General features: G+C 48.8%; 55 protein-coding genes and 1 pseudogene (2 of these 56 only partly in view). 52 read left to right on the top strand and 4 right to left on the bottom strand.

Going from position 1 to position 57671, the window contains the following annotated elements:
- The 8 genes from JD108_RS20585 to JD108_RS20550 all read left to right on the top strand — a co-directional run.
- Positions 1 to 240: the end of a flagellar hook-basal body protein gene (locus tag JD108_RS20585; RefSeq protein WP_198827776.1), read on the top strand. Its footprint begins 684 nt before the window's first position; only the last 240 of its 924 coding nucleotides appear in the window; the start codon falls outside the window, past its left edge; the stop codon is at positions 238 to 240.
- Positions 241 to 257: 17 nt separating this feature from the next.
- Complete coding sequence (locus JD108_RS20580; protein ID WP_198827775.1) at positions 258 to 1073, top strand: flagellar hook-basal body protein; 816 nt, start codon at positions 258 to 260, stop codon at positions 1071 to 1073.
- A 28-nt stretch (positions 1074 to 1101) separates the two neighbouring features.
- Positions 1102 to 1350: a DNA-directed RNA polymerase subunit beta gene (locus tag JD108_RS20575; protein ID WP_198827774.1), complete on the top strand. Its 249-nt coding sequence runs from the start codon at positions 1102 to 1104 to the stop codon at positions 1348 to 1350.
- Positions 1351 to 1483: 133 nt separating this feature from the next.
- A complete protein-coding gene (locus JD108_RS20570) occupies positions 1484 to 2002 on the top strand; it encodes a CDP-alcohol phosphatidyltransferase family protein (protein ID WP_198827773.1) in 519 nt (172 codons plus the stop codon).
- Positions 2003 to 2180: 178 nt separating this feature from the next.
- A complete protein-coding gene (gene fabZ, locus JD108_RS20565) occupies positions 2181 to 2633 on the top strand; it encodes a 3-hydroxyacyl-ACP dehydratase FabZ (protein ID WP_198827772.1) in 453 nt (150 codons plus the stop codon).
- A 101-nt stretch (positions 2634 to 2734) separates the two neighbouring features.
- Positions 2735 to 3472 (top strand): WecB/TagA/CpsF family glycosyltransferase, encoded by a 738-nt coding sequence (locus JD108_RS20560; RefSeq protein ID WP_198827771.1) that lies wholly within the window; start codon positions 2735 to 2737, stop codon positions 3470 to 3472.
- Between the two features lie 28 nt (positions 3473 to 3500).
- Positions 3501 to 4616 (top strand): glycosyltransferase family 4 protein, encoded by a 1116-nt coding sequence (locus tag JD108_RS20555; RefSeq protein WP_198827770.1) that lies wholly within the window; start codon positions 3501 to 3503, stop codon positions 4614 to 4616.
- A 184-nt stretch (positions 4617 to 4800) separates the two neighbouring features.
- Entirely contained in the window at positions 4801 to 8763 is a 3963-nt protein-coding gene (locus JD108_RS20550) for an S-layer homology domain-containing protein (RefSeq protein ID WP_228728233.1), read from the top strand.
- Between the two features lie 97 nt (positions 8764 to 8860).
- Here JD108_RS20550 and JD108_RS20545 read toward each other — a convergent pair whose 3' ends face one another.
- Positions 8861 to 9523 carry a YigZ family protein gene (locus tag JD108_RS20545; RefSeq protein ID WP_198827769.1) on the bottom strand — a complete coding sequence of 221 codons (663 nt, stop codon included), beginning with the start codon at positions 9521 to 9523 and terminating at the stop codon, positions 8861 to 8863.
- 279 nt (positions 9524 to 9802) lie between these two features.
- On the opposite strand from JD108_RS20545, the gene JD108_RS20540 reads away from it, so the two are divergent.
- From JD108_RS20540 to JD108_RS20515, 6 genes are all read left to right on the top strand, one after another.
- Positions 9803 to 11170, top strand: coding sequence for a TolC family protein (locus JD108_RS20540; RefSeq protein ID WP_198827768.1), 1368 nt, complete (start codon positions 9803 to 9805; stop codon positions 11168 to 11170).
- Positions 11171 to 11606: 436 nt separating this feature from the next.
- On the top strand, positions 11607 to 14777 hold the full coding sequence (locus JD108_RS20535) for an S-layer homology domain-containing protein (protein WP_198827767.1): 3171 nt from the start codon (positions 11607 to 11609) through the stop codon (positions 14775 to 14777).
- A gap of 216 nt (positions 14778 to 14993) precedes the next feature.
- Positions 14994 to 18038, top strand: a complete 3045-nt coding sequence (locus JD108_RS20530; RefSeq protein WP_198827766.1) for an immunoglobulin-like domain-containing protein — start codon at positions 14994 to 14996, stop codon at positions 18036 to 18038.
- 1232 nt (positions 18039 to 19270) lie between these two features.
- Positions 19271 to 20614, top strand: coding sequence for a group II intron reverse transcriptase/maturase (gene ltrA / locus JD108_RS20525; protein ID WP_198826945.1), 1344 nt, complete (start codon positions 19271 to 19273; stop codon positions 20612 to 20614).
- 458 nt (positions 20615 to 21072) lie between these two features.
- Positions 21073 to 21948, top strand: coding sequence for a tyrosine-type recombinase/integrase (locus JD108_RS20520; RefSeq protein ID WP_198827765.1), 876 nt, complete (start codon positions 21073 to 21075; stop codon positions 21946 to 21948).
- 15 nt (positions 21949 to 21963) lie between these two features.
- A complete protein-coding gene (locus tag JD108_RS20515; RefSeq protein WP_198827764.1) occupies positions 21964 to 22239 on the top strand; it encodes a hypothetical protein in 276 nt (91 codons plus the stop codon).
- A 10-nt stretch (positions 22240 to 22249) separates the two neighbouring features.
- Here JD108_RS20515 and JD108_RS20510 read toward each other — a convergent pair whose 3' ends face one another.
- Positions 22250 to 22603: a helix-turn-helix domain-containing protein gene (locus JD108_RS20510; RefSeq protein ID WP_023555252.1), complete on the bottom strand. Its 354-nt coding sequence runs from the start codon at positions 22601 to 22603 to the stop codon at positions 22250 to 22252.
- Positions 22604 to 22798: 195 nt separating this feature from the next.
- Here JD108_RS20510 and JD108_RS20505 point away from each other — a divergent pair, with 195 nt between their 5' ends.
- The 19 genes from JD108_RS20505 to JD108_RS20415 all read left to right on the top strand — a co-directional run bounded on the left by JD108_RS20505 (position 22799) and on the right by JD108_RS20415 (position 41557).
- Complete coding sequence (locus tag JD108_RS20505; RefSeq protein ID WP_198827763.1) at positions 22799 to 23926, top strand: hypothetical protein; 1128 nt, start codon at positions 22799 to 22801, stop codon at positions 23924 to 23926.
- A gap of 26 nt (positions 23927 to 23952) precedes the next feature.
- The gene (locus JD108_RS20500; protein ID WP_198827762.1) at positions 23953 to 25260 is read left to right on the top strand and encodes a hypothetical protein; all 1308 of its coding nucleotides are present in this window, start codon (positions 23953 to 23955) and stop codon (positions 25258 to 25260) included.
- 52 nt (positions 25261 to 25312) lie between these two features.
- On the top strand, positions 25313 to 25471 hold the full coding sequence (locus tag JD108_RS20495; protein ID WP_198827761.1) for a hypothetical protein: 159 nt from the start codon (positions 25313 to 25315) through the stop codon (positions 25469 to 25471).
- A 128-nt stretch (positions 25472 to 25599) separates the two neighbouring features.
- Positions 25600 to 26028 carry a hypothetical protein gene (locus JD108_RS20490; RefSeq protein ID WP_005834969.1) on the top strand — a complete coding sequence of 143 codons (429 nt, stop codon included), beginning with the start codon at positions 25600 to 25602 and terminating at the stop codon, positions 26026 to 26028.
- Positions 26029 to 26042: 14 nt separating this feature from the next.
- Positions 26043 to 26528 (top strand): JAB domain-containing protein, encoded by a 486-nt coding sequence (locus tag JD108_RS20485; RefSeq protein ID WP_198827760.1) that lies wholly within the window; start codon positions 26043 to 26045, stop codon positions 26526 to 26528.
- Entirely contained in the window at positions 26525 to 26851 is a 327-nt protein-coding gene (locus JD108_RS20480; RefSeq protein ID WP_198827759.1) for a DUF960 family protein, read from the top strand. Before JD108_RS20485 ends, JD108_RS20480 begins: the two co-directional genes overlap by 4 nt.
- A 92-nt stretch (positions 26852 to 26943) precedes the next feature.
- Positions 26944 to 27081 carry a hypothetical protein gene (locus tag JD108_RS20475; RefSeq protein WP_198827758.1) on the top strand — a complete coding sequence of 46 codons (138 nt, stop codon included), beginning with the start codon at positions 26944 to 26946 and terminating at the stop codon, positions 27079 to 27081.
- Between the two features lie 147 nt (positions 27082 to 27228).
- Positions 27229 to 27702, top strand: a complete 474-nt coding sequence (locus tag JD108_RS20470) for a ribbon-helix-helix domain-containing protein (RefSeq protein ID WP_198827757.1) — start codon at positions 27229 to 27231, stop codon at positions 27700 to 27702.
- Between the two features lie 268 nt (positions 27703 to 27970).
- On the top strand, positions 27971 to 29080 hold the full coding sequence (locus JD108_RS20465; RefSeq protein ID WP_198827756.1) for a hypothetical protein: 1110 nt from the start codon (positions 27971 to 27973) through the stop codon (positions 29078 to 29080).
- A gap of 168 nt (positions 29081 to 29248) precedes the next feature.
- Positions 29249 to 29761, top strand: coding sequence for a hypothetical protein (locus tag JD108_RS20460; protein ID WP_198827755.1), 513 nt, complete (start codon positions 29249 to 29251; stop codon positions 29759 to 29761).
- A 76-nt stretch (positions 29762 to 29837) separates the two neighbouring features.
- Positions 29838 to 32444: a hypothetical protein gene (locus JD108_RS20455; protein ID WP_198827754.1), complete on the top strand. Its 2607-nt coding sequence runs from the start codon at positions 29838 to 29840 to the stop codon at positions 32442 to 32444.
- Between the two features lie 195 nt (positions 32445 to 32639).
- On the top strand, positions 32640 to 33503 hold the full coding sequence (locus tag JD108_RS20450) for a tyrosine-type recombinase/integrase (protein WP_198827753.1): 864 nt from the start codon (positions 32640 to 32642) through the stop codon (positions 33501 to 33503).
- A gap of 102 nt (positions 33504 to 33605) precedes the next feature.
- Positions 33606 to 34526: a hypothetical protein gene (locus tag JD108_RS20445; protein ID WP_228728232.1), complete on the top strand. Its 921-nt coding sequence runs from the start codon at positions 33606 to 33608 to the stop codon at positions 34524 to 34526.
- A gap of 109 nt (positions 34527 to 34635) precedes the next feature.
- Positions 34636 to 35976 carry an Ig-like domain-containing protein gene (locus JD108_RS20440; RefSeq protein WP_198827752.1) on the top strand — a complete coding sequence of 447 codons (1341 nt, stop codon included), beginning with the start codon at positions 34636 to 34638 and terminating at the stop codon, positions 35974 to 35976.
- Between the two features lie 276 nt (positions 35977 to 36252).
- Positions 36253 to 36684, top strand: coding sequence for a HEPN domain-containing protein (locus JD108_RS20435; protein ID WP_198827751.1), 432 nt, complete (start codon positions 36253 to 36255; stop codon positions 36682 to 36684).
- Positions 36660 to 36980, top strand: a complete 321-nt coding sequence (locus JD108_RS20430) for a nucleotidyltransferase family protein (RefSeq protein ID WP_198827750.1) — start codon at positions 36660 to 36662, stop codon at positions 36978 to 36980. Before JD108_RS20435 ends, JD108_RS20430 begins: the two co-directional genes overlap by 25 nt.
- 36 nt (positions 36981 to 37016) lie before the next feature.
- Positions 37017 to 37277, top strand: a complete 261-nt coding sequence (locus tag JD108_RS20425; RefSeq protein WP_198827749.1) for a type II toxin-antitoxin system MqsA family antitoxin — start codon at positions 37017 to 37019, stop codon at positions 37275 to 37277.
- 423 nt (positions 37278 to 37700) lie between these two features.
- Positions 37701 to 39797 (top strand): Ig-like domain-containing protein, encoded by a 2097-nt coding sequence (locus JD108_RS20420; protein ID WP_198827748.1) that lies wholly within the window; start codon positions 37701 to 37703, stop codon positions 39795 to 39797.
- 263 nt (positions 39798 to 40060) lie between these two features.
- Complete coding sequence (locus tag JD108_RS20415; RefSeq protein WP_198826818.1) at positions 40061 to 41557, top strand: IS5 family transposase; 1497 nt, start codon at positions 40061 to 40063, stop codon at positions 41555 to 41557.
- A gap of 53 nt (positions 41558 to 41610) precedes the next feature.
- On the opposite strand, the gene JD108_RS20410 is transcribed toward JD108_RS20415, so the two are convergent.
- Both JD108_RS20410 and JD108_RS20405 read right to left on the bottom strand, forming a co-directional pair.
- Positions 41611 to 42930 carry an NAD(P)-binding domain-containing protein gene (locus JD108_RS20410; RefSeq protein WP_198827747.1) on the bottom strand — a complete coding sequence of 440 codons (1320 nt, stop codon included), beginning with the start codon at positions 42928 to 42930 and terminating at the stop codon, positions 41611 to 41613.
- A 67-nt stretch (positions 42931 to 42997) separates the two neighbouring features.
- Positions 42998 to 43456: a MarR family winged helix-turn-helix transcriptional regulator gene (locus JD108_RS20405; protein WP_198827746.1), complete on the bottom strand. Its 459-nt coding sequence runs from the start codon at positions 43454 to 43456 to the stop codon at positions 42998 to 43000.
- Between the two features lie 196 nt (positions 43457 to 43652).
- Here JD108_RS20405 and JD108_RS20400 point away from each other — a divergent pair, with 196 nt between their 5' ends.
- From JD108_RS20400 to JD108_RS20310, 19 genes and pseudogenes are all read left to right on the top strand, one after another.
- Positions 43653 to 45101, top strand: a complete 1449-nt coding sequence (locus JD108_RS20400; RefSeq protein ID WP_198827745.1) for a transposase — start codon at positions 43653 to 43655, stop codon at positions 45099 to 45101.
- 247 nt (positions 45102 to 45348) lie between these two features.
- Positions 45349 to 46020, top strand: coding sequence for an ArsR/SmtB family transcription factor (locus JD108_RS20395; protein WP_198827744.1), 672 nt, complete (start codon positions 45349 to 45351; stop codon positions 46018 to 46020).
- A 59-nt stretch (positions 46021 to 46079) separates the two neighbouring features.
- A pseudogene (locus JD108_RS20390) lies at positions 46080 to 47117 on the top strand (cysteine desulfurase family protein).
- Positions 47118 to 47133: 16 nt separating this feature from the next.
- The gene (locus JD108_RS20385; RefSeq protein WP_198827743.1) at positions 47134 to 47898 is read left to right on the top strand and encodes an MBL fold metallo-hydrolase; all 765 of its coding nucleotides are present in this window, start codon (positions 47134 to 47136) and stop codon (positions 47896 to 47898) included.
- An 8-nt stretch (positions 47899 to 47906) separates the two neighbouring features.
- Positions 47907 to 49145, top strand: a complete 1239-nt coding sequence (locus JD108_RS20380; protein ID WP_198827742.1) for an MFS transporter — start codon at positions 47907 to 47909, stop codon at positions 49143 to 49145.
- A gap of 48 nt (positions 49146 to 49193) precedes the next feature.
- The gene (locus tag JD108_RS20375; protein ID WP_198827741.1) at positions 49194 to 49880 is read left to right on the top strand and encodes a class I SAM-dependent methyltransferase; all 687 of its coding nucleotides are present in this window, start codon (positions 49194 to 49196) and stop codon (positions 49878 to 49880) included.
- Positions 49881 to 50018: 138 nt separating this feature from the next.
- Positions 50019 to 50366 carry a thioredoxin gene (gene trxA / locus JD108_RS20370; RefSeq protein WP_228728231.1) on the top strand — a complete coding sequence of 116 codons (348 nt, stop codon included), beginning with the start codon at positions 50019 to 50021 and terminating at the stop codon, positions 50364 to 50366.
- Between the two features lie 76 nt (positions 50367 to 50442).
- A complete protein-coding gene (locus tag JD108_RS20365; protein WP_198827740.1) occupies positions 50443 to 51228 on the top strand; it encodes a sulfite exporter TauE/SafE family protein in 786 nt (261 codons plus the stop codon).
- A gap of 11 nt (positions 51229 to 51239) precedes the next feature.
- A complete protein-coding gene (locus JD108_RS20360) occupies positions 51240 to 51587 on the top strand; it encodes a rhodanese-like domain-containing protein (RefSeq protein ID WP_198827739.1) in 348 nt (115 codons plus the stop codon).
- Between the two features lie 4 nt (positions 51588 to 51591).
- A complete protein-coding gene (locus JD108_RS20355) occupies positions 51592 to 52170 on the top strand; it encodes a sulfurtransferase TusA family protein (RefSeq protein WP_198827738.1) in 579 nt (192 codons plus the stop codon).
- A gap of 27 nt (positions 52171 to 52197) precedes the next feature.
- Positions 52198 to 52596, top strand: coding sequence for a DsrE/DsrF/DrsH-like family protein (locus JD108_RS20350; RefSeq protein ID WP_198827737.1), 399 nt, complete (start codon positions 52198 to 52200; stop codon positions 52594 to 52596).
- An 18-nt stretch (positions 52597 to 52614) separates the two neighbouring features.
- Positions 52615 to 53754, top strand: coding sequence for an MBL fold metallo-hydrolase (locus tag JD108_RS20345; RefSeq protein WP_198827736.1), 1140 nt, complete (start codon positions 52615 to 52617; stop codon positions 53752 to 53754).
- 34 nt (positions 53755 to 53788) lie between these two features.
- Complete coding sequence (locus tag JD108_RS20340) at positions 53789 to 54013, top strand: sulfurtransferase TusA family protein (protein WP_015256538.1); 225 nt, start codon at positions 53789 to 53791, stop codon at positions 54011 to 54013.
- A gap of 191 nt (positions 54014 to 54204) precedes the next feature.
- Positions 54205 to 54684 (top strand): DsrE/DsrF/DrsH-like family protein, encoded by a 480-nt coding sequence (locus tag JD108_RS20335; protein ID WP_198827735.1) that lies wholly within the window; start codon positions 54205 to 54207, stop codon positions 54682 to 54684.
- 64 nt (positions 54685 to 54748) lie between these two features.
- Complete coding sequence (locus JD108_RS20330) at positions 54749 to 55015, top strand: metal-sensitive transcriptional regulator (protein WP_015256540.1); 267 nt, start codon at positions 54749 to 54751, stop codon at positions 55013 to 55015.
- A gap of 9 nt (positions 55016 to 55024) precedes the next feature.
- On the top strand, positions 55025 to 55396 hold the full coding sequence (locus JD108_RS20325; RefSeq protein ID WP_407649374.1) for a rhodanese-like domain-containing protein: 372 nt from the start codon (positions 55025 to 55027) through the stop codon (positions 55394 to 55396).
- 70 nt (positions 55397 to 55466) lie between these two features.
- Entirely contained in the window at positions 55467 to 55856 is a 390-nt protein-coding gene (locus tag JD108_RS20320) for a DUF302 domain-containing protein (protein ID WP_198827734.1), read from the top strand.
- A 105-nt stretch (positions 55857 to 55961) separates the two neighbouring features.
- Entirely contained in the window at positions 55962 to 56648 is a 687-nt protein-coding gene (locus JD108_RS20315) for a response regulator transcription factor (RefSeq protein ID WP_198827733.1), read from the top strand.
- Positions 56638 to 57671, top strand: partial view of a sensor histidine kinase gene (locus JD108_RS20310; RefSeq protein ID WP_198827732.1) — the 5' portion only. Its footprint extends 61 nt past the window's final position; the window shows 1034 of its 1095 coding nt (coding positions 1-1034); the start codon lies at positions 56638 to 56640; its stop codon lies beyond the right edge, outside the window. The genes JD108_RS20315 and JD108_RS20310 overlap by 11 nt, the downstream gene beginning before the upstream one ends.

Genomic DNA, 57671 nt, shown 5'->3' with positions numbered 1-57671 from the left:
ACGAACATCTACCGCTATGAAGGGGAAGGTCAGCCTGTCAACGCGGCGGAAGATCCGGAAAATGAAGGCTTTTACGGTGTGAAGCAGGGATGGCTGGAGCGCTCCAACGTAGATCCGGCCCAAACCATGACCGACATGATGACCGTACTCCGGGCCTACGAGGCCAACCAGCGCATCATCACGACGCTGGACGGCACATTGGAAAAAGCAGCCAATGAAATCGGCCGGGTAAACGGGTAGAATAGGAGGAAGAACGCATGCAATCGCTTCATATCTCCACATCGGCGCTGCGCGGCGTTCAGCAGGCGCTGGACAACACGGCCAATAATCTGGCCAACGTCGATACAGTCGGATTCAAGCGGCGCTCCGCCTCTTTCTCCGAACTGCTGTCCGACTCGATGAACGAACAGGCGGCAGTCGATAATCAGCAGCGCAACTCGCCGGCTGGCCTGCGGATCGGCAGCGGCGCGCGGCTGGGCTTGACGAAGATGGATGTCACCCCGGGCAGCATGAAGGTGACGGATGTTCCCACCGATCTGATGATCGAAGGGGACGGTTATTTTCTGGTCTCACGTGTGTTTCGCAATGCGGACGGGGAGATGGAGGACGAGTACCGGCTGACGCGGAGCGGCGGTTTTCAGCTGACCCAGATGGGGGATCTGCCCGGTTTTGCCCTGGCGACGCCAACGGGGGAGTACCTGGTGGACGAAGTGGGCAACCGCATTACGTTTGAAAACCCGGGAGAGCTGACCATTACGCCCGAGGGTGTCGTCATGATGGACGGAGTAGAAGCAGCACAGCTGCGCCTGTTCAAAGTGGACAACCCTGATCAGCTGCAGCAAGTCGGCAGCAACCAGTTGCTCGCTCCTACGCTAGGCGACCAAAAAGCGCCTGATTTCATGGATTACGCGGAGGGCAGAATCCGGCAAGGGGCGCTGGAGTCATCCAACGTCAATCTGCAGGAGGAAATGTCTCAACTGATCAATATTCAAAGGGCCTATCAATTGAATTCCCGTGCGATCGGCATTACCGATCAGATGATGGGGATCGCCAATTCACTGAGGTCTCGTTAATACACTCAGCAAGTCGGAGGATACGCGCATGGATCAAGGAAAGGGAAAACGCTCCCCGCGTGAAAATCAGGGAGCCGAGCAGAGAGAACGAAAGCCCGTCGGCAGCGCTTGGCAGATCAGAGCGGCCAAGCTGTTGATCGTCCCGTTCCTGCTGTTTTTCTCGCTGATCATTGGCCTTGTCATCGGTTACAGCGTAGTCGGGGACAAGCCCGCGTCTGAAGTATTCGATCTGAATACCTACAAGCACATGTATGATTTGATGTTCTCCGGAACATGATAGGCAGACCCCAACCGCTGGTGGTATGGGGTTTTTCTAATGACATTCATGAGGACTTGTTGTGCCCGTTGTCCAGAGAGTATAATGGAACAGTGGCAAAAAGGGAGTGACGATTTGATCCGGAGGGATATCCGTGAATCTGCCAAATGCGTTGACCGTTTTTCGCATCGTTCTCATCCCTTTGTATTTGTACGTGTTTTTTCAGCCGTTTCCGTATCATGTGGAGATTGCCCTGGGCATTCTGATCCTGGCGGGATTGACTGATATTGCAGACGGATACATAGCGCGAAAGCACAAGCTTGTAACGACGTTTGGAACCATGATGGACCCCTTGGCAGACAAGCTGATGATGATGGCAGTCATTGCCTCATTGTTCTTGACAGAGCGCATAAGCGTGTGGGCCACCTTGATTTTTTTCGCTCGAGATGCAGGGATGATCGCAGTGTCGGCTGTGTACCACCTGCGCGGGAAAAAGACAGTCCCGGCCAACGCTTTTGGGAAGATCACCACAGTCTTGTTTTACATTGCGTTTCCAATGGTGATATACAGATATCAGTATGGTGAACTGATTTTGTGGAGCGTCATCCTGTTCTCTTTCGTGACCACGGCTATTTACTTGGTGAAGTTTCGTCTGATGAATCGCGTGTACTGATACAAAATGGGTTTGGACAAGTAAAGAGCACTTCCGCTCCACGTGCAGGAAGTGCCCCTCTATTTTAACCCCGATCGCACCCAGAAGGACGACAGGGGGTTGTCTATATTCTCAGTTTCGCGTATGGTCTTCATGCATGCATGAAGTGTGATAAAGTATGGAAATGGAGCGGTGTAGAGTGGAATTTCAACTGCCTTTAGACGTAAGTGCCATTCAGGGGATTATTCCTCATCGGTATCCGTTTTTGCTGGTGGACAAGATCACGGAGCTGGAGATCGGAAAACGGGCTGTCGGAATCAAGAATGTAACGGTAAACGAGCCCTTTTTCCAGGGGCATTTTCCCGGTTATCCGGTCATGCCCGGCGTGTTGATCGTGGAAGCGCTGGCACAAGTAGGCGCTGTAGCCGTACTCAGTATGGAGGATAACAAAGGGAAGCTGGCCTTTTTCGCAGGGATTGACGAGTTCCGCTTCAAGGACCAGGTAAAGCCGGGTGATACGCTGACTCTCGAGGTCGAGCTGACGCGCGTCCGCGGCTCCATCGGCAAGGGGCATGGCGCAGCCAAGGTAAACGGCAAGGTAGTCGCCGAGGGCGGCTTGTTGTTTGCGCTGTCGGCGGCACAAAAAGACTGAATGGTCAATCGTCTTGTATGTCCCCTGGCTTTAGGGTAGAATGCTAATGGTGCAACTTTTTCTAGACGCCGTACGTCTGCAAGGTAATGAAGGTGAAAGCGTTGACCAAACAGGTCGCTAACATATTGGGAGTGTCGTTTGCCACGAGAGGGTTTGCCGAGACGGTGACTTATCTGGCGGAGCGGATCCGGGATGGAAAACAGACCCATGTGGTGACAGCCAACCCGGAAATTGTCATGCTGGCGAGAGAGCATCAGGGGTTTCGCGCAGTGCTCGATCAAGCCTATGTCGTACCGGACGGGATCGGGATCGTCTACGCCGCCAAATGGACCGGCCAGCCGATAACCGAGCGCGTCACGGGCGTAGAGCTGTTGGAAGCCCTGATGGCTGCCGCAGACAAAGAAAATTGGAACGTCTATCTGTTGGGAGCGTCACCGGAGGTAAACAGACGGGCAGCGGAAAAGCTGTCCCAGCGCTATCCGGGGGCGCGCCTTGTTGGGTATCGAGACGGTTATTTTCAACAAGACGAAGAACAGGCGATCGTGCAGGAGATTGCCGAGGCCCGGCCTCATCTCTTGTTCGTCGCGCTGGGAGCGCCCAGGCAGGACGAATGGATCGCGGCGCATCGCGACCAGCTGCAGGCGACGCTCGCGATGGGAGTCGGAGGCAGCCTGGACGTCATCGCCGGGAAAGTAAAGCGGGCACCCATACTCTGGCAGCGTTTGCATCTGGAGTGGCTCTATCGGCTGTTGTCCCAGCCGTCGCGCTGGAGGAGACAACTGGCGATTCCGTTGTTCGTTTGGACAGTCTTGAAGGAAAAAAGGGGAAGCCGTCGCTGAATGTACCCCTGAGAGAGGAGAACAGTCGATGTCTACACTAATCCTCGGATTATTGACCTCGCTGATCGTATCATTTGTCGCTACACCTTATGTGAAAAAACTGGCTGTATCCATCGGGGCGACTGACGCGCCGGACCAAAGAAAGGTTCACACGCGCATCATGCCGCGGCTCGGTGGTTTGGCAATTTACTTGGGATATTTTGTCGCATTCTTTTTATTTGTGCCCTTCGCCGAGATGAAGGAAATGCTGGGCATCTTTATCGGCTGCACCATCGTGATGGTGGTGGGCATGCTGGACGACAAGTACCAGCTGTCCCCCAAATGGAAGCTGCTCGGCCAACTCTTGGCGGCGGCGATCGTAGTCATCCCGTTTGGACTCAAAATCGGCGTCGTCAACCTGCCTTACCAAGGCAGCATCGACTTTACCAGCGGCTGGCTGCTCTGGCTGGGCGTGCCGATTACGATCTTCTGGATCGTGGGCGTCACCAATGCGGTGAACCTCATCGATGGCCTGGACGGCCTCTCTGCCGGCGTATCCGCGATCGCGACCGCGACCATGGCGATCGTCGCGCTCGTCATGTCTGGCACGGGCGCCGCGCACTACGACACGATCGCGCTCTATTGCTTCGTGCTGCTCGGTGCGATTCTCGGCTTTCTCTACTTCAATTTTCACCCGGCCCGCATCTTCATGGGGGATACCGGCTCGCTGTTTCTCGGCTTCAACCTGGCGGCACTGTCGATCATGGGCTTCAAAGAGGCGCTGTTCGTCTCTTTCATCATCCCGATCGTCGTGCTCGGCGTACCGCTCTGGGATACGTTCTTTGCGATTGTGCGCCGAATCGTCAACAAAAAGCCGATCTCCAGCCCGGACAAAGGGCATTTGCATCACTGCCTGCTCAATATGGGACTGTCCCATCGCGCCACGGTCCTGACGATCTATGTGATCAGCATCTTCTTTGGAACGATGGCCATCGTCCTGACGAAGACGACCAAATGGACAACCATCATCGTCATGGTGCTCCTGCTGTTTGCGACACATATGGCGACAGAGGTGGTCGGACTGGTCGGACGCCGCCACCGCCCGCTGATCAACACCTACCGCAAGTTGAAGGTGCGGAACGCGGAGCAGCGCCGAAGCCACTAGGGAACAGGAAAAGAAAATACCGACACGACAAGCCTCTGCTGGCGATCAGCAGAGGCTTTTTTCACCACTTTTTTCAAGATAAGCCTTAAGGGGAGAGTCGGTTTTACCGATAATAAAAACAGAGAGCGACAGTCCAAGCCTATTACATTGGGGTGGACAATTTTTATTGGAGAGGTGAAACCTTTTGCAAAAAAAAGTTACGATAATTCGGCAGTGGTTTGCTGTGTGTTTGGCTTTGTTACTGGTTGTTACGGGAGTTGTACCCTCCGTAGCCATAGCAGCTGAGAAACCTATTATTTTGGAAGATGCATTCAACGGAAAAGGTACGAGTGTTGTAGACGCGTACACGTATGGTAGCTCTAAAATTACTATTAGTGGTACGCTCGGTGGTGGCATAACTGCCAATAGTCTACGTGTGAAAATTACCTTAGGAAACGGGACGGTTGTCCCAGGTATGGACAAACTGACTCCCAAGGTAGTTGGAAACACGTTTACCTTCCACGATATTTCTCTTCAGCCTGGGCTAAATATTATTAGTTTTTACCAAATTATTGGTAGCTCTGAAATTAACCATCTGCAGTTTTATGTGAATTACAATGACACACCAATTATTGAAGAAATCACAGTAGAGGACACGACATTAAATCCTAGCGGGATAACTTATTATTCTATGCCCTCCTCTACACGTATGGTCCTTAATATGAATGGAAAGGCATTAAATGCTGATAATGTGATCGTAGAAAATGTGTCTAAAGGTGAAGTTGTCCAGGGGTCAGTAAGTAAAACGACAGGTTTTTTTAGCTTGAAATTACCTGTGATGTTTGGTGAAAATACTCTTAGATTCACAGCGATGAATCAAAATAAGACTGTGGGGACCATCGAGAGAAAGCTTGTGGTAGTTACGACCTCAGTAGGAGAAGCCGACCTCCTTTACAATTTGAGTATCAACGGAGATCGCCTTATGCCAGATTCTGAGGATGAAGTCGTTAACAATACAGTTAGGGTAAAAGAAAGCGGTAATACAAATCTGAAAATAGAAGCAACTGCATTATTGCAGTATGACAAGGATAATGCAAACAGGCCATTTGATTCCATGTCATATGTGATAAAAGAAGAAGGTGCATCATCTGAAACTGTCTACCCAATAAATACTCCAGTATCAAAACCCGCCAATGATGGATTTACGGAATATACACTGGTTGAAGATATCCTGGCAGCATTTACACCTGGAAAGAAGTACAGTGTCTGGCTTGTGTACAAATACAAAGAAAGTGCAGAACCGGATGCAGACACAACGTCCATCGATGTAAGAAGATACCAATATACGTTTCAAGCGGTCGATGAAAGTGCCCCTCAATTTATTTCAGGCACATATTTAGCAGCTCCGCTTTCTACATCCAGGACAAATACATTGCTTGGTGTGCCGGCTGAGCTTCTCATTACAGGTGACTTCATCGATCAAGTTAGTTGGTACAAGATTTACTTAAATGAAAAACAACTTCATAACAGTATGTATTCAATTGACGTTAAAGAGGCGAAAGATGCCAATGACGTTACTATCCCTGACAGATATGTCGCAACAATTACTTTAAAAAGTCCCGACGCAGGTACAGGAAACCTAAAAATAAACTACGAAAATCCGGATCCAGACATAGGTATCATGGCAACGGTTCAATATCCAATTAAATGGCAAGTGGCACCATATGTACAACTTACCTATAAAAGTAGCAATGGTGCAGATAACAGTTTTTACGACGGATTCCAGATTAACAGTGAAAGCGATATACCGACTAAACTGAACGGTCGTGTATACAACTTTGATCTAAAAGCTGTTACACCGGCGCCGAATCCACCGGAACTAGAAAATCTAAGAGCCGAGCTAAATGGCCACAAACTCAAAGTCGATTTCACAGATACTGCCACAGGTGAATTTTCCATTTCAAAAGCCGAGCTTACCAAAGAGGTAGGTTCAACCTCAATTTTGAAAAAAGGTACCAATACCTTGAAAATCACGCTTAATCCGGTGGCCAAACCGGGAGCGACGCCAGTGGTATTTACTTACGAAATTCTTTACATTACAGCAAAGGCACCGTCTATTGAAGAAGTGAAACTTTGGGGAATATTTAATGGGAAAGAAACGGAGTTAACGCAAAGCTCGAGTGGAGGGTCATACGAAACGGGAGCAGCGTTTCTGAGTAAATTTTCCTTCAAAGTTAAAGACGCTTCCAAGTTATACGTAGAGAAAAACGGCAAGCGAATCGTTGACTTCGTAAATGATAACGGATCGTGGAAGTCAATCGATACAGGAAAAGAGTATCAGGAAGCTTTGCAGGAACTCCCTGGAAGTCTACAGGAGTTTTTTGGTTCCGACTCTAATATTAAGAGATCCGGTTCAAGTTTCGAGGGTGCCGTTAGTGCATCCAAGTATAATCGAATGCTTGATAAGGCTCAACAGGCTGCCAAGGGATCTGGGGAACAAAAGAATGAGGAACAAGAGAGATTATTATCCCTGCTCCCATTGACATTAAAAAAGAACAACACAACAATTTATACGATTGTTGCCGAAGATGAGAGTGGGACAATAGTTAGATACAACATCAAAATTAATCAAAAAACGAATACCTGGGAAATCCTTAGCCCTACAAAGGCAAGGCCAACGGATCCATACATCACAGTGAACAGCAACAGCGCCTATATTAAAATATTCGCTGAAAAAGCGGACAAAGTCTTGTTTGGCAAAATTGAAGCAAAAACGAGCAACAGAACAGATCCAGATTTTGAATTTGATCGTGACTTTGCAAAAGCGGTTCCGAAGACATATTATGTTTTTACGGCAACTGTTCCACTGAAAAGCGGTTTAAATTCAGTCAAATACACTATTCAGGTGGGTGATGTTACGTACAATGATCAAATACAAATCTTTAATGCCAATTCGACTGTTGATGGTGCTGAATATCGTGATGTATTAGGAAAAAAAGTATCATTTCAAGCATTCAACAAAGGATTGGAATTAAAATTCCCGACAGGAACAGTCCTTCTTTCTCCAAGTAATAATCGTGCTGGAGAAGAAGTGAAGAATCCAACAGAAGATATCTTTGTTGATACTCCCCTTTACTTTGGGATTGCTGATCGGACGACGGGTCAAGTAAACATATCAGGAAACTCGATGGAAAGCCGATTGGTACTAGACGAAAGGTTTAATTATGCAAGTCCGCTTTATTATATTGATGCAGGTGATGTGAAAAATCCGGGAGGACGAGATCCCTACTATGATGAAAATGACGGTAGGGAATTTAGAGATCGATATGATGAAAATTTAGTTCCCAGCCGTGAAGGAACGCTGTCGATCCAATACGACTCGTCCATTGTCAATGCAGCAAACAATATTATGACCGTTTTTTATCATAATGGATTTGAATGGAAGAACGTAGGTGGGGTTGTAAATACCGGAAAGAAAACCATTACGGTACCATTCAGAGGTTTTGGATATTACATGGTGATGAAGAACAGAGAATCCTTTGAAGATGTCGTATTCCATGACTTTGCTCGTGATGCTATGGAAACACTCTATTCTAAAGGGATCATGCCTGCCTATAGCTACAGTACCTTTGGTGCGAATCGTGACATGTCACGTGGAGAATTCGCAACAATGCTGGTGAAAGCTTTGGATTTACCGATAAATGCTGGTCCCTATTATGACAATAACGAAACCGATCCAGTTCAACCTACTTTCTTGGATGTTCGGCCAAGACCTGTCCATTGGGACTATGACTACAAATATATCGAGACGGCTGCAAGGGCAGGTATCATTCGTGGAAAGATTCCCGGATATTTTAGGCCGGATGATCCATTAACCCGTGAAGAAGCTGCCGTAATGATTTCTCGTGCACTAAATCTCAAGCTAGGCACTCCAGAATCCTCCGCACAAGCATTAAATAAAATGTTTACGGATGGAAAAGACGTGAGTTACTATGCAACAGCATCAGTTCTGGCTGTAGCCAAAGCTAAGTTAATGAATGGAGAGCCCGATGATCCATCGGCTAAAAAGCCTACTTTTAGCTTTAAGCCGGAAAATAACCTGACCCGCGCAGAAATGGCGGTCATCACCATCCGCGTCATGACGCAATTGAAAAAGCTGCCGAAGTAGTAGTTCCGACTTCGGGGGCATGCAAAAAAGCTGAAGAGGCGATTGCACCTCTTCAGCTTTCTTTTTACTTGCGTTCCTTTTATATAGAAAGAACGCGCTAATCCGTCAGTCCATCTTCTCCAATGGCCTCGACCGGAACCTCGACGTATTCCTTTTCCCCCAGGACGATCTGGCCTTGGCCATTGGTCAAATCCGTCATCTGTTCGACGAACGCATCCTGCTCGCCATCCGGAATCAGGACATGCACGGTCACCTTGTCTGTATAATCCGTCCCGACCACGCGCTGTCCGCCGATGCGCAGCTCATTTTCGACCTTGCCCCACCAGGTGTAGTCGACGCTGACCGAAATTTTCTGGTGAAGCGTGTGGACGACGATGCCAGCCGCTTTCAGTGCGATCACAGTACCTGCTGTATAGGCCCGCACCAGCCCGCCGGCACCCAGCTTGATGCCGCCGAAATAGCGGGTCACCACGACGGCCGTATCCTTCACGCCATTTTTCTTGATGCACTCCAGGATCGGCTTTCCGGCTGTGCCGCTGGGCTCGCCATCGTCGCTGGAACGCTGAATCTGGTCATTTTCGCCGATCACAAAAGCAGAGCAGTTATGGGTGGCGTCCCAATGCTTCTTTTTGATCATCGCGATAAATGCCGCCGCTTCCTCCTCGCTGGTGACACGCTGTGCATATCCGATAAAACGGGAGCGCTCGATGACGATCTCGTCCTCCCCGTAGCCAGCAATGGTTTTGTATTGTTGCAACATGTTCAATCACCTCAGAAATAGAATAGCACGTCCGCAAATCGTTTTCGAATGGTGAAATGTTTCGCGGTCTGATTCGTAGTAACACGGAGGAGAAGATGTGCGAAAGGGAAGGAGTGCTGCATATAGATGGCAAAGTATGTTAACGGGCGAAATAGTTGGAAACAAAAGATTCTTCGTATACGAAATATTTGTCGTGTGATATAGTGATAGGGTGGACAAACTGTAAGTTTTTTGCTAAAGAAAAACTTGAAAAACTGTAGGGAAAAGGAGTGTGCACCAATGAACTTTCCATATTCATCGAAAAAATGGCTGGCTCTCTCGATGGCAACCGTCATGGCAGCCTCAATCGGAGTAGGAGCTGTCGCTTCCGCAAACGGACAAAAGGCGCCCGAGGCGCAGCAACAAAGCCAGGAGAGCAAGAATGCCGATGCCAATACCAATACGGGCAATACCGCCGCAGACGCTGCCGCCAAAGACACTGCGGCCAAAGACGAAGCGGCAAATGCTGCATCTGACAAAGCCCCTGCCGCTGCGGGTGAGGCGGGTAAAGAGCAGATCGCCAATACCTCGACGAGCAGCACACCCGCCGCTCCGGCCGCCCCTGCTGCCAACTCTAGCAGCGCTGCTGACGCATCCGACGTGATGACGCTAGAAAAAGCAGTCGAGCAAGCAATGCAGACGAATCCCAAGATTCTGAGTGCGCGTCTGGATGCGAAAAACGCCGACCTCAACCAATCTCTTACGTATGAAACGACCATCGATATTAGAAAAGAGCTGCTGGATACCTCGATCGATGCGAGCAAGCAAAAATACGTCGGCAGAGCGCAGGCTGATCTCACCGAGACGCTGAACAAGCTGGCGGTGGGCGTGACAGAGAGCAAGATCAAGCTCGGCGTTCAGCAAGCCTACTACAATCTGCTGCACGCGGAAGCGGACCTCAACCTGAAAAAGCAAAGTCTGAACCGCGCCAAGGCGCAACTGAAAGTGGCCAACGCCGCATTTGAGGTAGGGACCAAGGCGAAGACAGACATCCTGCAGGCCGAGATGGGTGTGGCAGGGGCAGAGGCCGCTCTGGCAGCCGCCGAAAACACACTGGCGATCAGTCAGATGAAATTCAACGAAATCCTCGGCGTCGATGTGAACAAGAAGTGGAAGCTGTCGCAGGAGAACAAGCTGGTAGCCGCGCCGTCCATCACGCTGGAGCAAGCGCAGGCCAAAGCCCTCGAACAGCGCCTGGAAGTAAAGCAAAAAGCAGGTGAGCTGAATCTGGCGGAAATCAACGTCAAGATCCTGGAAGAGTGGGCGATGCTCAGCACCTACCAAGGCCGGATCGCACGCAACAACGTCGAGAAGGCCAAGCTGGCCATCGACGAGCAAAACCGCCTGATCAAGATGGAGGTGGCGGAAGCCTACCTGAATCTGAATGCGGCCAAGACTGCGATCGACTTCCGGAAAAAGGCCCAGGAGGCAGCTGCGGAGAGTTACCGGCTGACCAACCTCCGGTTTGAAAACGGACTGGCGACCACGCTCGAAGTGATTCAAGCGGAGGAGGAATTCTCCGACCGGGAGAATCAGTATCTGGAGGCCATCCGCAACTACAATCTCGCGGTCGTCAACTTCGAAAATGTACTCGGAGTGAGCAAGTAGTCAAAAGATGTAAACAGTCTAGAAAATTGGTAATCGTTCTCTGGTGACAGGCCGCCGATCCTGCTCTATAATACGAATTGTGGCGGATGTCACCATATACATAATCGGCGAAGATACGACCACAAAAAATTTTTAAAAACTTTTTTCGAAGGCACCGCAACTTTTCGCGTGCTGGGGCGTTTAATAGGATGTCACACGAAACACGGGGAATTGTGTAAAAAAGATTCACGAATTCTAGCACCTGTGATACACTAGGGATTGTTGTATTTACACAATACTGAATATACTAGAGTTTTGCACACAGAAGAAGCGGAGCGATCCTGCGAAAGGAGGTGACACGCGCTTGCAGGATTCGGGCTCAAAAAAGAAAGATAGATTAACAAAGAATATTCCCCAAGAACAATTTGTTTGTACTAGAGGAGGAGAACCCAAGGTTATGAAAAAGGTTGTTAACAGCGTACTGGCTAGTGCACTTGCACTGACTGTTGCTCCTATGGTTGTGGGAGCAGAAGAAGCAGCAACAACAAACGCACCTCAAATGGATGAAGCCCTTGCGAAGGTCGTAAAACGCCTGAACGCTCTGGGTGTTGTACAAGGTTATGGCGACGGCGATTTCAAAGTAGACCAAACAATCAACCGTGCTGAGTTTGCTACTCTGATCGTTCGTATCCGCGGTCTGGAGCAAGGTGCTAAGTTTGCTCAATACCAAAACACTTTCACGGACGTTAACTCCGCTGACTGGTTTGCTGGTTTCGTAAACGTAGCATCCGGCCAAGAAATCATCAAAGGTTTCCCGGACAAATCCTTCAAACCGAAAAACGAAGTTACTTATGCGGAAGCTGTAACCATGATCGTTCGCGCTCTGGGTTATGAGCCAGCAACTCGCGGCGTATGGCCGAACAACATGATCGCAAAAGCTTCCGAGCTGAACATTGCGAAAAGCATTGCAAACCCAGGTGTTGCAGCAACTCGCGGCGATATCTTCAAAATGCTCGACAACGCTCTCCGCGTAAAACTGATGGAGCAACTCGAGTACGGTACTGACATTCGTTTCGAAGTAAGAAACGAAACTCTGCTGACCAAGTACATGAACGTTGAAGTTCGCGACATGGAATGGGCTCGCTCCGAGAAACTCGGCTCCGACGCTCTGCCAATCGTAACCAACGTACCAGTAATCGGTCTGGGCGTACTGAAACCAAACGAAATCACACTGAACGGCCGCAATGCTGGTCTGGGCTCTACCGCTACTTACAAAGTGGCTGACGGCATCAACCCGAACGAATTCGCTGGCCAACACGTACAAGTGTGGATCAAAGACGACAGCTCCAACACCATCGTATGGATGGAAGGTTCCGAAGACGAAGAAGTTATCCTCGACCGTCTGGACACTTTCTACCTGGATGATGTTGAACTGAAAGATCCTTCCAAAATCAAAGACAGCAACCTGGATGAACTGGAAGTTTCCTTGGATGGCAACGGCAAAACTTACCGTTTTACCAAAGACACCAAAGTAACTTTCAACTTCAAACCGGCTAGCAACGTTTCCAGCGTACTGAGCGAAATCGCAGATGCGAACTCCCTGTTCTCCGCGAAAATCGTTCTGGACGAGAATGGCGACATCAGCTACATCCACGTAATTGACGACACTTCCGTTAACAAAAACGTGGAAGGTACCAAATACGGTTCCAAAGTGATCGAGAAAATCGACGCTGAGAAAAAGAAAATCTCCAACCTGGGTGGCGGTTCCTTCTCCAAACTGGAAGACCTGGACGAAGGAAAAGACTTCCTGGTATTCCGCAACAACCAGCCTGCCAAACTGGCTGACCTGAAACCAATGGACGTTTACAGCGTTTACTATGCTGACGGCAAAAAAGGCAAACTGCTGGTATTTGCAACTAGCAACGTGGTAGAAGGCAAAGTTGACAAAGTAACCATGCGTGCAGAGGACAACAACCGCCTGGTTATCGGCGATAAAACGTACCTCTTCCGTTCCGGTGCTACTTTCTCCGACAACGCTAACGAAGACGTAACTGTTCTCGAAGGCAACGAGTGGGACAAAATCCGCAACCTGGATGGCGAAGAAGTAAAACTGTACCTCGATGCAGCTGGCCGCATCCGCCACATCGAAACTGGCGAAAACGTTGGCGCTCGCCGCGTAAAAGCGATCGTTACTCGCAATGCTGAATTCATCCGCGGCAAGTGGGAATTCGCTGTATACGGCCAAAACGGCAAACAATACGAAGTTGCGCTGAAAGCCGACAAGATCTACGGCAAAGATGGCAAAGCGTATGAAAAAACTAACGAAGACAAGATCGAAAAAGACTTCGTACCAACAAAAGACAAAAACGAACTGCTTCTCCTGGAAGTAACACTGGATACCAAAGGCGAAGTAGAAAAAGTAAAAGTTCTGGATTCCAAAGTAATCGATGCTGGATCCAACTGGAAGAACATCGCTGACGAAGACGACGAAGCAATCGTTGTTGGACGCGATTCTTACCAAGTAACCAAAAACACTGCGATCTTCGACATGACTGGTGAGCTGACTACCGGCAGAACCAAGCAACTGAAGAGCCCAGGTGTAGCGAAATTCAGCAACATCGCTGACAAAAACGACCTGAAAGTATTCTACACAGTTGACGAGGATGAAGATGTCGAAGCAATCTTCGTAGTAGATGGTAAAGGTCTGGGCAGCGATACCCAATACGGCCTGGTACTCGACCTGAACCGTGCTGGCGGCGATGACATCCGTCTTCTGACCAAAGACGACAACAACCAAGTAGTAGCGAAAACCGTCAAACTGGATGACGATTCCGATGAGCTCTTCGGCGAGGGTATCAAACGTGGTGACTTCATCGCGTACTCCCTGAACTCTGATGGCGAAATCATCGTTGACGATGTGGTTGAAGTAATCGACCAAGCAACTAGCTTCGAAAAATTCAAACTCACTGCTGACCTGGAAGATGCTGACCTGCATGAACTCAGAGTAGGTAAAGTAACCAAAGTAACTTCCACCAAAGTCACTTATGAGTACATCGCTACAGATGGCAAGAAGTACACAGATACTGTTACCATCAACAGCAAAACTGGATACATCGATACTTATGATATCCAAGCAGATGACGGTGTAGATGAAGGCGACTTCATCATCCTCGTCGAAACTGACGACGATGGTTCCGCTTACGATTACATCCTGACTGTAGCTAGCGAAAGCCAGTTCAAGCGTGACTTCAGCCGCGATGAGCGCGATGCTGTAGAAGCTGCTTTCCTGAAAAAAGCTAAACAAGCACCTGGCAAAGGTGGCGGCGATGACGTAGAACCACCAAAACAGCTGCTGAAAGAAGACTCTCTCCATGCCGTAGCAAAAACTTCTCTGGGAGCATTCGGTGCCTACACTGTAACTGGTGAAGGCGTAGAAGGTGCAAAAGTTGAAGTTGTTGTAACTGTAGAGGGCAAACCGTACAAAGGTTCCAAAACAATCGGCAGCAACGGTGAGTTCAAAGTAGAAGTACTGGGTCGTCCAGGCGCTACTGAGTACACCATCATCGTAACCAAAGAAGGTTATGAAACAGTTGAAAAAACCTTCCAATTTGACGAAGTAGTAGAATAAGATCCCTGCCGTTCTAGACGACGATAGGATTTGTTCCAACTACGGTAACAAATGATTCGGTTTGGATGACCTGGGGCAGGGGGAAGTCCCTCTGCCCCGTCATTCCTATCCGGAGAAGCAAGAACCAGAACGGGGAAACACACTCATCTTAGATACATACATCATGAGTGTTTCTCAAATACAAAAAATCTCTATCAATATCTGGAGGGGTAGTACGTGAATAAAAAGCTGGTACTTTCTGTTCTTTCGACAGCAGTCCTCACTAGCATGGCAGCTTCCGCAATGGCTGCGCCGAAAGCCGGTTTCTACATCGGCGGCGAAGTCGACAAATATTACTCTGTGGATGCGCTGGCCGATAACTTTGGTGTTGCATTTGAAGAAATCCTGGACTATGGCCTTGACTCCGTATATGTTGACGAAAACGGAAAAGCTGCAAACCTCATGCAAGCCATTTTCGCTGACGATCTGGATGAAGTTTTGGCAGATCCTACACTGGCACTCTTTAATGGCAATAAGTATGCGATTGTTGGAACCAACGATACTTATGATCCAGAAAAAGATACAGACATCGTTCCACCAGTTGACGGTGAGTTGAAAGTTGAAAGTGTAAGTGCTATTAACCCTGCTGAACTTCAAATCAAATTCAGCCAAAAAGTTAATAAAGATTCCGCAGTTAACCTGAGTAACTACGTAATCACTAAGAACGGAACTAAATATGGTAATGGATTCAATCCAATCAACACTCTGTTGGATGCTGCTCCAAACAATATCGCTTACGACGAAGATACTCAAACCGTAACATTCCGTTTGGCAGCTGCTAACTATCTGTTCAACGGAGACAAGTACAGCATCGATGTTACAGATGGTGTTCTTTCCGAAGATAAGAGCAAAAAAATTGAGCGCTATGCTGGTGCCCAACAAACTTACACCGACACAACCGGTCCGCAACTCGTTAAAGCAGAAGTTACTTCTTCTAACTTCTTGAAACTGACGTTCAACGAGCCTGTAGCAGCTGGCCTTACAGCAACTGTTGATGGTGTAAACGTACCGCTTGCTGCACCGTCCACTACTATCCGTGATTACACTGTGCAAAGCGTTGCAACACTTCCTGCTGATCTTCGTACAGCTGGTACTCACAATGTATCTGTATACAATGCTACTGACATTGCTGCTCCAAATGCGAACTCTAAGAGCATCCTGACTGGTAGCTTCCAAGTAACAACAGATACAGTTGCCCCAACAGTAACTGAAGTGAAACAATCTACAGGTAGCGATCGTGCATTTGACATTGTGTTCAGCGAACCAGTAACAGTTGATACTTCTAAACTGGTAATTAAAAAGGGCAACTTTACGTTCCCAGCTGTGGATGCTAATTCTCCTGGCTATACTACCGCATTCTTTGCAAAAGATGGCATTACGGCAGTAGCAAACGGATCTGTCCGCGTGCTCCGAGTAACATTCGGTGCTGATTCTTCTGCATACGCAAACAATCTCTATGCAACTGGTGAAAACAGTGTAAATCTTGAAGTATCTGTTGAGAACTTTAAGGATGCTGTTGACTTGGTAGGTACGAAAACTACTAAGACAGTAACCCTGTCCAAAGACCAAGCCGCACCGAAAGTAACAAGCAAGTTTGATAACTCAATTAAAGGTACCTTGAATCCTAATGCTACTGATGCGGACGGTTACCTCGCAGTCAAGTTCGACAAAGCAATCGGCGCGACAGTCTCAGCCTCCAAGATTACTGTTGTAGATAAAGATGGCATTACTCGTACGATTACTACAGCAGCTCGCGATGCAGCTGACGCTACAAACAAAACTGTACAATTGGTTATTTCTGGTCTGACAGACCGTGATAATCTGGAAGCAAAAGCTCCATTTACTGTGTCCTTTGCTGCTGATGCTGTAACTGGTACCAATGGTATTGGAAACGTGGCATTCTCTACCCAAATTGAGAAGTCTTCCAGCACAGTTGCTCCTGTAGCTGAGGCAGTAACAAATGCAGTTGTTGGTGCAGGAAATATAATTACTGTAACTTACAATACTGCGATGGATGCAAGCGCAGCAAACCTTGCTAACTATACACTCGATGGTGCTGCATTGCCACCGGGTACTACAATCTCCATCAACGGTACTAACACTGTTGTAACGATCACACTGCCAGCTGGTTACACTAACCGCACCATCTCTAAACTGTTTGCGATTAGCAAAAATGTAAAAACTGCGAGCGGTAGCGTAGTTGTTGGATCAGTAGCTACAAAAGCTGAATACTCCACAATGCTTAGCTTTACTGACAATACTAAACCGGTATTGACTGGCGCTAAGTTTTTGGTAGCCAGCAACACAGCTAGAACCTCCGACAAGATCAAATTGACCTTTAGTGAGGACCTTGCTGCAGTAGCTGATAACCCTGCAACACGTGCTGACTTCAGCGTAACTGTAAATGGTTCTGCTGCAACCATCTCTAACTTGCAAGATGGTACCGTAGGGGACGATGTTGTAACACTCGTTACTTCTGCTCCAATCAACCTGTCTCAAACAGTTGTAGTAAAAGTAAACGGTGTAGATGCTACTCTTAACCCGGTAGTAGACGTAACCGATGGTGTTGGTAATACTTTGACTACTGGAACAGAGGTTATTGTATCTGGAACTGAGTTGGATGCTGGTCAAATTGCTCAAGATGCTGCTGATGTAGCAACTGCAAAAGCTGCACTGGCTGTAGGGTATGCAGGTGGTGACTCTGCAGCATCTGTAACGCAAAACTTGACACTTACTACTACTGGCGCTAGTGCTACAACTGTTACATGGTCTTCTGACAACACTGCAGTTGTTACAAACGCTGGTGTTGTAACTCGACCATCATACAATGATGGCGATGCGGCAGTAAACTTGACTGCAACTATTACTAAAGGTACTGCTACAGATACTAAAACATTTGCACTGACTGTAAAGGCTGAAGCAATTGATGCAGATTCTACTGTAACAGATGGTGCAAAAGTTGGTATTAATGCAGATGCTACAGTAACAATTGCACTTGTGGATGAGGCTGGTAACCCAGTAACTGGACTGACAAACGCAGATTTTGTACTCGCAAAAGCTACAGGGACAGGTAAGCTGACATTTGGCGCAGTAACTGAAACTGCGACACCAGGTACTTACACATTCACAGTTCAAAATGATACTGCTGAAACAGCTACTATCTCCATCACTGTTGATGGCGTATTGCTGAGTGATACAGCAACGCTTGATTCGACTCTTTAATAGCTACGAAACGTTACTTTATAAGCTCAATTGAGTGAAAGAAGTGGAGCGAGACCCCAAAGATATGGTTCCATTCCTTGGGGTCTTTTCTCTAACTGCCTTGTCGAATTGCTTGGTGAAAATCCAATCCATGAAAACAGTCTAAAGTCATGTGCCTAATCCTCCTGCACTTTGAGCAGTCCTATACCATCTGCTCCAGTGAAGTCAGGTGAAGACGTACTTGCTGAAATGCAAGGCGGGGCTCCTTAAAAGTTGGCTATGGTCAGGAGACGAATCCATGTAGACCCAATGCGATTTAGCTGTTGCCAGGAAATAAGCGCTACGGGTTGGGCAACAGCCGCTTTACGCGAAATCGTAAAGACGAAACAGGAACAATTCAGGCTGTTAAACCTGTTTTTCTCATATTGTATAGTGGGGATCTAAGGTCAGCAAAAGAAGGGATAGACAAGGTGGAACGTTTGAAGTCTTGCCGGAAGAGGTGGGTTAGCACCAGGGAGGCTGGTAAGATGGCGGCGGGTTCGTAGGTAGTGAGGATGGCTTGCCGTTTGAACCCGTAGTGGTAACACAGGCGGGGAGGGGAAAACTAGCCGGAGCGAAGGAACCCAGTCAGCGGATAAGAAGATCCGAGAACTTACAATGGGCGTTGTAGTTTCTCTAAAGACCAATGAGGATTGCTTGTACTTAGGTACTGGCAATCCTTTTGGTTTTTTTCTTTTTGCGTGCCCAGCAAGCCGTTAATTGCTAGTTGGTGAAAGTCCAACCGAGGTAAGAGCCAAGTCGCCTCGTAGCTGACAGGCAACTGGTGGAGTGATCCTAAGGTTGAAGCCCTGTGACAAAGTAACCCGAAAGGGTGCAAGCAAATCAGCAGACCGTAACATAAAGTGAATCCTGCCGCCTCGTTAAGAAAGACCATTGTAAGATGGACAAGGAGGAGCCGAGCCTGGGGGAAGTGGGCGAAGGCCACGGAAGGTGTGTAGAACTTGGATCGCAGCACTCAAGAACCTCTCGGGGTAAGGGGAACGGTATGCTGAGAAAGTAAGGAACGGAACTGGGGAGACCCTACTTTGCACACTCCGTCGGAGTGTAAAGCGGAAACCTATAACCGTAAGGGAAGTGGTGGACGGCAGAGAGGGAGTCGGAGGGGCTCATAGTACCAGAGAAGTGGAGACAACAAAACTCCATGGAGGAAAGGAGCCCTGCTTTGTTCACGGGTTGAAAGGAGGTAAGAGTGAGTGAATGCAAGTAAACTTGCTAACTACACCGATGCAAAAGCTCGACAACTTTGGACAACCCTATATCTTTGTGCCAAGGAAAATCCAAAACGGCGATTTCATGCTCTGTATGACAAGGTGTATCGTCCTGACATCCTCGCCGAAGCATGGCGCAGAGTGCGTGCCAACAAAGGAAGCGGCGGAGTGGACGGACAGACAATCGAAAGAATTGTACATGAATACGGAGAGAGTAAATTCCTCAATGAAATCTACCTCGACCTAAAGAGAAAACGGTACCATCCGGCACCAGTTCGACGCACGTACATTCCAAAAGCGGATGGGAAGCAAAGACCGCTTGGCATCCCGACGATACGAGATCGAGTTGTCCAAATGGCAACCAAAATGGTCATTGAGCCAATTTTCGAGGCGGACTTTAAAGATTGCTCATATGGATTCCGACCGAAACGAAATGCCCACCAGGCGATTGCACAAATCAGAAAAGCGAGCAAACAGGCATATTGGGTAGTTGATGTAGACATCAAGGGGTACTTTGACAACATCAATCAGGAGAAGCTGATGAAACTGGTTGAGCAAAGGATTTCGGACCGCAGAGTACTAAAACTGATTCGAAAATGGCTGCAAGCAGGTGTCATGGAAGGTGTACAGTTCCATGAAACGGATTGGGGAACTCCGCAAGGAGGAGTAATTTCGCCGCTGCTTGCGAACATTTACCTCAACTACATGGATACAATCTGGGAGAAACAATTTTCTCATCTTGGCAAATTAGTTCGATACGCCGATGATTTCGTGGTCATGTGCAAGACGAAAAAGGATGCCTTGGAAAGCATTCAGGTTATAAAGGCCATTATGAGCAAACTTGACCTGACTCTTAGCAAGGAAAAGTCTCGATTGATCAATATCTGGGACAACACCGCAGGCTTTGACTTCCTCGGTTTTCATCATCGAAAATTTCCCGTTCTCATTAAAGGTGGAAAAAGGATATATGTCATGTCACATATTCCAAGCAAGAAAGCAATGAAAGAAATGAGACGGAAAATTAAGATGTACACCGAACCGCGCAGCAAGTTGTACTGGCCGCTGCATGAGGTGGTACAAGGGCTTAATCGAAAGCTTAAGGGATTCAAGAACTACTATTCAATTTCAACTATAGCAGCAAGATGGTTAAACAGAATTGATTGGTATGTAATAGAAAGGCTGACGCTATTCGTTAACAAGAAAAGGAATGTGCGAAACAAGCATTCCAGGGTCGGGGAGGTAATGAAAGCCACACGGGGATCATTGGTGAAACTTGCCGGAGAGGACTACCGAATGCCAAAGAAAGAAGAGCATCGGAAAGCCGTATGAGGGAAAACCTCACGTACGGTTTGATGAGGGGGAGCTGAAATGAGTAAGGCGACCATATGGTCGCCCAAAAGTTTCAGTTCTCTACTCTACTGTGACGGAAACGCAAGTTTCGGTTTTTTGCTGGACACAACATTGCTCGCTACAAAACTCTACAAAAGCTCACTGAAAAATCCTGTCGTTCAAAGATAGCTGGAACCGTTTGCATTTGAGCCAACAAGTGTGCGAACCTTTTTGCCTGAAACCCTCGCTGAAGAATATAAAAACTGTAGTCAGCCATTCCCTCACCACTCCCCCTTCGTCCCCCCTCTCATCAAAAATCGATTCAAACGCAAGTTCAGATATTTAATATTATTGTGACGGTATAAAGGAAGGAGGTTTGAACGAAGGCAATTCATAAAACATCCCTGTGTCCAATCGACGGATGCAGGGCCGTTTTTGTGTTTCAGGAGGTGTTTCCAATGAACGTGATCCAGCAGTTCGAAGAGTACCTTGTGGAGAACGGGATCGCGCCTAAAACCATCGAATCCTACGTGGGCGACGTCAGGGCGTTTTGTGCGTTCCTGAGAGAAATGGGAGTGGATCAGCCGACCGATCTCAAGCGCTTCTACGTCTCCAGCTACAAGAGCAGGCTCGCCGACAGCAAGTACGCGGTGGCAACCATCAACAAGAAGATCAACTCCTTGCAGGCGTTCAACCTCTTCCTGATCGAGCGCAAGCTGGCGACGGAGCAGGTCGTCTCGCTGCGCAAAGACAGGATCAAGGTGGCAGCCGGAAGCGAGGGAGAGGTGGAGGTGTTTTCGGAGCAGGAGGTCAACCAGCTTCTGTTTTTCGTTCAGGACAGGACGAAGGTCACCTTGCGGAACCATCTCATCGTTTGGCTGCTTTTGTACACGGGCGTTCGGGTGAGCGAACTGTGCGGCATCCGTCTCGGTGACATCGACTACCTAACCAACACGCTGAGAGTGACGGGCAAAGGAGGGAAGTACCGAGAAATTCCGCTTCGCCCCGATCTGGTGGATCTCATCAAGGAGTACGTCAGGACGGAACGGCAGCAGAGCAAGCATCGGGAGAGCCCGTTTCTTCTCGTAAGCCAGCGAGCGGAGAAAATGCACAAAGACGCGGTGAACACCATGCTGGAGGGCTTGGAGAAGCGTCTCGGCTTCCGCATGTACCCGCACAAGTTCAGGCACACCTTCTGCACGAGGCTGCTTCAGAAAAACGTGCCGCTGACGACTGTGAGCAAACTGGCCGGACACGCCCACATTCAGACAACAGCTCATTTCTACATCAACACGAGCAAAGAAGAAAAGGAGCGTGCGGTGAATCTGTTGTAGAAAGGAGATGCAAACGTGAATTCAGTTCGAGAAGTATACGAAGCGTTGATTTTGCGGGAAGACAGCATGGTTCGGAGCATCCAGACGTGCGAGAGAGCCCTGTCCCTGCTGGTGGACGAATTAGTCTACAGGGAGAGCGAAAACTCCTGCCTGGAGACAGCGGAGGCGATCTGCGAGGCGATCCGACAGAAAGAAGAAGAACTGCGGAAGCAATGGCACCGGATCAGATGGGAAAAGGCGCGTCTGGCCAGCCAGTTCCCGGACAAACAAGTGAAAGCGGAGGTGAGATGACATTCATCGCTCACTTCCGCTTTTCTTCTTCCCAGCTAAAGACGGTTTTCATGAGTGCCAGCACCAGCGAATGGTCGGCAACGGGACGTTCAGACAGCAGCATGACGATTCGACCAAGCTCCGTTTCAGGGCCGAGCGGATCGACGGAGTGGAACAGCTGCTCTAAAGGAATGCCGAGACTGCGGGCGATCTTGGAGAGACTTTCAATCGTCAGGTTCTTCTCTCCCCGCTCGATCTGGCCGACGTAGTTCGTGTGCAGGCCGGAAAGCTCGCCGAGCTGTTCCTGGCTCAGGCCCTTGTCCATACGAAGAGTGCGAATCCGTTCGCCCAATCTCTTCGCCAGTTGTTTGGTGTTCGCTTCCATTCAACCCCACCTCACCACAAGCGTACAGGAGGCAGTTTGGTAGTAACACACACTATAGATGTTAGTTGACTATCATATAACACTTATAACATAATGTAGGAAGATTCTACTATTTTTGTGCGGCATTTCTATCAGTCATTGGTCTCAGAACGATGATAGACAGGCCGATTGAGAGTCAGAGGAGGACATTCAAAAATGGAAGCATTGAAAAAATTCCTGAAGGGCATGAACAAATTCTACGGTTTCATGACCGGTTTGGGAATCATCGTCGTCGCAGCGTGGCTCATTCTGACCTGGGCGGGTGTCGACGTACAAAGAGCAGTTGAGGACGCGGTGAGCATGGAGAGCGAAACAACCCGGATTGTAAAGGAAGGGCATTTCGAGGATTTCCCCGAAAAATCGATTGGTGAAGCGTTCGGCACATTCTTCGGCTCGCCGAGCTGGCGATCCTTTCAGGCAGAATCAGGAGAAGACGTAGTAGAGTTCAAGGGAACGTGCATGTTTATGGATAAGAGAGTGAATGCGGTAATCCAGTTTACCGTAAATCAGGAGAATCGAACATTCCGGTTGTACGCCGTCGAGTTTAACGACATCCCCCAAAATAATCTGATTCAGATGGCCCTGATGGGAAAAGTGTTCGAAAAAGAGCTTCAGGAGGAGACATTTACGGGGAATTCTGCCAGTGCCTCCAAAGGAGAAAGTTCAGTGGCAGTACCTGCTACACATTCAGCTCCGCCCCAAGAGGAGCAAAGTCAACCTGCCCTTTCACAGCCAACGCCAGAGGTGTCTAGCATAATCTTGGCCGACGCAGCAACATCAGCTCCCCTTCCCAGTCTGATCGAATGGCAGCCGGGACTGGCCGACACAGTCCTGCCACTCAATTTGGGAGGAGATCAAGCAGAACTTCGGCTGGGACTTGGGCATCCCAACGGAATCAAATGCCAAGTGGTCTTGAAAGGGCCTTCCGTTGGCTGGGAGCTCGACATCTCACAAGCAGACACGTCGTTTGACGTTCCGTACGACGAGACAGGCGAGTTGCGCGAGGGCTTTGTGATGCAGGCAGCCGCCCACGATTTTGACCAGGACGGTACGCCGGAGATTGTCGTCACGGCTGGGGACGGCCTGCTGGAGAGCTACGCTTGGGTCTTCTCTTACAACAAGGGAGCCGATCCAAACAAGATCAACCCGTTTGTGCAGGATCTGAAAGTGACGGGACAGACGCGGATTCTGGTAGAGCAGAACAAGTTGCTGATCCCGTTCGGCTCTCAGGGGCTTTACGAAGAGTACGCATACGTGGATAAGCAATTCTACAAGAAACAATAGGTACAAGGAAAGGAAGGAGAATCGAATTGCGAAGAATCATAAACTCTCTTCTCATTTTTTGTCTGACACTCATCAGCTTCTTTCCTCAAACGGGGTACGCGGCATCAGTCGATGAAGGAGGCTACCATGACCTCTCCATAAAGGTGACGTGGTACATCTATTTTGAGAAGGAACTGGACAAGTCCACGATTACTAGCGAATCGGTGCGTGTGGTCGATCAAGACAATAAAAACGTCAGTATGAGACTGTCTTATTCCGCAAAGAACAAGTACATCTCGGTTAGATCCACCAATCTGTACCAGCCAAAGGCAAGCTATACCCTTCACGTAGGGCCCGGCATTCGGTACGTAGACGGTGACCCGGCAGGATCGATGGTGATTCCCTTCAGCACGGGTACGTCTAGCTCAACGAAAAGCGTGAAGGTGGACTATACACCTACTCAGGGCGGGCAAGGAGACTTGGCAGAAGTTCTCCGTCTGGTACAGCGGCTCCAATCGGAGCAAAAGCAGCTGAAAGAAGAAATCAAAGGACTGCAAGAAGAGGTCTCAACTCTCAAGGAGCGCATCCGAAAGCTGGAAACCGGGAAGGGCGACAAAGATCAGACAGAGCCGATCGCTTCTGAGTTTTACACGATCCGTTACCCGAAGGGCTATTACACCGATGCATCGAAAATGAAAGAACATCTGGACAAGTCCTTCAAGTACGTGTTTCAGGAATTCGGCAGCTATCCCAACATCAAGCAGTTGATCAAGGAGCCAAAGCCACTGGAGGTAGTCTTGTATGACCGTCCAAACGAAAACGCGGACATCGGACTGTGGAGCCTGGAGGGAATGAATGACGGATCGTACCGACTCCATTTGCTGGCACAGTCGGCTCATTACCGGAATTGCTGCACGAACACGGGTAAGAACTTCGATGACCAATACTTCCTTACCACCACGATCCATGAAGTCATGAGCATTCCGTTAAAGCGTGTGATCCGTCAGAAATCGAGTGGGTGGAACGACATCTACCGTGCCCCGGATTGGTTTGTTCAAGGAGTGCAGGAATACTACGGAACCCACTACGGAAAAGACGACTCGATTGCCGTCATGATTCGCAACGTAAAGAATGACCGCAGCCGCATCGTGATCTCTCCTTCCGGGGTACGGGTGAAAGGAATTTATGACGACGGGGCGGTGCTGGTCACGTTCCTGTTCGAAACCTACGGCAAGGAAAAGATGCACAAACTGTTCATGAGCAAGGAGTCCACTTTCGAACGAGCATTTGCCGCCGAAATCGGCTCGTACTCGGAACTGGCACGAGCATTCGACAACTGGATTGCAAGAAAATAAGTTTGGTAACCAAAATTTCCAGGGGTTTACAATAGGAAAGGAGTAACCATCCATGTTTCTACTCATCGTCGTGCTTGTCATTGCATTTATCATTTTCCGAATCATCCACCGCATTTTTGACATCACCTATCTTGGCGGACAGGCCCTTCTCACCATGATTCTCGGCTGTCTCGCTGCGGCGTACATGCTCGTGGATTTCCTGTTTTTGTGAGAAGCTAACCTGGCCGACTTTCAAATACTAATTGATAGCAGTTGTTCAAAACCAATCGTAAAAGCGAGAGGCATCTTCCCTGACGAAAACGGGAAGGTGCCTTTTCCTGTTTGAGGAGGAAAGGAACCATGCGGACGATCAAAACCATTCAGGACGTGCGGCTGCTGCGGGAAGCGAGAGTGTTTTCCGACGCCTTCGCCGCGTACTTGGAAGAAGAGTTTTTGGCCCTGAAAGAAGCTTTTGACTTCGACGGTTTGGAGGAAGAATTCACGCTCGACATGCACGGCTACATGGTCGTGTTGGAGAAAGGCGACAATCTGCGCGATCTGTCCGTGGTGGGACTGGATCGCGGTCAAAACGGTTTGCTGGGATGCCTGCCGGAGTTTGTGGAAAAGGTGGAACGAAACGGCGAGCACTGGTACAAAGTCGTGGTCATCTACACCAACGAGTACGGAATGTCGTTTCTCCTACCGCTTGAATCCGTAGCGGACGATGAGCAGGCCATAGCTTGGCTAGAGGATCAGGTCGAGCGTGATGCCATTTTACTAAACTACTAATGGGAGGAAATCACATGAACGATAAAACCGCAACAAAAGCAGGGCATCAACCTGCCAAACGTGTCAACATCGTCTCGGTAAAGATGGTGCGGGAGTCAAGCCTGCTGTACCCGCAGAGAAGAATTCGCATGGCGAAAGATGCCGTTGGGCTCTTCCAGAAGTTTTTGGAGGAAACGGATCGGGAACAGTTTTTCCTGCTGTGCCTGTCGACCAAAAACGAGCCGGTTGCCATTCACACGGTTTCGGTGGGCTCCCTGGACGCGAGCATCGTACATCCCAGAGAGGTCTTCAAGGCCGCTGTTTTGGCGAACGCCGCTTCCGTCATCGTGGCGCACAACCATCCTTCCGGCGACCCTACGCCAAGCAGGGAAGACATTGAAGTGACACGGAGGCTTCAAGAGGCGGGCGAGCTGCTGGGCATTCCCGTCCTGGATCACATCGTTGTAGGAATGGAAGGCTCATTTTGCAGCCTGAAAGAAAAGGGGTACATGGAAAGATGAAAAACAGCCGTTTGTTTTCGGGTGACAGATACGCCACCAGAGGGATCGCGGATCGGATCGAACCGGCCATACAGATGGCGCTCTGGCGGGCAATTGAGGTACGCAAGGCGAGAGGCGACGAGCTCGATTACCTGCAAGTGTTCGAGCTGTCGGTGGAGATGGTGGACGGGGAGCCGCTGCAGAAGGTGCTGAATCGGCAGGAGCAGCCGGAGCATCGGGAGTCGTTCTACGTGGATGGCGTCCAGGAGCCGATCGGCGGCGTGACGATTTGGGTGATCGATTCCGGGACGTACTGCACGATGCTTTTCCCAGATGAGTACTGAGGGGTGATAACGTGATCATCACGATCATTCTTGCCATCCTGCAGATTCGTTTGGGAGCGAAAAGATGACAAGGGAAAGGGGGGAGAACTTCAGTGAATCCGATCTTGTTAGAAGTGATCTGGATCATCGCGAAACTGGTTCTGGACGGAATGAGTCGAGAGCAGGCGATTGCCACAGTAGCAAAAGAGCGAGGGCTCAATCAAGAGGAGCTCCTAAGAAGGCTGCTGTAGGAGACCGATTAGGTCAACATCGTAGATTCAGGGGCATGGTGGTTTGCCCCATTTTTTTTGCTTTCACACACAGAGAAACATTCTGATAAAAGTCGACGCGCACGACGACGTCGAAGTCGACTGCACTAACGATACGGAGGGATCAGGATGTTTCCGCGACGCAAACGCAATTGGGATCTGTCAGGGGTAAAAGAGCGATTCAGGCAAGAACAGTCCACACACGGGATCAACTGGGGTACCGATCAAAGGCGAGTGGAACACAACTCTGTCGAGTGCTCCGACGGCTGGGAGCTGGAGACCGGGTGGGAAGAAGCGGAGGAGGCAAACTTTGAACCAGCGGACGAAAATGTTAGACAGCACTCGACAATAAGCCAGTCTAAACTGGCCTTTTCGGAACGGCAAAACGCTAAAATCGCCGATCTCTGCCAGCACGACCATCCATATCCCAGCCTAGAGAGGCGGCCGGATTTCTATGAGCAGCACAAGAAGTTGACCATCTACGTGGAGAAGGATTTGTTGAAGACCATTGAGAGGCTGAAAAAGGGACGATACATCCCGAGCTACAGCTGGCTGGTGTCTGAAGCGATTCGCTTCTATCTTCAGGATACGAGTCCGCGATGAAGATTGAAAAGAACAGGTTCCATTCCTTGTTGAAAGGGATGGAACCGAAGTGTTCATTTGCCCTCCGTACACCTCAGCTAGCGTCAGTAGCGGCGGTGTCGTCAGACTGTATTTCTGGAACTGACGATTCTGCCAGTACTGACGCTACCTGCAAGTAGGTAGCGAGGGATGCTTGTTGTCTGCCGGGATGTGCTAAGATTAATGATGGAAAAGCTGAAATGTGTTGTGCGTAATACTCGGAAGAATACTCAAGAAAGAGTGGGAAACAATGAAGCTGCAGCAAAAAGTAATCGAGGGTGGAATCTTCAATCGGGATTTGACGTGGGAGGAGATGTGCGAGGAGCTAGGGTGGCCCGAAGAAACATTTAAGTTCCGGTTTAAGAAATTCTGTGAACGATACTCCTTTCGTCCAGAGGATTTCCAGGAAAAGGGGGCATATCTGTTTCGCAAGGAATGGAATGAGATTCTCTATGTACTTCTTAACAGCATCCATGAGCATCCCTTGTACCGAGAAGGAAATACCGAAAAGACCGCACCATTCGACAAAATGGTACATTACTATCGGCAGCTGCTTGACGATATAGAAGACTGCCTGCCGCGAGACATTAGAATGGATCTCATGAGTCACCCGATCTATCTGAACACCAAGCTCGAATTTTCGATGATGGAGAAACTACAAGAAAAAATGGGTTCATGGATGAGCTTGGTCACTACGATGCCTCCTCGTGTTCGGGTCATGATGTGGCAGAAGATGAACCACAGTATGGATGAGTGGGCGAAGATTCTTTGTGCTGTTCATGTTCGAGCTCAAGAAATCCAACAGTTGTTGGAATCGGATGAGTATCTGTCCGAAGGAGAAAAGGAAGCTCAGTTGGAGCACTTGGATGTTCTGTTAGCTCACCGGCTGCGGAAGGAAATCAACAGGACCAAATTCCGAATGGATGAAAAAATAATAGCAGCGATGCAACACCTGGATCAGATTGCATTAGGGCTGCGAAGATTCATAGGGGAAGAGGAAGACAGTAAATATGTCAAACAGGAGTTTGAAAGACGTGTCCTACCCATCCTCGACGAACAAGATCGGAAGAGAGAGGGGATTCTGACCAACCTGCTCATTGAAACGCAAAGACTCGTGGATCAATGGAGAGAGATTGGACGAGTATTGGCGGATCTTCGAAAGGAACTCGATGAAATGACCGAATTGCCAGATAAAGAAAAGGAAAAATACAAGAGGGCGGCGGAAACGATTGGCGAGGTATATCGTCAATTGTCGTCGGAGAGAACGAAACAGTTCCTGGCTGACGTAGAAGGATTGTTTCAAAAATCCGTCGCCACATCGGTTGCTAAAAGTCAGGAGATGATCAGAAGCGAACGATAAGTTTGCTTCTTTTTTTTTTGCCGGATACCACAAATCCTGAAATTTGTCAAGGTAAGTGCCCTTACTCCTCTTCCCTCAATATTGAAGTGCGAAGAGAGTATGATCATCCTTGAAAGGAAGATGCTTCAACAGCTTCCATTTCAAAAAGATATCAAGGAGTGAATGTAAATGAAAAAAAACCGTACCATCAAACGACCCCTCACCAACCAAACGATTGTCCAAGAAGGAGTGTACAACGGCTGTGAAATCGAATCCGCCGACATCATGGAGAGGGGCAGCCAATTCCATGAAACCGGCAAGCGCGATGTTCTGAATCTGAAGGTCAGAATTCCGCTTCCGAATGGAGATTTTGCGATTCTGTTCTACGCCCCGAACCTGTCATGGGGAGCGAAAAGCCGGATGGTGAAACTGTTGCAAGACCTTGAGGCCCTCCCTGATCCGGGCGAGGACCTCGACCTCGACAGTCTGGTCGGCATGAAGGTGACCGTCTTCGTCGAGAACGTCGAGAAGGACGACAAAACTTATAGCAACATCGTGAAGATGAAAAAAGAGAAGGGTACTGCGGAGATGCCTTCCGTTTCCGAAAAAAAGGTAGCCCAACACGATCAGGAAGAAGTGGAGAACTTCTTCAAGGATGAAAACGAGTACGAAGAGGTTGGATCGATGGATCTGATCGACTAGCCAGATCAACACCCTCAGTAGCTGTCGTGGCTACAGAGGGGAACCTTCGCAAAACAAAATGGAGAGGAGAACCAACATGAATCACATAGAAAACGCAATTGAGGAAATGATCCAGGCGCTTACCCTCTTGGCACACGAAAACGAAGTGAGGGAGCTGCGCATACTGGACACCGCAAAAGGCACCGTTAGAGGCTATTTTAACGACTGGGAGGCGCTGGCTGAGGCAGCGGAGCGCTACAACGGACAAGCCAACATCTACGTAACCCTGAATCCGGTAAAGCCAGCTCTGCTAGCGAGAGCGGAAAACCGGGTGGTTGAGAGAGCCAAACAGACGACGAGCGACGTGGACATCGACCGTCGGTGCTGGTTTCCCATCGACTTCGATCCGGTACGTCCGGCAGGCATTTCTTCCACCGATGAGGAGCATGAAGCGGCGATCGCGCTCGCCAAAGAGGTACGCGACCAGCTGCGTGAGAAAGGGTGGCCCGAACCCATTTTGGCGGACAGCGGAAACGGGGCCCACCTGCTCTACTACATCAATTTGCCTAACGACGAGGCAAGCACGGAGCTCATTCAAAAAGCGCTGCAGGCGTTAGACCTGAAGTACAGCACGGATCAGGTACAGATCGACACGTCCACCTACAACGCGGCCCGCATCTGGAAGCTGTACGGAACCGTGGCCTGCAAGGGGGACGACACGAAAGAGCGTCCGCATCGGCAGGCACAGATTCTCGAATGCCCGGATGAGATCCACATCGTGCAAGTGGAACTGCTTCAGGAACTGGCAGACGAGATGCCCGAAATCGAAGTGCCCAAAAAAAAGAACAGGAGGGCCGAAAGGAAGGGTGGCACTTTCGACCTCGAAGCGTGGCTCTCCGAACAGGGTCTCGAAGTTGCCTTGAAAGCCCGCTGGCAAAACAAGGCGACCAAGTACGTGCTGGAAACGTGTCCGTGGAATGAGGATCACACCAACCGTAGCGCCTACCTCATCCAGTTCGACGACGGAGGTATCGCCGCTGGGTGCCATCACAACAGCTGCGCGAGCCAGAACTGGGAGACGCTTCGCGATCTGCTGGAGCCGGATTGGCGGCAATCTAAAGGAAGATCCCCCGGTGACAAAGGCGGAGACGAGAGTCAGACAGACATTCTCATCCGTTTGGGTAACGAGGCGAAGTTTTTCCGTAACGAAATCGAGGACGCGTTCGCGGCGGTTGAAGTCGACGGCCACATAGAGCTGATGAAGGTGAGAGGCAAACAGTTCAAGCTGTGGCTCACCAAGAAGTTCTTTGAAGAGACGGGTAAAGCCCCCGGAATGGACGCGATGAACCAGGCGCTCAGTGTGATGGAAATGAAGGCCATGTTCGGCGGGAACGAGCACAAACTGCAGCTACGCGTTGCGGAAAAGGACGACACATTCTACTACGATCTGGCCGATAAGGAGTGGCGGGCTGTTCGCATCTCTGCCCATGGCGTGAGCATCGAAAAAAATCCGCCGATCCTTTTCGTCCGCAACAAGAATATGAAAGCGCAGGTCGAGCCCGACTTTAGCGGAGACCTGCTGCTCATCCTGAAACACGTACGTTTGAAAAACCCCGACGATCAAGTGCTTTATCTCGTCTACATCGTTTCCTGCTTCGTTCCGGGGATCCCCCATCCCGTTCTCGTACTGAGCGGGGAGAAAGGGGCGTCGAAATCTACGACGTTGCGGATGACCAGATCGATCGTTGACCCAGCCGTTCGCGATCTGCTCACAATGCCCAACAGCAAGCAAGACCTAGCGCTCACGCTGGCCAACAACTACATGCCCTGCTTTGATAATCTCGACACACTCTCTGTGGAGAAAAGCGATCTGATTTGCATCTCTTCGACAGGCGGGGGATTCAGCAAGAGGACGTTGTACAGCGACGATGACGAGACCATTCTGGAAATTCAACGCTGTGTTGGGATGAACGGGATCAACGTCGTTGCCACTCGGGCCGATCTTCTGGATCGTTCGATTGTCATCGAGCTGGAGCGTATCGACGACAGCGAGCGGAAAGAAGAGCGCGAGTTGTGGGAGGCGTTTGATGCGGACAAGCCGCAGATCGTGGGCGGCGCGATGCGAGCCCTGTCCCAAGCGAAGGCAATTTACCCGAATCTGAAATTGAACAAACTGGGACGCATGGCCGATTTCACGCGCTGGGGATACGCGATCGCGGAAGTACTGGGGCTTGGCGGAAAACGGTTCCTAGACGCGTACTTCAACAATCAGAACCGCTCCAACGAAGAGGCGATTTCGGCTCATCCGGTCGCGGCGGCGATCGTGGCCTTGATGAAAGGCCGAAAAAGGTACAGTGCATCGGTGGCCAGCTTGTTACGAGAACTGGAACGCGTGGCGGAGACGGAGAAAATTAACACCCGTGTCGAGTCTTTTCCGAAAGCGGCCCACATGCTGAGCCGACGCCTGAAAGAAGTGAAGTCGAACCTAAATCAATTGGGCATCATTTTTGACATTCGTCATGCAGGCGACTTCAAACTGGTGACGATCGAAAAAGTGAACCCCTCTTCGACAGCTCTTGAAAACGAAACGGATGAAATCGAGGAGCCTGTCCCAGCGAGAAGGCTGCAGCGCCCGGCTTTAAGTGGGCCAACGACCAACGAGGGAATGGTCGGATGTGAGCTGGAGGAAGAGTTTGAAGAGTAGAACGGACATCACCATTTTTTCTCCCAGGTTTCCGTCAGCAGGAACAGTGTCGGCAGAAAGTCCAAGCGGCTGTCGGCACTGACCCTACTGACGCTACGCGTGGAGAAAAAGGGGACGTTATTTCTGCAACTACCAATATTTGGAATAGATATTATGTTTTTGAATCGAGATGAAAACATCAACGGAGGGATTTCCATGTTGCTGAAAGACGCCATCCATAAGTTTCTACACTACCTGACTTCGCTGGAGCGGAGCGAGCAGACGACCTCCGGGTACGAAAAAGACTTGAAATTGTTCTCCCGCTTCCTGGAGAAGAAGTACAACTGCTCACCCTACCTGGAAGAGGTCTCGGCTGCAGACATCGAAGACTACTTGCTGTGGCTGAAGGAGGAACGCAACTACGCGCCAGCCAGCCGGGCACGAAACCTCTACACGCTGCGCTCCTTCTTCGCCTACGCGTACAAGAAGGAGCTGGTGGCAAGAAACGTGGCCTTGTCGGTGGAGAACATCAAGACGCAGCAAAAAGAGCGGGTCTACCTGACCGAGGAGGAGGTTCAGCAGCTGGTAGGAGCCATCGACCATGATCTCATTCGGCTGGTGGTTCAGGTGCTCTACCTGACAGGCCTGCGGATCTCGGAGTGCCTTGACCTCACCCTGGACACGGTCGATTTGGAGCGGAAAGTGATCCGTGTCGTCGCCGGAAAGGGGAACAAAGACCGGAACATCCCCATCTCGGACAAGCTCCTGCCGCTTCTTCGACACTACGTGGAGCATGACCGACCCTACACGGATTCCGACCTGTTTTTCTGTACGAAGAAGACAGGGAAGCTGTCTCCCGTGTACGTGAACCGGGTACTGGCCGATGCGGTGGAAAAGCTGGGGTGGAAGAAGAAAGTGACCGCCCACATCCTGCGCCACAGCTTTGCCAGCCAGTTGGTGAAGAAAGAGGTCAACCTAGTGCAAATCCAAAAGCTGCTCGGGCACTCTTCACTCAAAGTGACCAGCATCTACACCCATAGCAACCTGGAGCAGCTCAGTGAAGCGGTGAACGTGCTGTAGGACAGCACAATACCCCAATTTCCCTAGCGTAGCGTCAGTGGTGGCAAAAGCGGCACTGATAGTATTGTCAGCACTGACGCTGCTTTCGGGGGATTCGGCCCAATGAAACGCAATCAGGAGAAAAAGCAATCTTTTGTAGCTCGAGAGGGCGCAAAGATTTTGCAAAGCATTAACAATAACGCAGAAAAAAGGAGTGTTGAACAATGGCCATGCCAATTGACAAAAAAACCGATCTACGACGAGCGAGTGAAAGAGATCCTGCAGGGATTTGCGGAGGGCAAGTCCAGAGAAGAGCTGGCGAAGGAGTTTGGTCACAAAACCTACAAGTCGCTCGACATGTACATGCGTCGCCGAAATTTCACGTGGGACGGCAGGAAGGGAACCTACGTACCTCTGTACAGCCGTGTTGACCGGGAACAAGTCGAGCTGTCCCTCGTTCCTTCGACCAAAGTGGCTCGCGTGCTCGCCCTGTTTGAGAAAGAAGGTGCGGACGCGAGAACCGTTGCCAAGCAGCTTGGCTTCCAGGATCACCGGGAGCTTGCCACCTACATGAAGGCGAGAGGGTACGAATGGTCGTCCGAAAAAGGAACGTACGTCAAAATGCTCGGTGAAGTGGTACAAGAGGAGGAGTTGGAAGTGGAGGCACTTGAAAGCACTTTTGATGGTGGCCAATTGGAGGCCGAGCAAGAGCAAGGCAGTCAGACGAAGGCAGCGCGTCGCGGAGGCATCGGAGGGCAGTTGGAGCGGTTTTTGCCCCTCCTGGAGCTGCTGGAACGAAACAAAGACAAGTTGATCGACGCATTCCTCCCCGGAGCGGGAGTGGCGAAGGTGCCCCGCTACATCGTGCCGGGGATCGCGACGGTCAAGTCCGTCCACATGATGAACACCCTGCGCGATCTGGTAGTGGAGTACAGTCTTGAGAAGAACATCAGCCAACGCGAAATCTTCGAGGTCGCTCTGATCGAGTTTTTCCGAAAGTACGGGTATGAGAGAGAAGTGGAAACCCTTCTAAAGAGTTCATAAACACGGTCTGGAGAAGAACGACAAAAGTTCTTCTCCAGATTTTTCTTTTTTGAAGGAAAATTATTGAAAAATGTAGAATTTTGTCAATTGAAGGAGGTTGCTATCAACAATGAAAAGAATTCGTACTCATTTTCTAGGCAAGGTTTACTCCCTAATTCTCGCGGGTTGTGTGGCGGTCAGTACCGCTCTGGTTGCTGTACCTGCTACCGTACAGGCTGAAAAGGCGGTCTACGTACAGGCCAGCCAGGAGTACACGAACCTTTCCACCAAAACCACTTGGCAGGTGACCTTTGATAAGGATCTGGACAAATCCACCGTCACGACCAACAACATCACCATCACTGACAAGGATGGGAATGCCCAAAGCATTACGGTGACCTACTCAACCAAAAAGTACATTACGGTTAAGCCGAAAAAGCCTCTGGCAAAGAAAGCGGAGTTCACCTTGAAAGTTGATCAAATCAAGGACAAGAACGGAAACTTTCTCGGTAAGATGGAAATCAAGTTCACGACAGGCACGTCCACATCCAGCAAGACCGTAAAGGTGAAGTTTGCTTCTGAGGAAACGGGAGGTGGCGATCAAACGGAGATCGACAGGTTGAGAAAGGAAAACGAACAATTAAAGAGCCAAATTCGTTCCCTGGAAGCGGAAATTGAGAGGCTCCGCGAACGAATCCGTGAGCTTGAAAACGGCGGTGGTAGCGGGGATCAGGATAACACCCCACTAACGCATGAATACTTCACTGTAACGTACCCCAAAGGGTACAAAGACGAAGCGAATAACATGTACAAGTACATGGAGGAGAGCGTTAAAGCGGCGAAAGAGGAATTCGGTAACCTCGTAGACGTTGAAAGATGGCTGAAGCAGCCTAAGCCAGTGACCATCGTCATTCATGACAAGCCTGATGACAAGGCCGATGTGGGTTTGTGGTCGCTTTATGGCCTGAACGACGGCTCCTTCGAGATTCACCTCTTGGGCAAAAAGGCACATTATGTGCGTTGCTGCACCAATGTCGGAAAAGAATACGACGACCTATACTTTAAGGTTACGACGATCCACGAGTACCTTTCCATCCCGCTGAGGAAAGCAGTCGGAGAGAAGAAAAAAGGGTGGTCTAACCTATATTCCGCTCCCGAGTGGTTCGTGCAGGGAATGGAAGAATACTATGGGTATCATTATGGAAACGATCCTGAAACGATCAGAATTTTGACTCAGCGCGTAAAGGACGACCGAAATCGTATCAAATTCTCGTCCAGTGGGATAACCGTACAAGGCACCTACGAAGATGGAGCGGTGCTGGCGTTTTTCCTTTACGAAACGTACGGGAAAACAAAAGTGCAGAACGTCCTGATGAGCAAAGAACCAAAGTGGGAAAAAGCATTCTTGAAAGAGTTTGGCAGCTACTCCGACATGGAAAAGGCCTTCAACAACTGGTTGTCTAAAAAATAGCTTGTTTACGGGCTGGTGGCAACAGATTTGCCATCAGCCTGTTGGTTGTGTTTGTCCTATTCTGAACCTGGAGAAAAAGAAACGAAGGAGAAAATAAACAAAGGGCAGCCCATTTTGGATGCTTAGAGCTCCAGAAAGGGCTTTTCCTATTTCATGGAGATTTGTTTTCATTCGTATATAATGAAGATAAGTATGAATTCAATCGGATCTTAACGCGATGGCCTGATGGTGTAGCTTGTCATTCTTTCGACCATAATAGAAGGAGAGGTGACGAAAGTGAATAACAATGAAAAATATGAATACTGGGAAGATATAGCGGAGTATGACTTAGCAACGGCTCGGGCCATGCTCCAATCAGGTCGATACCTGTACGTCGTGTTTATGTGCCAGCAGGCCATCGAGAAGTTAGTCAAGGGTTTGTATGTCCTTTATACAGGGGAGGAACCGCCACGTACCCACAACATATGGCTTGTTCTGAGTGCCTTGGCCGAGTATGAATCTTTTCAACAAAAAGCGAACGATGCCACGTTTGTGGAGAAAAAAGCGACATACAAACCGTTTTTTGCCGAGTTGGTGGCGTACTATATATCGGAGCGGTATCCATCGTATCGTGAAAAGTTGTCCATGTCCGTGAAGGAAGAAAAAGCACGTCAAGTCATGGGAAAGACGGAGGAGGTATTTCGATGGCTGCAATCCCTGCGGAAGTGAAACGGGTAGTGGAGGAGTATGTTCGCAACATTAGTCAGTTGATTCCCGTAAAAAAGGCTGTCCTGTTTGGTTCGTATGCCAAAGGTACGTTCGACGAGGGAAGTGACGTTGATCTGGCCATCTTCTCCGATTATTTCGAGCAGATGGATCGGGTCGAGGGCATCAAATTCTTGTTGATGCACGCGATGGACTACCACGTTGATTTGGAACCGATTGCTTTTACCGAGAAAGAATATGCCATGAAGGAAGGGATTGTCGGCGAAATCCTCAAGACAGGCGTTGAAATCGCTGTTTGAAGGGAAGTGATCTTGTTTCGACAGGAGGAACCGATTTTGAAACATTGCTTCATGTGCGAAGGAGATCTGGAACAAAAGCTTGTCACGGTCGAACGTGATTGGATGGGCAAAAAAATCATCATCGAGGACGTACCCACCGAGGTGTGCGATCAATGCGGGGAACGATATTTCGACGCGGAGACGACGCTTCGGATGGAGAGAATCAAGAAGGCGTCCATGTACCCGCAAGAGCAAGCGATCACGATCCCGGCGTTTGTCCGAAAGTTTGACCTCCTGCCGAATGTGCAGGAGGGCTAACCCAAGAAACGCATTCGCTGCCCGATCCTCATGCCTAACGTAGTGTCACAAGAAGCAAGGTTGAGAAAAAAGCGTTGTCGCTCCTGACACAATTGACGCTACGCTAGGGCTTTCACAGGGAATCACAACTGTTGATTTCCTGTTTTCTTTTTTTAGTGATCCACCTACTTATTGCAACTCGTTTCTTCCATTATATATAGATCAACTACAGGATGAGAAACATGTTGGGAAACTGTCATATAAATAATGAGTTTTCCGATTGGAAAAGTATGAAAAAATCCAGGTTAGGGTTGTGCTATTAACAGCACTACTGTAGATGTTAAGTTCGGGACTGCTGTAGATAAATCTACTGCTGAAGATTTTACAAATAACTACAGCATCACTAAGGTTGGCGGCAGCGCACTGACTATTGCAGGAGCAAAATTGCAAGCAGATGGAGTGACTGTACGTCTTACTTTGAACTCTGCTACAGCGCTCACTAAATTGGCAACAAATTACACTGTACATGTGCACGATGTACTGAATACTGACGGAGATGAAATCGAAGAATTCTCTCAAGTAATCTCCTTGTCTGACTCCGTACGTCCAGAAGTAAAAGCTACTAGCTTTGTAGACACTAATACTTTCAAAGTGGAATTCACTGAGCCAGTAGATCTTTCTAACCTGAATACCGCAGTTACGGTTTACGATGGACTTACACCAGTTACCGTTACTAAGACTGCAAACAACACTACTAAAACTTCTTTCACAGTAGATGTATCTGGTTTGGACAGCAAAAAAGAATACAAATTGGTTGTTAACAGCCAAATCGTAGACTTCGCTGGAAATGCAATTTCTCCAAACCCATATGAAACAATCATCAAGCCTGTAGCTGATACTGTTGATCCACTCGTTGATAGCATTACTGCAGTAAACCGTACCTTCTTCAAAGTTAAATTTAACGAGAAGATTAAGGATCAAGGTGCAGGTGTATACTTCAACGTTGCAATTGACGACACGAACGTAACTCCTACATCTGTTACTCCTGTAGCTGATTCCAACGACACTGAGTTTGTCGTTGAGCTTGGTAGCGCTCAGTCTAAAGGACTGCACAAAGTAACGGTTAAGAACTTCCAAGACGTTGCTGGAAATCCTAATCCAAAAACAGATTCCAGCTTCACCAAATATGTTGATTTCCAAGATGCAGCTCCTACATTTACAACTACAACCGGAGTTGTGAAAAATATCGCGGGTACCAACTACATTGTGTTCAAGTTTGCTAACCCGATTGCATCTAAATCTATCTCCTCTGCTGTAGCGGCTAAGCGTGTAGCTGATGGTATTACTTTCGATACTACGATTGCTGCTTCTGCATTCAAAATTCAAGCAGGTGTTGGCGGTGTAAGCGGACTTGCTAATGATGAACTTGCTATCGATACAACAGGCTTGAGTGCTGGTTCTTACTCCGTAACTCTTCCAGCAGGGGCAGTAACCGATGCATACGCAGATAGCAACGTTGCTACTGCTCTTGACTTTGCTGTAGGTACAGCAAGCGCACAAACTCAAGTTCTGGCTGCTACTGAACCATCTGGTTCTAACCCAATCAACGGTGACACTTCTGGTGAAACTGTTGATCAAGTAATCGTGAAGTTCTCTGCGGAAGTTGGCGATAGCGCTAAAGACGTTACCAACTACTCTGTTGAAGGACAACGCGTCTTCAAATCTGCTGAATTCTACGGCGACAAACAAACTGTTCGTTTGACTCTGAACGATGATGCTATTAAGTACGATGGCAGCTACGTTCTCGCAATTAACAACATTAAAGACAAAAACGGTAAAGACGTTAAAGCGTACAGCAAGCTGATCAAGTTCGCTGAGAACGTGAAACCTTACATCGCTAAGGCTGAAGTAACTGGTCTTGAAGCTGTTAAGGTAACATTCTCTGAAGCAGTTTCCGCAACTTCCCCAGCTGTTCTGGATAAGAATGACCTGAACGTATATGTGAACGGAACTAAAGTTGCTCTTGATTCCGCTACGTTCTCCGGAAACACTGCTGTAATCGATTTGACTAATGCACTGACCAGCACAACTGCTACCGTTGACGTTGAAACAGCTGCAGGCTTCGATGGCCACGATGCAAACGGCAACTTCGGTAAGACTCTGCAAAAAGTAACTGCTGCTTGGAAGATCGCTGATGGATCCGGTACTGGTGTTGCAGGGACAGCTACCCAAGTAACTGCAGGTGTAGCTCCTACACCAGGTACAGCGGAAGTTAATAAGTTGGCTGTAAGTGCCGGAGCATCTAGTACAGGTGACATTGCCCTTGCCTTTGGTGATGGTACAATATCTGAAACTGCAACTGTAACCCTTGCAGGTACAGAGACTGCAGCTCAAGTAGCAACAGCAATTGCAAATGCATTCAATGCTCTGAATAGCGGTGCAGGTGTAGCTGGCTACACAATCGCAGCATCTGGTGCTGATGTAACATTTACCGCTGACGCAGCTGCAGCTGATAAAACAGTTACAATCACTTTGAACTAAGCAACTCAAATAAGGGATCGGTGCCTGTAATCAATCGAAGTTTGTAGAAAGGGTCTGCCTTGAAAGAGGCAGACCTTTCTTTTTGCCCGAACTCCCTGTATAACTCTCAGACTTCTCATCGCATTTCCTTTCCCTTTACTTAGGGGCTGCTGAACAGATAAAAAATACTGTAACCACAAGGGTTTTGCCTCGCTTTCATCGAAATCATGTGCAAGGAAATCGACGATTTTTCTTCAAATTCCTTGCACATGGAGCGGATCTGAATGTACGAATTTCTCTCTCATCGTGAAAATCAACTGCTTCTCCCTGATGATTTTTTCTTGCCATTTGGCGGCAAGTTGAGTAAAGAAAATCGCTGGGTCAAGTTGGCTCGGTTGGTACCGTGGGCACATGCAGAGAAAAAGTATGCCAAGTCCTTCCGCATATCGTTTCGTGGACAAAAGGCCGTTTCCATCCGTGTCGCTCTCGGGGCACTCATCATTCAGGAACGTTTGCAACTGTCGGACCGGGAAACGGTCCAGCAGATTGTCGAAAACCCGTATCTGCAATACTTCATCGGGCTGGAAGGCTATCAGGATCATCCACCGTTCCACCCGTCGCTCATGACGCATTTTCGCAAACGTTTAGGCGAACCGGTTCTCCGTGAAATCAACGAGATCATCGCGGTTGAGGCCGCTAAATCAATTCCAGATTCCGACCGTGACGATGAACCAAAATCAGGTACAAAATCCAAAGGTAAACGTACGACCAAGCGTCACTCAACATCCGAGGAAGATCCGAACCAGGGTGTCTTGTTGCTGGATGCCACATGTGCCCCGGCGGATGTGGCGTACCCAACCGATTTGAACTTGCTGAACGAGGCGCGTGAGAAACTGGAGGAGATCATCGATACGTTACATGCTCCACAGATTGGTCGTTCCCGCAAACCACGGACTTATCGGGATAAAGCTCGAAAGGAGTACCTGGCCGTGGCCAAACAGCGTCGTGCAAACGGCAAGGTGATTCGTCGAGCGATCGGCAAGCAACTCCGGTATGTAGCACGTAACCTTCAAATTATCCGCAACATGGCCTCACGGCAGCCGCTGACACTTTTGAGCCGGAAACAATATCGCGACTTGCTTGTGATTCAGGAACTGTATCGACAGCAACGCATGATGTTTGAACGCAAAACGCATCAGATCGAAGATCGAATCGTGAGCATCCACCAACCGCACGTCCGCCCGGTCGTACGCGGCAAAGCGAAAGCGCGAGTAGAGTTTGGCGCCAAAGTATCGGTCAGCATGGTGAACGGTTATGCTTTTCTGGAGCGTCTATCATGGGACAGCTTCAACGAAGGGGTGACGCTGATCGAATCTGTAGAAGCATACAAGAGACGCTTTGGTTGTTACCCGAAGGCGGTACTTGCCGATCAAATCTATCGCACCCGGCAAAACAGGGCATTTTGCAAAGCGCATGGCATTCGTTTGAGCGGTCCGGCGCTTGGCCGTCCCGTACAAGGCGAAGAAGCGACAGAACAACGGCGAGTCGCAAGACAAGATGCACGAAAACGCAACGCCATAGAAGGCAAATTTGGTGAGGGCAAGCGCAGGTATGGGCTTGGCCGTATTCGAGCATGCCTTGCGAAAACAAGTGAAACCGTCATCGCGCTTCAGCTCCTGGTGATGAACCTCGAGCGTAGGCTGCGGGATTTTTTTGTCTCCTGGTTAAACCGTCTTCTTTCCTATAGAATTCCTGCTTTTGGAAACATTTTTGAAGTTTGAAAACCGTTCAGCAGCCCCTATCTAATTTTCTTATGCCTCCAATATCCTCCCCTTTAACCGCAACAATTGCGGGGTACCTGAGGTAATGGTGCACAACAAGAAGATACTGCTTCAAATCCAACTGTTAAAGGATTCGAGCTGCACACCCCTGTTTCTGGCAGATGGAGCTCTACCCTCCTAGCTGCTTCCCAATCACCGACAAGCGCCGCAACTACAGATCTCACTTGTTCATAGCCTGTAGCCAGCAAGAAAGTAGGAGCACGTCCATAACTCTTCATACCCACGATATAAAAATCCTTCTCAGGCTGCCGAAGCTCGGCTTCACCATGGGGGCGGACTGTGCCGCAGCTATGGATATTGGGATCGATCAAGTCTGCCAATGCCGGAACACATTCAATAGATGGATCAACCTGATAACGAATCTCCCGCAAAAAATCAAGATCAGGGCGAGAGCCGGTATTTGCAATTATTTCATCAATGCCTCCGATATTGAACGGTTGACCGGCTAGTGTTCCTGCAACCAGAAGCGCGTTTCCTTCATTGGAGATTTCCTCAATCTGAAAAGGTGTATAGACAGTAAGGAGTCCGCCTTCTACCAGGTGTTGTATCGCAGTTCCTAATGCACCCCGAGCTGGTAATTGATCCTCGTTGCCTCCGCCATACGTCTCCTGGACGCTTATTTTCCGTAACACCCAGACAATATCTGTAGAAGGTACCTCTTCCTTGAGACGATGTAAATCAAGAATCGTATTGATAGCCGAATGGCCACTTCCTACGACGAGAACCCTTTTTCCTGCATATCGCTGGCGTTGATTCCCATAAACATCAGGAATGCCGTAAGTAATACGCTGGGAAGCCGATTCTTCCCCCTTTGCGAAAATACCACCCGACCCTATCGGATTGGGATGTTTCCAGGTTCCAGACGCATCGATTATAGCCCTTGCTTCCACGGTATTCATCTCGCCGTTTTGTTCATAGCGAATCACGAAAGGAAGCTGGTCTCTTCCCTTTGTTTTCATCTTATCGATGTTTTTTCTGCCAACCGATACGACTTTGCTATTTACACGAATGTACGGTGAGATTTCCGGAAGTGCCGCAAGCGGCTGCAAGTACATCTCTACCAGTTCCTTGCCTGTCGGGATGGCTTCTAGCTGCGGTGCATTCCAATCGTATTTGGCGAGTAGCGAAACTGCTGTTTTATCCATGTTGTATTCCCAGGGTGAAAACATTCGCACATGTCCCCACTCCAGAATGCTGGCTCCGATTTGGCTTCCTGACTCCAAGAGAATAAATGACTCGCCTCTTGCTTGTAATTGTGCTGCAGCAGCTAAACCGACAGGCCCTCCCCCAATAATGGCTACAGGTAATTTCATTTGGCATCAGTCTCCCTTTTAAATAATTGAAATTTGCAACTACTTATGGTAATAAACTCCTCTATGGTTATAGAGGAGGGGTACAACAATCTGCACTTTGCCTCATCGCTTCGTTTATCATTTGCAGGCTTTCCAGAACCTGAGCATGCTTCTCTTTGGGAATGTGGGTAAAGAGATTCGCAAAATAGGTTTCCATGTAGGTCGCAATTTCTTTATGTTGTTCTACTCCCTTCGGCGTCAAGGAAAGAACAACATATCGCCTGTCGTTTGGGTCGGGCAATCGGTTTACCAACTCCATTTCGACGAGCTGATGAACTTGGCGGCTAAGGGTACTGGTATCAATGGACAGGAGGTCAGCCAACTCGTTTAAGGAGATGTTGGGCCTCTTCTGGAGCTCATACAGGATATGGCTTTGCACAACAGAGATGCCACAGCATTGTGCCCCATCTTTTTGTAAAACCCCAAAACGCCTCACTAATATCTGAAAAGTCTCCCTGACATTCACGTATTGAGCTAACTGATTCATTTGCATCACCTAAAACAATCTTACAATACAATAATTGCATAATGCAACTACTTTACTTGATAATTATTCCGGCACGTGGATGGATGAATATTGTCAATGGATCTAGAAGTCCGGTGAAAAAGTCCGCGTAAGCAGGCCTTTATCACGGGTTTGTCGAATTTATATCGTAACACGATGATCGAAAGAGTGATTGAACATGAAAGCCTATAAGTCATCGGCTATCCAGCCTCAGATGTTCCAATTTGTGGATATGGATGAACTCGTACCGAAAAAGCACATCTTGCGCCAACTGAACGAAGCGCTTGATTTTTCCATCGTCCATGATTGGGTGGCGCCGCTGTATACGGAACGTACCGGACGCCCGGCGGCTGACCCGGAGCGGATGGTTCGACTCATGCTGCTTTCGTATTTGTTCAACCATTCCGAACGGGAATTGTATCAACTGTTGCCCATGCATGGGGGCTACTTGTGGTTTTGCGGACTGGATTTCGAATCCGTCTTGCGTCCGGATCCATCCAGGCCGTCCCTGCCGGATCGGACGACCTTGGTGAAGACCCGGAAATTGTGGCGAAAACACGGTATTTTCGACACGCTCATGAAACATGTCGTCGATCAGTGCATCGCCGCCGGACTGGTCCAACCCGATGTAGATGCGGGAGTCGACGGTTCCCAAGTACGCGCCAACGCTTCTATCCACAGCTTGAAAGAAATCACTCTGGCACCTGTGGAGTCGATTGAAGACTACCTGGCTCGCATGGCCCGGCAAGACGAGCAACCCGAAGGTGACGCCGCTGATTCCGATGATGACAGACGGCCGCCCGCACCGCCCACGCGAACAGAACGGCGTCTGGAAGACGAAGCGACACATGAAGATTTTCATGGCAAAACGTTCTCGAACAAGACCTACCGCAGCGTGACGGACCCGGATGCTCGCTTGTACAAAAAGAGCAACGGTCAGGAAGCGCATTTGCGGTATTTGGTGCATCATGTGACGGATGTCAAATCCGGCGTCATTCTGTCTACGCAAGCGAGCATCGCGTCCGGAACGGCTGAACGCGAGACGAGCTTGCAACAGCTGGCCGCGATCCGTTTTGCCCATCCGCAAATCCGGATTCGCACGCTTTCTGCCGATAAAGCCTACGGTACGACAGATTATCTGCAAGCGCTGTTCGAGCAAGGGATTATTCCTCTGGTTTCGCTTCGCAACCTGGCACTGGAAGATGTACCGACTTGGAAACGCCAAACGAACGATCCGAAGAAACAACGCAAGCGTCTGGCCAAAATCCGAGAAATCCAAATCCGCAACAAAGCCAAACAAATTCAGCTCAAGGGTTCTTACCGTCATCTGCAAAAGTTACGGACGCGGTGCGAGCATGTGTTTGCCGAAAGCAAAGTCGCGCATGGCCTGGGTCGCGCGCGGAGCCGCGGCCTGGATTGCATGCAGGAGCAGGCACTGCTCACGGCAATCGTTCAAAATCTGAAAAAACTATGCCGGTTTAAGAAGAAACGACCCCAAACCGGTATTTCGGCATGTCCAAAACCGAAATCCGTGATGATGGAGGCGGTGTCGGACCTGCTCATTTCGGCGTTGGTTGGGTTGTTTTCCTCTTTTTTCATGCCGAAGAGACGGATACAACTGACTTAAATCACCGGACTTCTAAAAGACAATCAGTTATTCGGTTTTTGAAAAGACAGCGCATGTTTGCACATCCCTTCCCAACTTGCAATCCCTTACAGGTTCTCTTGTTTTCATAAGAGAGCCTTTTTTGTTGGGTTGAAAAGTTGATGAGAATCGTATCTTGCAAATGGGATGCATGGATTTTTTGCTTGACGCTCACCGTCCATTATTTTATTATTCAATTAAATAATTGAATAATGGGGGAGAGGAGGACATGGCAATATCTTGCATCTCGGCCAGAGCTTTCAAAGATGAGCTGTATCAGCAATTTGCCAGAATCGGAAAATGTCTGGCCAGTGAGAAACGTCTTGAGTTATTGAGTTTGCTGTCTCAGGGACCGAAATCGGTTGAAAAGCTTGTGGAAAGCACGAATATGAGTTTTGCCAACGTTTCGCGGCATCTCCAGGTGCTGAACGATGCCCGGTTAGTCAAATACAGCAAGAAAGGGACATACGTCATTTATGAGTTGGCGGATCCTTCCGTTTCCGACTTCTTATTGTCCTTTTGGCGCATATGCGAAAATCAACTGGCGGATGTGAAGCGCATTAAGGATGAATTTTTAAATCACTTCGATCATTTGCAGACTCTCACTATGGATGAACTGCTCGATAAACTGGAGTCAGGGACCATCGTCCTGCTGGATGTCCGACCGAGGGAAGAATTCGAAGCCGGGCATATTGAGGGTGCGATCTCGGTGCCCATTGATGAACTCGATCAGCATCTTCAATCCCTTCCCCGGGATATTGAAATCGCAGCATATTGCCGTGGACCGTACTGCGTTTATGCGGCACAAGCCGCCCAGAGGCTGCGGAATGAGGGGTTTATCGCCTACCGGCTGGAAGAAGGTGTTCACGAGTGGCGGCAGTACAACAAACAGCGGCATTAAACAAGATTTATCTGGATTATAACGCGAGCACGCCCATCGCTCCGGAAGTGTTGCAAGAAATGCAACCATATTTTCAAGAATTCTATGGTAATCCATCATCCGATCATTGGGCGGCACATTCAGTCAAGGAAGCGATTGATCTGGCGAGAAGCAGGGTGGCTTCGTTATTGGGTTGTTACCCGGATGAAGTGATTTTTACAAGTGGTGGCAGCGAATCGAATAATCATGCCTTGAAAGGTGTTTATTACGCACTTCGGGAACGTGGCAATCACATCATCACGACAATGGTTGAGCATCCGTCAGTACTGAACCCATGCGCTTTTTATGTAAAAGTCGATGCAAGGGGAAGGGTATCGCCGGATGATATTGAACAGGCGATCAATGACAGGACGATTCTGATTTCCGTCATGCATGCAAATAACGAGGTTGGCACCATTCAGCCCATTGAAGAAATATCCGAAATTGCGAAAAAGCATCATATTGTATTTCATACCGATGCCGCGCAATCGGTCGGCAAAATTCCCGTAAAAGTAAACAAACTCGGCGTTGATTTGCTGTCGATTGCCGGCCATAAGCTGTACGCCCCGAAGGGAATCGGTGCCTTGTTTGTTCGAAAGAAAACGCCGTTTGAACCTTATATTCATGGAGGAGGCCAGGAGTTCGGCATGCGGGCGGGAACGGAAAATGTGCCGTATATCGTCGCTCTGGGGAAAGCGGCTGAATTGGCATCGCAATAACCGGATTCGAAAAAAATCCGAGAATTAAGGGATTATTTTTGGGAACGTCTGTTTTCCTGTTACGGAAATAACATCCAACTGAACGGTCATCCGGAGAACGGTTTGCCGAATACGTTAAACGTAAGCTTCATTGGGATGGATGGCAGTGAAATATTGAAGCTGCTCCCCGAGATTGCCGCTTCTACGGGGTCTACCTGCCACTCCGGCAAAACGACGATATCCCCGGTGTTAAGAGCGATGAAGATAAGCGAACGAATCGGGCGTGGAGCCATACGGTTCAGTCTTGGCAGATACACAACGAAACAGGAAATCGATCAGGCGATGGCGCTTTTAGAAGAGAGAATTAAATTTTCCGATTAACAAGGAGGAATCCTCAATGCTGTTCCGTCAATACTTGCACCGTAACCCGGTTGCCATTTCTTATTTTTTCGGATGCGGAAGCAAGTCCCAAGGTGTTGTCGTCGATCCGATGGAGGATCAGGTTGATTTTTACATTCAGGAATCCAGGACGCTAGGAATGGATATTCGTTATGTGATCGATACCCACCTTCATGCGGACCATATTTCCGGAGCACGGCTGCTTGCGGAGAAAACCGGGGCAAAATATATTCTGCACCGTTCGGCTGATGTCCGGTTCCCATTTGAGCCGGTTGAGGATGGAGATGAAATTGCCGCGGGAAATACGATCTTAAAAATATTGCATACACCCGGTCACACGCCGGAACATATCTCTATCCTCGTTACCGATCGGGCAAGAGGGGAGGAGCCTTGGTTTGTTCTAACCGGTCATACGCTCATGGTCGGTGACGTAGGGCGTACGGAACTGGCCACAGAGGTGGAAGAAGGAGCAAAACAACTGTTTCGAAGTTTGCACGAAAAATTGCTTCCGTTGCCCGATCATCTGGAGATCTATCCTGGGGCCTATTCGGGTTCCATTTGCGGACGAAGCTTGAGCGGGAAACCGTCGTCTACACTGGGATTCGAGAAAAAGCTGAACCGGGCTTTGCAGATTGACCATGAGAGCGATTTTGTCCAGTATATGACCAGGGACATACCGGAAAAACCGGTGAACTATCAGGAAATTCGTGCCTATAATATGGGACTAAGCGATTCGAGGCCCGACTTTACTAACCGCAGATGAGGCTTGCCATGTATGTAAAGGATCATGCGATAGAATACGGTATTAAAGAAAATTTGAGGGATTTCTCTTTGCTGGTGATCATCAATCTGTTTGTCGGTTCCATGGTCGGACTGGAAAGAACCGTTTTACCCCTTCTGGGCGAAGAACAATTCGGATTGGCTTCGGCCAGCGCCGCTCTTTCTTTTATTGTCAGTTTCGGATTTTCGAAAGCGGCCATGAATTTTTTCGCAGGCAGCATCGCCGACCGCATTGGCCGAAAAAAAGTGCTTCTTCTCGGTTGGGGAGTCGGTTTATTCGTCCCTCTGCTTGTCATCTTTGCAACCCATTGGTGGGTGATCGTATTTGCCAATGTGTTATTGGGAATCAATCAGGGGTTGACATGGTCCATGACCGTAAACATGAAAGTGGATCTGGCCAAAGGGACACAGCGGGGGCTGGCGATCGGACTGAACGAGTTTGCCGGGTATTCCGGTGTAGCCTTGGCGGCGGCGGTTTCCGGATTTATTGCCGCCTCCTATTCCCTGCGTCCGGAACCTTTTTATCTGGGGATCGGGATTGTGATTGCGGGCCTTTTGTTATCTTTTACGGTAAAAGATACCGAAAAACATCTGCAACTTCAGGCACGGATGCAACAGCGCAAGGCGGCCGATCCTGTTAATCCTCGGGACATATTTCTCAAAACAACGTGGAGGGATTCGACATTATCCAGTTGCAGCTTTGCCGGGCTTTCGACCAATTTGAAAGACGGCATGGCCTGGGGATTGTTTCCGATTTTTTTCGCCACAGCCGGATTGTCCGTAAGCCAGATCGGCACGCTGGTGGCTCTTTACCCTGCGTCCTGGGGATTTTTTCAGTTGTTTACGGGCGCTATAAGCGACCGCATCGGGCGGAAATGGATGATTGCCGCCGGAATGTGGACGCAGGCCGCCGCGATTTGGTGGATTTTATTTGCGAATCATTATGTTTTATGGATTGCAGGCGCCATTGTGTTGGGATTAGGTACTGCTATGGTATATCCCACGCTGCAGGCGGCGATCAGCGACGACGCCCATCCGGACTGGCGGGCTTCCGCCATGGGAGTTTACCGTTTATGGCGCGACAGCGGCTATGCCTTTGGCGCATTAATGGGCGGAATACTTGCAGATGTATTGAACGTTTCGTGGGCCGTCGGGCTTGTCGCTTTTTTGCCGCTGCTTGCCGGAATGGTTATCGCCTTGAGAATGAAAGAAACCTTAATCAGAAAATAAACCGCCCTGATAAGGATAGGCCTTGGAATAAGAAAAGGGAGAGCGATCATGGCGTTGTTCGATCAGGAAGCTTCCACTTATGATAACTGGTGCAACACTCCACTGGGTTCGTTTGTCGACAAAGTGGAAAAAGAATGGATAGCCAAAAGTGCGCAGCCGCAAGTGGGAGAAAAAGCAGTGGACCTGGGATGCGGCACGGGAATTTTCACCATATGGCTGGCGAAACAGGGACTTGACGTTACCGGAATCGATCTGTCCTCGGAAATGCTGGCCAAAGCACAGGAAAAAGCACAGAGGGAAGATCTTGCAATCCATTGGATTCAAGCGGACATGAACCGACTTCCGTTTGACCGTGAAACGTTCGATCTTGTGATTGGCAATATTGTTTTGGAATTTGTTGAGAATCCTGAGAAAGTCGTTGCGGAAGCGCTGCGGGTATTAAAAAAAGACGGACGATTGGTGATCGGATTGATCAACAAGGAAAGTTACTGGGGAAGAACTTATTCGCAAAAGGGAAAAGATAATCCCGACAGCGTTTTTGCCCATGCACATTTTTATTCGGAACAAACGATCGTATCTTGGGAAACAAGACATTTTGCCTCTTTGGACTATGGATTATTCGTAACCCCGGAAAATTTCGAAAATGAAAATCAAGCGCTTGAATTGGAAAAGAAGCTTTCCCGAACCGCCGCAAAAAATCAAGCCGGTTTTATCGTTGCCAGATGGAATAAATAAGTTAAAAAAAGGAGAGAATCGTTGGGAAGTAACAACGAAAGAAGGAACAATAGGACTGCCTTTGGGGCGGTCCTTTCGTCAATTTGGCATTGACAAAAAGGCAAGAACGATTTATCATACCTATAGGGGTATTAGTATATGAAAATCACAAGGAGGGACGATTTTATGGCAGCAATAAAGGCAACGGACAATACTTTGGATCAGATCATCAGGAACAACAAAGTCGTTCTGGTCGATTTTTGGGCTCCGTGGTGCGGACCTTGCCGCATGATGGCCCCGGTTTTGGATCAATTGGCTGCAGAAGCGGACAAAGAGGCCGTCATCGTAAAAGTGAATGTGGATGAAAATCCGGTTTCCGCCATCAAACACCATATTCAAGGCATCCCGACATTGAAACTCTTTGTCAACGGGAAAGAAACCACTACCTTTGTCGGTGTCCAGCCGCTAAATAAACTGAAAGCATTGATCATGCAATATGCAAATTAATTTTTTAATTTAAAATACCCCTATAGGTATATTGAAGTAACAAAAATCGGAATCATACAAACGAAAGGGGGGTCTTATGGAACTGGATGTAGGTTGGGTTATCACATTATTCGCGATCGGTTTTGTCGGTTCCATGATCTCCGGAATGGTCGGGATCGGCGGTTCCATCATTAAATATCCGATGCTGCTGTATATTCCCCCGCTGCTTGGTTTCGCGGCGTTTACCGCGCAAGAGGTTTCCGCAGTGAGTGCGGTCCAGGTGTTCTTTGCTACGCTGGCCGGAATGTTTGCTTACCGCAAAGGCGGGTTTATCAATAAGAAGCTCGTCCTCGCCATGGGGATTCCTATTATTGCGGGAAGTTTTATCGGCGGCTACGGCTCGAAATTTCTGCCCGATTCCGCGATTAACCTGACGTATGCCGTTATGGCGCTCGTTGCGGCGGTCATGATGTTTATGCCAAAAAAAGAAACGGACAGAACCGACTATTCCGACGTTAGCTTCAACACAACTGTCGCGGTCATTGCCGCGGCGACGGTGGGCCTCCTGTCGGGGATCGTTGGTGCGGCCGGCGCTTTTATCACGGTCCCGATCATGCTGGTCGTACTGAAGATTCCAACCCGTGTGGCCATTGCCTCATCGCTCGCGATCACGTTCATTTCCTCGATCGGTACCACGGTCGGGAAAGTGATGGGCGGTCACTTGCTTCTGATTCCGTCCTTTGTGATGGTTGTGGCGAGCATTGTCGCTTCTCCGCTCGGCGCCAAGCTTGGAAAGAAAATGAAAGTGAAGGTGCTGCAATGGATTCTCGCCGCGCTCATCACGGCAACGGTCATTAAGATTTGGGTGGATATTTTGATGTAAACAAGGAGTGGATGAAGGTGTCCGGAACCTATACGAAAAACATTCTCCCCCAGGAAGTACAAAGACGGCTGGAACGTGGGGAAAAGCTAAATCTGTTGGATGTGCGGGAGCACGACGAATGGGAATCGGGACATATTCCCGGCGCAAAGCATATTCCCTTAGGTTCACTTGGGGAAAGACACAAGGAACTGAACCCGGGCGAAGAAACGATTGTGATCTGCCGAAGCGGGAACCGCAGCGCCCTGGCATGCGAATATCTGGCATCCATGGGTTATAAGGTCGTCAATATGCAAGGCGGCATGATCGAATGGACCGGGAATATCGAATACGGAAAATCACCATGCTATACTGGGGGGTAATGTTGTGAGCAGAGAAATCCAAACGGATCGTGTCCTTGAATGTGAAAGATTGTCATGTCCGATGCCGGTGGTAAAAACCAAGAAAGCCATGGAAGAAATGAAGCCGGGGGAAGTCCTCGAAGTGCGGGCCACCGATAAGGGATCTGTCGCGGATTTGCAGAGCTGGGCCAAACGCACCGGCCATCAATACATCGGTCTTATCGAAGAGAACAGGGTTTTCCGCCATTTCTTGAGAAAAGCCTCCAACAACGAAACAAAAGCGGAAGTCAAATTCCCTCACACCATGAGCAACGAGGAATTAAACCAAAAAATGGATTCCAGCGAAAGCATCATCGTATTGGATGTTCGCGAACCTGCGGAATATGTCTTCGGGCACATTCCCGGCGCCATATCCGTACCTTTGGGACAACTGGAGGAAAAAATAAGTCAGTTGGATCCGGGCAAAGAGTACGCAGTGATTTGCCGTACGGGAAACCGCAGCGATATGGCCTGCCAAATTCTTGCCGAGCACGGATTTTCCAAAGTGAAAAATGTGGTGCCGGGCATGTCCCAGTGGCAGGGAGCCACAGAAAGCGACGAATGAAAAACTTCAAAGAAAGGAGATCGAAATATGGCAAACAAAAAAGTGGCGATTATCGCGTCTTCTCCGGGTCTGGAGACCGCATATAAAGCATTGAACATTGCAACGGCGGCTGCGGCGCTGGACGCGGAAGTGGCGATTTTTTTCACCTTTGAAGGGCTGTCCATCATTCATAAAGATGCGGAACAAATGTTGAAGCTCAGACCGGGCAACGAAGGGCTGGCGGAAGGCTTCAAGAAGGTCAACGTTCCCACCGTTCCGCAGCTTCTGGACATGGCGAAAGAATCCGGAGTACGCATGATCGCATGCCAAATGACGGTGGACGTGATGGGACTGGAAAAAGATCACTTTATCGATGGAGTTGAACTTGGCGGCGCGGCGGCATTTTTGGATTTTGCCTTCGACGCGCAGGTGACGCTGAACTTTTAACAGGAAAGGAGAATAAAGATGGAAAAAGTTCTCTCGATTACGGCGGAAGAGCTTCACCGCAAAATGAATTCCGGTGAAGACATCTTGATTCTCGACGTAAGGAACGAGACGGATTACAATGATTGGAAAATTGAAGGCAAAAAAGTGAGATCCATGAACATTCCGTACTTTAACTTTCTGGAAGAGGATGAGCAGGTGTACGCGGGACTGCCGAAGGATACGGAAATTGTCGTTGTTTGCGCGAAAGGCGGCGCTTCCGATTATGTAGCGGAAATGTTGATGGAAAAAGGGTATAAAACCTGGTCGTTAAAAGGCGGAATGCTTGCCTGGAGCCAGTTTTACTATCCCACCACCGTATATAGGGACGAAAAAATGAAAATCATTCAAATCAACCGTTTGGCTAAAGGCTGCCTTTCCTATGCGGTCATTTCGGAAGGGAAAGGCATGATCATCGATCCGAATCAAAAGGTCGATGTATACCTTGACCTGGCAAAGCAGCATCATTTCAAGATTGAACATGTCGTGGATTCTCATCTTCATGCCGATCATATTTCCGGAGGTTTGCAGCTTGCCGAACAAACCGGCGCGACCTACTACATCTCTTCCGGGGAGGTAAAGGATACGAATCTGAAGTTCGAGCCGCTTGATCGGCATAACCGTATCAGAGTCGGAGAAATTGACGTGGAGGTCTTGGCGATTCCTACTCCAGGCCATACTCCCGGATCAACTTCCTTCCTGATTAACAACCGGTTCCTGATGTCCGGCGATACCATCTTTGTCGGCGGTTTGGGAAGACCTGATCTAGGAGGAAAAGCAAAAGAATGGGCTATGGATCTGTACGATACCGTATTCAACAAGCTGAGCAATCTTCCGGATGATTGTCTCGTTCTTCCAGCTCACTATGCCGACATTCAGGAAATCAACGATAACGGGATTGTCGGGGCCACACTCGGAGAGATTCGCGGGAATAACGAAATTATGCGCAACGCCGATAAAGAATCGTTTACAGAACAAGTGGCCGGCGCGGTTTCCATGGAGAAACCGCCGAATTTCGAGGAAATTGTGGCCATCAACCGGGGAGAACTTCAGGTAGATGCGGAAAAAGCCATTGAACTCGAGATCGGACCGAACCGCTGCGCGGTGCACCATCACGGATAAAACATCACGGAAAAACGAAGAGGAGGTTTCAAGCATGACGGACATTTTTGTCGACGCAAAAGGTTTGGCTTGCCCGATGCCGATCGTCAGAGCAAAGAAAGCCATCGATTCGCTTCAATCTGGTCAAATCATGGAATTGCACACAACCGACAAAGGTTCCATGAACGACTTTCAAGCATGGGTAAGACAGACCAACCATGAATTGATCGAGGCAAAAGAAGACAACGGTGTATTTAAGTTTATCGTAAAGAAAGGATAAGTTTTTTAGGAGATGCGGTTCTTAACCGCATCTCCTTCCAACATCAACGTTTGCAAATTCGAAATCACCGGCCTGAGTTCAAGTCTTCATTATATAACTTGCTCAAAACAAGGTTATGCGCCAAGTATGACTCATTTTATTTGTGAATTCGATACCCATACCTGTATAAGCCAAAAAGAAAGGATGATCGTATGAGCCAAAAGGAAAAAACCACCATTATTCTGTTTAGCGCTGATCTGGACAAAGCGATCGCCGCCTTCATCATCGCGAATGGAGCGGCTGCATATGGTCACGAAGTGACGATCTTTTTCACCTTTTGGGGGTTGAATACGCTTCGCAAAGATCAGCCTGTTTCCGTCAGGAAAGGGTTTCTCGAGAACATGTTCGGCAAAATGATGCCGCGCGGAGCGAATAAACTGGGACTATCCAAAATGAATTTTGCCGGAATCGGTCCGAGACTGATCAAACATGTCATGAAGAAGCACAACGCGCTCGGCCTGCCGCAATTGATTGAGCTTGCCCGGGAACAGGGAGTCAAGCTTGTCGCGTGCACGATGACCATGGATTTGCTTGGACTAAAGAAAGAAGAACTGATCGACGGGATCGATTATGCCGGTGTTGCAACCTATTTGGGGGATGCTGCAGAAGCGAAAGTAAACTTGTTCATTTAAGGCCGGTTCCCCGGATTTAGGGTATAATATACCTATACACGTATTCGTGATTGGGGGATATTCCATGCTGATGAAATATGATGAGGACGTCAAAAGAAGGCTGCGCCGCGTGGAAGGACAAGTTCGCGGCGTACTGAAAATGATGGAGGAAGAGAAAAACTGCAAGGATGTGGTGAGCCAGCTTTCGGCTGTCCGAAGTGCAGTGGACAAAGCCATTGCCTATATCGTGGCAGTCAATCTGGAACAGTGCATCCTGGAAGAGAAGGAGGCCGGCAAAGATACCGGCAAACTGGTTCAGGAAGCTGTCGAATTATTGATCAAAAGCAGGTAGGTGAGTTCATTGGAACCTTACCTTTACGCAATCATGGTTTTACTCGTATCGTGGTTTGTTTACAAGCAGTTTGCCCCGGTGAAGGGGTTGCGAAATCTGAATGCCGAGCAGTTCAAAAAGGAATCGAAAGGTCAAAGGATGATTGACGTCAGGGAAGTTCATGAGTTTAAACAGGGACACATTCCGGGAGCGATCAACATTCCGTTAAGTCAGTTGCGAACAAGACTTTCCGAGATTCCGAAAGACAGCCCCGTCTTTTTGTACTGCCGCAGTGGGATGCGCAGCAAACAAGCCGGCAGGATCCTAAGCCGGAACGGATACCGTAATGTGGCTCACTTGAACGGTGGGATTATGGCCTGGAACGGACCTCTGGCGAAATAGACGAGTTATTTTCCGGAAAAGATACCATACTATCGTTAGGATTTGGAATACACTGACTGGAGGAACGGTTATGTTTCATTATACGGCAGAAACAACAGCGAGCGTTCAGAATGCCATTGCCGCCTTGGAAACATCTTTAAAGGAAGAACAGTTTGGCGTGCTATGGCGGTTTAATCTTCGTGAAAAACTGAAGGAAAAAGGATTTGATTTCGAGCGCGAGTACGTGGTCTTGGAGGTATGCAATCCTGCAGAAGCGAACAGAGTCATTAGTGAAAATGTATTGGCCGGGTACTTCTTGCCATGTAAAATTGTCGTATATGAAGCGGACGGAAAGACCAAAATCGGCATGCCGAAACCGACCGCATTCATGAATATGCTGGAGGATGATGCTCTGATGGGTATTGCTGCCGACGTGGAAGCCCGATTGATGAAATGCATCAATCGGGCTGCGAATCCATGATATGAAAACCGATGAGTTCATCTCATTGGTTTTTTCTTTAACGCATCTTAACAAATGGTTGTTATTCTCGGACAAACAGCCAGGTGTTTAGGGGGTGTTAGAGGAATGAAGGGCAAAACGATCCTGATTGTTGAAGATGACGCCAAAATCCGACAGTTACTGAAAATATATCTGGAAAAAGAAGGATACGAGATCCTGTTGGCGGCGGACGGCGCCGAAGGAATGAAGCTCTTTGAAAAGCTCGATCCCTGCTTTGTCATTATGGATCTCATGCTTCCGCACAAAAGCGGGGAAGAGCTTTGTCAGTGGATCCGTTCCGACATGAAAAGCGATATTCCGATCATCATGCTGACGGCCAAAGTGGATGAGGCGGATCGAATTCAGGGGTTGCAATTAGGGGCGGATGATTATATCACGAAACCTTTCAGTCCGCGGGAGGTCGTTGCCAGGGTGGAAACCGTCCTGCGCAGAACGGTCAATCGTTGCAGCAAAATCAGCTACAGGGGTTTAACGCTGAAACCTCATAGAGGAGAAGTGAAGTTTAACGGAGAGCTTATTCCGCTGACGGTGCACGAATTTAAACTGCTATACTTTCTGATGCGGCATCCGAATCAAATATTGTCAAGAGAACAAATATTACAAGAACTGTATCCGAATGAAGAACGTTCGGTAATCGACAGGACCGTGGATGTCCATATTAGCAAGCTCCGTGAAAAGCTTGAAGCAATGGGCGGGGCTCCGCGTTTTGTTGAAACGATAAGAGGGATGGGATATCGATTTCATGCATATTAAACATGGGATGTTTTGGCGAAAGCATTTGACGATGAAACTCATTATGGTCAACGGCCTGGTTATTGCTGTTGTGATCTGGCTCGCAGGGGTATCGGTAAAAGATTTTGCTTGTATGGTAGTAGCCCAATATGAACTTGTCGGCGAGGAAAAAAGCAGATTCTTCAATGAAACGATGGAGTTTTATTTATGGAGAGCCAGTGTTTTGGCCATTTTGGTCGCCGCCGTCATTCATTATATGTTTATCAGAAAAATACTTTCTCCTTTAAAACGGCTCACAGAATCGACACGACTCATGATCGAGGGACATTACCCAAAGCCCATCGAACCCAAATCTCATGATGAAATCGGTCAGCTTACCCAACATTTCAATGAACTGGCAAAAAAGCTGAAGCGTACGGAAGAAAACCGGAAACGTCTTCTAAGCAATATATCTCATGAATTGCGTACGCCTCTGAGCAACTTAAACGGCTATTTGGAGGCGTTGTCCAGTGGTGTCATGGAAGGCAACCGTGAACTGTACCAATCCCTGCTTGAAGAAGCTCAGTACCTCACCCGGCTCGTTGAACAACTTCATCATTTGACGGTCTGGGAAGCCAGAAGGAATATCAGTCTGGATCAGACAGAAATCAAAATCCATGAACTGCTGCAACAAACGATTCAGGCTTTTCAGTTGGAAAGCGAAAAAAAGGGTGTCTTATTGGACGCCTCCATACAAGAGGGCGTCGTTCTTGGCGAGGAAGACGGAATCAAGCAGGTCATGAACAATTTGCTCAAGAATGCTTTCATGTACAATACAGGGAAAGAGATCAGGATTACGGGAAAAAGGGAACAAACAGAATACCGTATCACGGTATCCAACATGGGGGAGCCTATACCGGAAGAAGCCTGCGATTTGGTTTTTGAGCGGTTCTATCGCGTTGATCCGTCAAGACACCGGGAAAAAGACAGGTACGGTACGGGGCTGGGTCTTGCGATTGTGAAAGAAATTGTGGAACGGTTCGGCGGAAAAGTCGGATTGCAATC

Source organism: Brevibacillus composti, assembly GCF_016406105.1.
Taxonomy (GTDB): domain Bacteria; phylum Bacillota; class Bacilli; order Brevibacillales; family Brevibacillaceae; genus Brevibacillus; species Brevibacillus composti.
Note: the sequence above shows the minus strand (reverse complement) of the source record. Positions and strands in the feature narration are given on the sequence as shown.

What these genes read in the sequence shown, in the direction of transcription:
- JD108_RS20580 (WP_198827775.1), top strand. Translation starts at nt 258, where the DNA reads ATGCAATCGCTTCATATCTCCACATCGGCGCTGCGCGGCGTTCAGCAG.
- JD108_RS20575 (WP_198827774.1), top strand. Translation starts at nt 1,102, where the DNA reads ATGGATCAAGGAAAGGGAAAACGCTCCCCGCGTGAAAATCAGGGAGCC.
- JD108_RS20555 (WP_198827770.1), top strand. Translation starts at nt 3,501, where the DNA reads ATGTCTACACTAATCCTCGGATTATTGACCTCGCTGATCGTATCATTT.
- JD108_RS20545 (WP_198827769.1), bottom strand. Translation starts at nt 9,523, where the DNA reads ATGTTGCAACAATACAAAACCATTGCTGGCTACGGGGAGGACGAGATC.
- JD108_RS20540 (WP_198827768.1), top strand. Translation starts at nt 9,803, where the DNA reads ATGAACTTTCCATATTCATCGAAAAAATGGCTGGCTCTCTCGATGGCA.
- JD108_RS20535 (WP_198827767.1), top strand. Translation starts at nt 11,607, where the DNA reads ATGAAAAAGGTTGTTAACAGCGTACTGGCTAGTGCACTTGCACTGACT.
- JD108_RS20520 (WP_198827765.1), top strand. Translation starts at nt 21,073, where the DNA reads ATGAACGTGATCCAGCAGTTCGAAGAGTACCTTGTGGAGAACGGGATC.
- JD108_RS20510 (WP_023555252.1), bottom strand. Translation starts at nt 22,603, where the DNA reads ATGGAAGCGAACACCAAACAACTGGCGAAGAGATTGGGCGAACGGATT.
- JD108_RS20505 (WP_198827763.1), top strand. Translation starts at nt 22,799, where the DNA reads ATGGAAGCATTGAAAAAATTCCTGAAGGGCATGAACAAATTCTACGGT.
- JD108_RS20495 (WP_198827761.1), top strand. Translation starts at nt 25,313, where the DNA reads ATGTTTCTACTCATCGTCGTGCTTGTCATTGCATTTATCATTTTCCGA.
- JD108_RS20490 (WP_005834969.1), top strand. Translation starts at nt 25,600, where the DNA reads ATGCGGACGATCAAAACCATTCAGGACGTGCGGCTGCTGCGGGAAGCG.
- JD108_RS20485 (WP_198827760.1), top strand. Translation starts at nt 26,043, where the DNA reads ATGAACGATAAAACCGCAACAAAAGCAGGGCATCAACCTGCCAAACGT.
- JD108_RS20480 (WP_198827759.1), top strand. Translation starts at nt 26,525, where the DNA reads ATGAAAAACAGCCGTTTGTTTTCGGGTGACAGATACGCCACCAGAGGG.
- JD108_RS20470 (WP_198827757.1), top strand. Translation starts at nt 27,229, where the DNA reads ATGTTTCCGCGACGCAAACGCAATTGGGATCTGTCAGGGGTAAAAGAG.
- JD108_RS20465 (WP_198827756.1), top strand. Translation starts at nt 27,971, where the DNA reads ATGAAGCTGCAGCAAAAAGTAATCGAGGGTGGAATCTTCAATCGGGAT.
- JD108_RS20460 (WP_198827755.1), top strand. Translation starts at nt 29,249, where the DNA reads ATGAAAAAAAACCGTACCATCAAACGACCCCTCACCAACCAAACGATT.
- JD108_RS20455 (WP_198827754.1), top strand. Translation starts at nt 29,838, where the DNA reads ATGAATCACATAGAAAACGCAATTGAGGAAATGATCCAGGCGCTTACC.
- JD108_RS20450 (WP_198827753.1), top strand. Translation starts at nt 32,640, where the DNA reads ATGTTGCTGAAAGACGCCATCCATAAGTTTCTACACTACCTGACTTCG.
- JD108_RS20445 (WP_228728232.1), top strand. Translation starts at nt 33,606, where the DNA reads ATGAAACGCAATCAGGAGAAAAAGCAATCTTTTGTAGCTCGAGAGGGC.
- JD108_RS20440 (WP_198827752.1), top strand. Translation starts at nt 34,636, where the DNA reads ATGAAAAGAATTCGTACTCATTTTCTAGGCAAGGTTTACTCCCTAATT.
- JD108_RS20430 (WP_198827750.1), top strand. Translation starts at nt 36,660, where the DNA reads ATGGCTGCAATCCCTGCGGAAGTGAAACGGGTAGTGGAGGAGTATGTT.
- JD108_RS20415 (WP_198826818.1), top strand. Translation starts at nt 40,061, where the DNA reads ATGTACGAATTTCTCTCTCATCGTGAAAATCAACTGCTTCTCCCTGAT.
- JD108_RS20410 (WP_198827747.1), bottom strand. Translation starts at nt 42,930, where the DNA reads ATGAAATTACCTGTAGCCATTATTGGGGGAGGGCCTGTCGGTTTAGCT.
- JD108_RS20405 (WP_198827746.1), bottom strand. Translation starts at nt 43,456, where the DNA reads ATGAATCAGTTAGCTCAATACGTGAATGTCAGGGAGACTTTTCAGATA.
- JD108_RS20400 (WP_198827745.1), top strand. Translation starts at nt 43,653, where the DNA reads ATGAAAGCCTATAAGTCATCGGCTATCCAGCCTCAGATGTTCCAATTT.
- JD108_RS20395 (WP_198827744.1), top strand. Translation starts at nt 45,349, where the DNA reads ATGGCAATATCTTGCATCTCGGCCAGAGCTTTCAAAGATGAGCTGTAT.
- JD108_RS20385 (WP_198827743.1), top strand. Translation starts at nt 47,134, where the DNA reads ATGCTGTTCCGTCAATACTTGCACCGTAACCCGGTTGCCATTTCTTAT.
- JD108_RS20380 (WP_198827742.1), top strand. Translation starts at nt 47,907, where the DNA reads ATGTATGTAAAGGATCATGCGATAGAATACGGTATTAAAGAAAATTTG.
- JD108_RS20375 (WP_198827741.1), top strand. Translation starts at nt 49,194, where the DNA reads ATGGCGTTGTTCGATCAGGAAGCTTCCACTTATGATAACTGGTGCAAC.
- trxA (WP_228728231.1), top strand. Translation starts at nt 50,019, where the DNA reads ATGAAAATCACAAGGAGGGACGATTTTATGGCAGCAATAAAGGCAACG.
- JD108_RS20365 (WP_198827740.1), top strand. Translation starts at nt 50,443, where the DNA reads ATGGAACTGGATGTAGGTTGGGTTATCACATTATTCGCGATCGGTTTT.
- JD108_RS20360 (WP_198827739.1), top strand. Translation starts at nt 51,240, where the DNA reads ATGAAGGTGTCCGGAACCTATACGAAAAACATTCTCCCCCAGGAAGTA.
- JD108_RS20350 (WP_198827737.1), top strand. Translation starts at nt 52,198, where the DNA reads ATGGCAAACAAAAAAGTGGCGATTATCGCGTCTTCTCCGGGTCTGGAG.
- JD108_RS20345 (WP_198827736.1), top strand. Translation starts at nt 52,615, where the DNA reads ATGGAAAAAGTTCTCTCGATTACGGCGGAAGAGCTTCACCGCAAAATG.
- JD108_RS20340 (WP_015256538.1), top strand. Translation starts at nt 53,789, where the DNA reads ATGACGGACATTTTTGTCGACGCAAAAGGTTTGGCTTGCCCGATGCCG.
- JD108_RS20335 (WP_198827735.1), top strand. Translation starts at nt 54,205, where the DNA reads ATGAGCCAAAAGGAAAAAACCACCATTATTCTGTTTAGCGCTGATCTG.
- JD108_RS20330 (WP_015256540.1), top strand. Translation starts at nt 54,749, where the DNA reads ATGCTGATGAAATATGATGAGGACGTCAAAAGAAGGCTGCGCCGCGTG.
- JD108_RS20320 (WP_198827734.1), top strand. Translation starts at nt 55,467, where the DNA reads ATGTTTCATTATACGGCAGAAACAACAGCGAGCGTTCAGAATGCCATT.
- JD108_RS20315 (WP_198827733.1), top strand. Translation starts at nt 55,962, where the DNA reads ATGAAGGGCAAAACGATCCTGATTGTTGAAGATGACGCCAAAATCCGA.